Origin of the sequence: Mycolicibacterium litorale (genome assembly GCF_010731695.1) — a bacterium.
Classification (GTDB): domain Bacteria; phylum Actinomycetota; class Actinomycetes; order Mycobacteriales; family Mycobacteriaceae; genus Mycobacterium; species Mycobacterium litorale.
Genome location: NZ_AP022586.1, coordinates 2,233,254 through 2,286,812 on the forward strand (window position 1 = coordinate 2,233,254; position 53,559 = coordinate 2,286,812).

Below are 53,559 nucleotides of genomic sequence, written 5' to 3' on the forward strand. Positions count from 1 at the left end.
CACCACTAACGCTCGGCGAAAGGAAACCCCACCCATGCCGTCCTTCTCGATGCCGTCTCGTCGGCGCGTCGCGGCCGCCATCGCACTGGCCGTCGCCGTGCCCTTCGCCGCAACCGCATGCGGAGGCGGTGGCGGCGGTGACGAGAACAAGATCGTGATCGGCACGAAGTTCGACCAGCCGGGCCTCGGTCTGCGAAACCCCGACGGCACGATGAGCGGGTTCGACGTCGACGTCGCCACCTACGTGGCAGGCGAACTGGGCTACTCCCCCGAGCAGATCGAGTGGAAGGAGTCGCCGTCCGGCCAGCGCGAGACGCTGATCCAGAACGATCAGGTCGACTACATCGTGGCCACCTACTCGATCACCGACTCCCGCAAGGAGAAGGTCGATTTCGCCGGGCCGTACCTGGTCACCGGGCAGAGCCTGCTCGTGCGTGAGGACAACACCGACATCACCGGCGCCGCGTCGCTGCAGAACAACAAGCGGCTGTGTTCGGTGTCCGGGTCGACGCCCGCGCAGAAGATCAAGGACGAGTACCCGGGTGTGCAGCTGCAGCAGTACGACACCTATTCGGCGTGCATCGAGGCGCTGAAGAACGGCGCCATCGACGCGGTCACCACCGACGAGGTCATTCTGGCCGGTTACGCCGCGCAGACGCCCGGTGCGTTCAAGATCGTCGGCGACACGTTCTCCGAGGAGCGCTACGGTATCGGCCTGAAGAAGGACGACACCGAGATGCGCAACAAGATCAACGACGCGATCGAGAAGATGGAGTCCAGCGGCGCCTGGAAGGAAGCCTTCGACAAGAACCTCGGCCCGGCGGGCATCACGGCGCCCACCCCGCCGCAGGTCGATCGCTACTGATTCGGCAGGTCTGGCTCCGGCCGTGGAGATATTCACCGAGTACCGCGCACAGATCTTCGAGGCGTTCTGGACCACCATCCAGCTCACGATCTACTCCGCGGTCGGAGCGCTCGTCCTTGGCACCGTGCTGGCCGGGATGCGGTTATCGCCGGTGCCGATGCTGTCCTGGCTCGGCACCGCGTATGTCAACATCGTCCGCAACACCCCGCTGACGCTGATCATCCTGTTCTGCTCGTTCGGGGTGTCCCAGACGCTCGGCATCACCCTGGTCGACCCGCAGTCGAGCACGTCGATCGAGGACAGCAACTTCCGGTTGGCGGTGCTCGGGTTGACCGTGTACACCGCGTCTTTCGTCTGCGAGACGGTGCGGTCGGGGGTCAACACGGTGCCGCTGGGCCAGGCCGAGGCGGCACGCTCGCTGGGGCTGACGTTCGCGCAGAACCTGCGGATGATCCTGTTGCCGCAGGCTTTTCGTGCGGTGGTCATCCCGCTCGGCTCGGTGTTGATCGCGTTGACGAAGAACACGACGATCGCGTCGGCGATCGGGGTGGCCGAGGCGGCGCTGCTGATGAAGGAGATGATCGAGAACACTGCGGCGCTGCTCGTGGTCGGCTCGATCTTCGCCCTCGGGTTCGTCATCCTGACGCTGCCGCTGGGGCTGGTGTTCGGCTGGCTCGGCAAGCGGTTGGCGGTGGCTCGGTGATGAGCGCTTGCGCGAAGAACGGACGGACCCGATGAGCGCTTGCGCGAAGAACGGACGGACCCGATGAGCGCTTGCGCGAAGAACGGACGGACCCGATGAGCGCTTGCGCGAAGAACGGACGGACCCGATGAGCGGCACCGTCCTGTTCGACGCGCCGGGACCCCGCGCCCGCGTCCGCAACATGGTCGTCAGCGTGATCACCGTGGCGATCACCGTGCTGATCGCCTGGGTCGTGTACTCGCGACTCGAGGCGAAAGGCCAGCTGACCGCAGCGAAGTGGGAGCCGTTCCTGACGGCGAACCTGTGGACCACCTACGTGCTACCCGGTGTCCAGGGCACGCTGACGGCCGCCGCGGTCTCGATCGTGTTCGCGCTGGCCCTGGGCTTCCTGCTCGGAGTGGGCCGGATGTCCACCATCTCGCCGATCCGGTGGGCGTGCGCGGTCATCGTCGAGTTCTTCCGCGCGGTCCCCGTGCTGATCATGATGATCTTCGCGTACTTCCTGTACGCCTTCTACGACGTGTTCGCCTCCGAGCACCTGGCGCTGGCCGGTGTCATCACCGGGCTCACCCTCTACAACGGCGCGGTCATCGCCGAGATCGTGCGCGCCGGGGTGAACGCGCTGCCGCGCGGGCAGGCCGAAGCCGCATCGGCGCTGGGTCTGCGGTGGGGGCAGACCATGCGCTCGATCCTGCTGCCGCAGGCCATCACCTCGATGCTGCCGGTGCTGGTCTCCCAACTCGTGGTGGTGCTGAAGGACACCGCGATCGGCTACCAGATCACCTTCGTCGAGATGGTGCGTCAGGGCACCGTCGTCGGATCCTCCTACGGCAACTACATCCCCGCGCTCATCGTGATCGCCGCGCTGATGATCAGTGTGAACTTCGCGTTGTCGTCGTTGGCCACGCGGCTCGAACGCCGGATGCGGCGGTCGCGGCGCGGGCCGGCACCGCTGGAGGCTGAGGCTGTCGAGCAGGAAGGCGCACCGGGCGCGAAAGTCGTGTAGCGCCGTGCGCGTTGCGACGACCGGTCGTCACGGCGTCCACTCCGGTGAGCGGCCGAGGTGGCGCAGCACACGGTCCAGCAGGACGCCGTCGCCGGTGGGATCCACCGCCGGCGCGAACGGCGAACCCGGTGCGGTGCGGATGTCCCCGTCGGGCACCGCGAGGGCGATCGGCGCAACGCCGTCGACCACCTCGGCCGGGATGTCGAAGGGCAGGCCCATCGACCGGGCGACGTCCCAGCCGTGCACGACGTAGTCGACGAAGTGGAAGCCGATCGCCTGCGCGCCGAGCACCTCGACATCGGGTCCGAACTCAGGAAGGGCGAAAGCCCTGTCCATCACACCGTCGACGGCGAAGGCCTCCAGCACGTCGCCGGCGGCCGCGGCGTAGACACCAGCGGGATCGTGGCGAACGGCGTCCGCCACAGCGGCAGGGTCCCACACTGCGTGGTCAGCGCCGTGCCCGCGGGCGGCTGCGGCGAATCCCCTGTGCTGCGCTGTCATGTGCGCAAGCAGGTCGGCGAGGTTCCAGTCGGTGCACGGGGTAGGCCTGGTCAGGTCGTTGCGCGAGACCCGGGAGACCAAGTCGACCGACTTCTCGATGGCGATGCGGTGCAAGCGAGACACGTCATTTGTATGCATGCGCATATCATAGGCGACAGCGTATTAATCGTCCACGCTTAAGATCAGCCCATGACGTCGCCGCCCCAGCGTCCCGATCTGGCGGCGATGCTGGCGCCGCTGCTGAGGGAGACGGCCGCAGCCGAGCTGCCGGTGCTCGAAGAGCACGGTCTGACCATGTGGGGCTACAGCGTTCTCGTGGCGCTCGACCGCTCATCGATGCGCACCCAGGCCGCGCTGGCCGAGGCGATCCGCGCCGACAAGACCCGCATCATCCCCACGCTCGATGAATTGCAGGCCCAGGGTTACATCGAGCGCCGTCCCGACCCCGACGACCGCAGGGTGCGCCTGCTGGCGATCACCGAATCCGGTCGCGCGGTCAAAGACGCCGCCCAGACCGCCATCCAGCGCGGTGAGGACCGATGGCTGTCCAAGCTGTCTCCGACCGACCGCGACGCCTTCCTCCGTGCGCTGCAACAGCTCACGGACGCGCAGCCGTAGCGCTACACCCGCCTGCGCTCGCGTTCGTTGGCCAGTTCGACGGTGACGACGTCGAGCGCCATCGACTGGCTGTAGCCGCGGCGGGCCAGCATGCCGGCCAGCCGTCGCTTCACCTTGAGCTCCGAGGCCGGGTCGTCGTCGAGTCTCTCCCGGCGCAGCCGGTCGCGGACCAGCTGTTCGGCCCGGTCACGTTCGGCGCCGGCGTCGATGTCGGCGAGTGACGAGGTGATCACCTCAGCGTCGACACCCTTGCGGCGCAGCTCGGCGGCCAACGCGCGCTTGCCTTTTCCGGCGTAGAGGTGACGCGACCGCACCCACTGTTCGGCGAAGTCCTCGTCGTCGAGGAGCCCGACCTTCGTCAACCGGTCGAGCACCCGCTGCGCGACCGGTTCGGAATAGCCTCGCTGGGTCAGCTTGCCGGCCAGCTCCGCACGGGTGCGTGCCCGCGCGGTGAGCAGGCGCAGACAATACGAGTGCGCCTGCTCGTCGCGGTCGGGGTCGTCGCGGTCGCGATCCTCGTCGGAGTCGGACTCAGAAGTCGACGGGCGCGGGGAGGACGTCATCAGCGGTCACCACAGCACCGATGTTGAGCTTCTCTTTGATCTTCTTCTCGATCTCGTTGGCCACATCGCCGTTCTCCAGCAGGAATTTCCGGGCGTTCTCCTTGCCCTGGCCCAGCTGCTCACCCTCGTAGGTGAACCAGGAACCGGACTTGCGGATGAAGCCGTGCTCCACGCCCATGTCGATGAGCGAGCCTTCCTTGCTGATGCCCTTGCCGTAGAGGATGTCGAACTCGGCCTGCTTGAACGGCGGCGAGACCTTGTTCTTGACGATCTTGACGCGGGTGCGGTTACCGACCGCGTCGGTGCCGTCCTTGAGCGTCTCGATGCGGCGGACGTCCATGCGGACCGAGGCGTAGAACTTCAGCGCCTTACCGCCGGTGGTGGTCTCGGGTGAGCCGAACATCACGCCGATCTTCTCGCGCAGCTGGTTGATGAAGATCGCGGTGGTGCCCGAATTGCTCAGCGCGCCGGTGATCTTGCGCAGCGCCTGGCTCATCAACCGGGCCTGCAGGCCGACGTGGCTGTCACCCATCTCACCCTCGATCTCGGCGCGCGGCACCAGTGCCGCGACCGAGTCGATGACCAGGATGTCCAGCGCACCGGAGCGGATCAGCATGTCGGCGATCTCGAGGGCCTGCTCACCGGTGTCGGGCTGGGAGACCAGCAGTGAGTCGGTGTCCACCCCGAGCTTCTTGGCGTAGTCGGGATCCAGCGCGTGCTCGGCGTCGATGAACGCCGCGATACCGCCGGCGGCCTGGGCGTTGGCCACCGCGTGCAGCGCCACCGTGGTCTTACCCGAGGATTCCGGACCGTAGATCTCGATGACGCGGCCGCGGGGCAGACCGCCGATGCCCAGCGCGACGTCCAGGGCGATGGAGCCGGTCGGGATGACCGAGATCGGCGCGCGGACCTCGTCGCCGAGCCGCATCACCGAGCCTTTACCGTGACTCTTCTCGATCTGCGCGAGCGCCAGCTCGAGGGCCTTCTCGCGATCGGGTGCCTGCGGTGCCATGTCTGTCTCCATCCTCGTGATGTTCGGTTGACCGGTGTCGATCAGTTGGCCGTGACGCTAGAGGGACCCACCGACAAGTCGCCGAAACGCCGGTGTGGAGCAGCATCTAGCCGTCGAACATCACCCACCATAGACGAACACGTGTTCGACTCAAGTGGACACGCCGTACGGCCTCACCACAGATCGCGCGGGACGTCGAAGTCGGCGCACAGCGCCCGCCACACGTCGCGCGGTTCGACGCCGTCTTCGATGGCCTGCGCCGCGGTGCGCCCGCCGAGACCACTGAGCACATGGTCCACGAGCAGCGACCGGCCACGGATGGAGCCGAACTGGCCATCGACGAGTTCGCGGAATTCCGTCAGTCGCACGACACCAAATTACGCGAGCGCGCGGTGGCACACCCGTACCGGATCGGTGACCTGCCCCGCGGTGGCCGCCGCCCGGCGGGCCGCCTCCCGGTAACCCGGTGCGCCGAGCACCTCGCGGACCGCGGTGGCCAGCGCATCCGCGCTCAACGGCCGCACCAGCTGCGCACTTCCTTGCCGCACAACCCGATTGGCTATCTCCCACTGGTCTCCGCCACCGGGCACCACCACCATCGGCACCCCGGCCAGCAGCGTCTTGGCCACCATGCCGTGCCCGCCACCGCAGATCACCACGTCGGCGTGGGTGAGCAGTTCGTCCTGGCGGCCCAGCCCCACCACGGCCCACGGCGGCGCCGGCCCGTCGGCACCCGACAGCCGCGACACCACCACCCGCGCACCGGCGGGCAGCGCGTCGCCCGGCGTCAGCGCGTCGAGCGCCACCTCGGCGACCCCGCGCTCCCCCGTGCTGGCCGTGGACGGCGCAACCAGCACCACCGGCCCGTCACCGGGCGGCACCGCCAGCACCTGCGACGTGGGCTCGAAGTGCAGTGGGCCGACGAGAACGGCCTCGTCGGGCCAGTCCGGACGGGGCACCTCCAGCGCGGGCAGCGTGGCGATCAGCCGCCGCAGCGGACCGGGATCCGCGGCGGGCAGGCCGATCCCCACCCGGGCCTGCGCGCGCTGGCGCAGACCCTCACGCCAGGACCGGGCGGTGAGCGCCCGCATCACGGTGTCCCGCAGCCTGCCGCGCAGACCTACCCCCGGGGCGAGTCCGCTGCCCAGCGGCGGCAGGCCCTTCGACGGGCGGTACAGCGGGTGGGGGTTGAGCTCGACCCACGGCAGGCCGAGCAGTTCGGCGGCCAGACCACCGCAGGCGGTGATGACGTCGGACACCACGAGGTCGGGGGCGAGCGCGTCGATCACCGGGGCGTTGAGCACCGCCATCCGCGCGGCCCGCTGGTGGATCTTCGCGCCGGCGTCGGTGTCGTCGTCCACCTCGGTCGGGTCGAGGCCGAGCAGTTCCTGGGCAGCCACCCCGGCCGCCCGCGCGGTGTCGAGCCACTCGACGCCGGTCAGCAGCGTCGGTTCGTCCCCGGCGGCCGAGAACTTCTGACACAGCGCGATGGCGGGGAACGCGTGGCCGGGGTCCGGACCGGCGACGACGGCGACACGCACCCGCCCACCCTGCCACAGTCAGAAGCCCCCGGCGCCCTCGGGCGAGGACTACCCTGACCGGCATGACCGACTCGAGCAACGGCTCCACCTCAGCCCTGCAGAGCACGACCAACGCGCGCACGGTCGAGACGTTTCTGTTCGCCCTGCAGGACGAGGACTTCGACACCGCCGACTCCCTGATGGCCGACCACATCGCCTGGCAGAACGTGGGCTTCCCGACCATCCGCGGCCGTGAGCGCATCACCAAGCTGTTCCGCAGCGGTCAGGGACGAATGCGGTTCGAGGTCAAGGTCCACCGCGTCGCCGCCGAAGGCGACACGGTGCTCACCGAACGGACCGACGTGCTGGAGTTCGGTCCGGTGCGGATCCAGTTCTGGGTGTGCGGGGTGTTCGAGTTACACGCCGGCCGGATCACGCTGTGGCGGGACTACTTCGACACGCTCAACTTCCTGAAGGCGACGGTCCGCGGGCTGCTGGCCGTGCCGTTCCCGGCGCTGCGACCCACGCTGTAGTGGGTCAGGCTGACCTGAATTGATGCGGCGTGGCCGCTCCCAGCTCGTCGAACGCCTGCGCCCAGCCCTGCATCCGGTCGGTGGCGTTGACCAGTTCCTCGCGGTAGCGCCGGCCGTACATCGGGGAACTCGACATCGGGCCGCTGTTGGCCGCCGACACGAGTTGTGCGGCCGCGTCGACCATCTCGTGGTACTGGCGCACACCCTGATCCATCTGCGCGGTGAACGCCCGCACGGTCGGCGTGAGATGCGCGCGCGACGCGGGCGCCGAGGACATCGCGCGCTCCATCGAAACCACCTCGTTGGCGGTCGCGGCCATCGTGGCGGCACTCTGCCGCGCCGCCGCGCTGAGCTCACGCAGTTCGTCGGGTGGCAGCATCCGGCCGCGCTCCATGACCCCGAGCAGTGAGAACAGGCCCCGCTCGGCAGAGACCAGCGCCGCCATCGGCGCCCGAGCGGCGGAGTTCCACGGCGGCAGCCGGCGCGAGCCGCGGGTACGGGCCGGCGGCAGCGGTTCGGCGCGCAGCCACCGGTAGCGCAGCAGCAGCAGGGTGGCGGGGAACATCGCCCCAGCGGCGATCGCCCCGGTGATGATGAAAACCCAGAACGGCGTACTCCAGGCCGCCAGCACGGCGGTGACCAGGATCCAGAACACGCTGGTGACGGTGAAGAACAGCCCGAGCCGCAGTGCCCAGCGCCGCTTGCGCAGCAGCTTGGCCCTCGGATCGGCGGCGGCCTGCAACCGGTCGGCCACCATGTCGGAGAACTCGGCGGCGGTGTCCACCCCGCGCTGCAGCATCGAACGCCATGCCGCGGGAGCCGGTCTGCTCTGCGTCTTCACTGCGTCACCTCGCGAAAACTACTGGGACAAGGGATTTTCCGGCGTCGGCTGAGCCGGGTTGGCGGCCGGTGTGGCCGGGTTCGCCGCGGGGGTGGCGCCGCCGGAGGGCAGCGCGTCGCCCCGCATCGACGCGCGGATCTGTTCCAGGCGCGAATGGCCGGCCATCTGCACGCTGGCCTGCTGCACCTCGAGCATGCGGCCCTGGACGGAGTTCTGCGCGAGCTCGGCCTCGCCCATCGCGTTGGCGTAGCGTCGCTCGATCTTCTGGCGCACTTCGTCGAGGCTCGGCGTGGTACCGGGGGCGGCCAGCTCGCTCATCGAGCGCAGCGACGAGCTGACCTGTTCCTGCATCTTGGCCTGCTCGAGCTGGCTGAGCAGCTTGGTGCGCTCGGCGATCTTCTGCTGCAGCATCATCGCGTTCTGCTCGACGGCCTTCTTGGCCTGGCCGGCGGCCTGCAGCGCCTGGTCGTGCAGCGTTTTGAGGTCTTCGACGCTCTGCTCGGCGGTCACCAGCTGGGCGGCGAACGCCTCGGCGGCGTTGTTGTATTCGGTGGCCTTCGCGGTGTCACCGTTGGCCACGGCCTGGTCGGCCAGCGTCAGCGCCTGGCGAACGTTGACCTGCAGCTTCTCGATGTCGGCGAGTTGGCGGTTCAGCCTCATCTCCAGCTGGCGCTGGTTGCCGATGACCTGCGCGGCCTGCTGAGTCAGGGCCTGGTGCTGGCGCTGCGCCTCTTCGATCGCCTGCTGGATCTGCACCTTCGGATCGGCGTACTCGTCGACCTTGGAGCTGAACAGCGCCATCATGTACTTCCACGCCTTGACGAACGGGTTGGCCATCGGTTCACTCCGCCTTCGGGTCTTGTCGACTGGGTCCTGGTGCCAACTTATCGGTTCCGCGCACCTCGCCACACCCCGGATTTCCGACGCGTGATCGCGGCGGTGTTCAGGCCACGGCCATCGAGACGGCCTGCGGAATCACGACCTTCGTGCTGACGTCGATGTTCGTCACCGGGGCGGCGGCGAGCTCCTGGTGGGCCAGTTCCTCACCCGCATCGGAGAGCACCTGCGACAGCGGGACGTCGAGCGCACCGCAGATCGCGCTCAGCAGCTCGCTGGACGCCTCCTTACGGCCGCGTTCCACCTCGGAGAGATAACCCAGGCTCACCCGGGCGGTGTCGGAGACTTCGCGCAGGGTCCGGCCCTGCGAGGTGCGGGCACGGCGCAGCACGTCGCCGATCACCTCGCGCAGCAATGCCGCCATCGTGCCCCTCCTTCGTCGGCTGGTTTGCTACCTGCACAACGCGGCCGGCGCCGAGCCGGTTCCCGCAATCCGGAGAGTTTCAGATCACTGTTGGCCGACGAGCGCGCGCAGATGGGATATCGCCTGGTCGACCGCGGTCCGGCGGATGTCCCAGCGCGATCCGTCCAGGTGCAGTTCGACGACTTCGGTGTCGACCGGGCCGGCCAGGCCGAGGAACACCGTGCCCACCGCATGGCCGCCGTGCGGTTCCGGACCTGCCACCCCGGTCAGCCCCACACCCCAGGTGGCCGCGCAGCGCTGCCGCGCGCCGACCGCCAGTGCCCGCGCGGTGGGCGCGGCGACGGGCCCGACAGCGTCGAGCACCTGCGGCGCCACTCCGGCCAACGCGATCTTGGTGTCCTCGGTGTAGGTGACCAGGCCGCCGCGCAGCACCGCGCTGGCGCCGGGGACACCGGCCAGCGTCGCTGCCAGCAGCCCCGCGGTCAGCGATTCGGCGGTCGCCACGCTCTGGTGGCGCACGGTGAGGTCGGCGACCAGGGCGCGGGCGTCGTCAGTGACCAGCGGGTCGTTCACGCGAGTCCCGTATCGCCGACAGCACGTAGTCGAGGCCGGTCAGCAGGGTCAGCACCACCGCGGCCACCATGATCACCCAGGCCACCACCAGCCACGGGCCGGGCCAGGCCGACAGCGGCAGCACGAACAGCCCGATCGCGACGGCCTGGACCAGCGTCTTGAGCTTGCCGCCCCGGCTGGCCGGGATCACGCCGTGGCGCAGCACCGCGAACCGCAGCACCGTCACGCCGAGCTCGCGGGCGAGTATGACCCCGGTCACCCACCAGGGCAGGTCGCCGAGCACCGACAGGCCGATGAGCGCCGCACCGATGAGCGCCTTGTCGGCGATCGGGTCCGCGAGCGTGCCGAACTCGGTGACCATGCCGTAGCTGCGCGCGAGCGCACCGTCGAACCGATCGGTGATCACCGCCACCGCGAAGACCACGAAAGCGACCACACGCCAATAGGTTTCATGCCCGTCGCCGACGAACAGCGCGGCGAGGAACACCGGTACCAGTACGAAGCGCAGCCCGGTCAGCACATTGGCGATATTCGCCACTCGGGCGCGCGGCACCACCGGATCAGTAGGAGACGGGCCCGACACCGACACAGAATATCGGTTGGCTCAGCCGATACTCTCGCAGCTGTGAGCGCAGCGGATGAGAACCCGGTCGACGCGGTCGCCGAGGAGGTCACGGTGCGCCGTGCGCGCACCTCGGACGTACCCGCGATCAAGGGGCTCGTCGACATCTACGCGGGCAGGATCCTGCTCGAGAAGAACCTCGTCAACATCTACGAGGCCGTGCAGGAGTTCTGGGTCGCCGAAATCGACGACGAGCTGATCGGCTGCGGCGCGCTGCACGTGCTGTGGGCCGACCTCGGCGAGGTGCGCACGGTCGCGGTGCATCCGAAGGTCCGTGGCCGCGGCGTCGGGCACCGCATCGTGGCGCGGCTGCTCGACGTGGCCCGCGAGCTGCGCCTGCAGCGGATCTTCGTGCTCACCTTCGAGGTCGAGTTCTTCGCCCGCCACGGCTTCACCGAGATCGACGGCACCCCGGTCACCGCCGAGGTGTACGAGGAGATGTGCCGCTCGTACGACACCGGTGTCGCGGAGTTCCTCGACCTGTCCTACGTCAAGCCGAACATCCTGGGCAACACCCGGATGCTGCTCACCCTCTAGCGATTCGTCACTCGGCGTCTGCGCCGTTGGCGTCGCTGCCGCCGCGGATCAGGGCCAGCGTGCCGGCGAGCTCGTCGGGTTTGACCAGCACCTCGCGCGCCTTGGAACCCTCCGACGGCCCGACGATGCCGCGGGTCTCCATGAGGTCCATCAGCCGGCCCGCCTTGGCGAAGCCCACCCGCAGCTTGCGCTGCAGCATCGAGGTCGACCCGAACTGGCTGGACACCACGAGCTCGACGGCCTGCAGGAAGACGTCCATGTCGTCGCCGATGTCCGGGTCGACGTCCTTGCGCTCGCCGGCCTTGGCCGCGGTGACGCCCTCGACGAACTCCGGCTCGGCCTGGTCCTTGGTCGCGGTGACGACGGCCTGGATCTCCTCGTCGGTGATGAACGCACCCTGCAGCCGGATGGGTTTGCCCGCGCCCATCGGGAGGAACAGCCCGTCGCCCATACCGATCAGCTTCTCCGCGCCGGGCTGGTCGAGGATGACGCGGCTGTCCGTCAGCGACGAGGTGGCGAACGCCAGCCGCGACGGCACGTTGGTCTTGATCAGACCGGTGACGACGTCCACCGACGGCCGCTGCGTGGCCAGCACCAGGTGGATACCCGCGGCGCGGGCCTTCTGGGTGATGCGCACGATCGCATCCTCGACGTCGCGCGGGGCGGTCATCATCAGGTCGGCGAGCTCGTCGACGATCGCGAGGATGTAGGGGTAGGGCTTGTAGACCCGCTCACTGCCCAGCGGCGCGGTGATCTCGCCGGACCGCACCTTCTCGTTGAACACGTCGATGTGCCGCACCCGCGAGGCCTGCATGTCCTGGTAGCGCTGCTCCATCTCCTCGACCAGCCAGGCCAGCGCCGCGGCGGCCTTCTTCGGTTCGGTGATGATCGGCGTGATCAGGTGCGGGATGCCCTCGTACGGGGTGAGCTCGACCATCTTCGGGTCGATCAGGATCATCCTGACCTCGTCGGGGGTGGCGCGCGCGAGCAGCGACACCAGCATCGAGTTGACGAAGCTGGACTTACCCGAACCGGTCGACCCGGCGACCAGCAGGTGGGGCATCTTGGCGAGGTTGGCCGAGATGAAGTCGCCCTCGATGTCCTTGCCGAGCCCGATCACCAGCGGGTGGTGGTCGCGCCGGGTGGACGGTGCGGTGAGCACGTCGGCGAGGCGCACCATCTCGCGATCGGTGTTGGGCACCTCGATACCGACGGCCGACTTGCCCGGGATCGGCGCGAGCATCCGCACACTCTCGGTGGCCACGGCGTAGGCGATGTTGCGCTGCAGCGCGGTGATCTTCTCGACCTTCACGCCGGGGCCGAGTTCGACCTCGTAGCGGGTAACGGTCGGTCCGCGGGTGCAGCCGGTGACCGCGGCGTCGACCTTGAACTGCTGCAGCACCGAGGTGATGGCTTCTTCCATCTTCTCGTTGGCGGCGCTGCGCAGCTTCGGCGGATCGCCGGCGATCAGCAGGTCCAGCGACGGCAGGGCGTAGGGGCCTTCGACGACCCGGTCGAGCGACAGGGTGTCCTGGTCGTCGGCGGGCTTCTCCGGGGCCGGCTTCTTGCGCTTGGGTTTCGGCGCCGGTGCGGGCGGCAGCGCGGCGAGCTCGGGCAGTGTGGGCGGGTCGCTCTCGGGCGGATCGAGCGGATAGTTGTCCATCGGCGAACCGGACGGCCAGAGCTGCTCGTCGCGTGAGATCGCCGGGTCGTCGTAGTAGCCGTCCGAGAAGTCGTCGGCCGCACCGATTTCCGGTTCGTCGTCGTAGCCGCCGTCTTCGTCGCGGTAGTCGCCGTCTTCGTCGCGGTAGTCGTCGTACTCGTCGTAGTCGTCGTAGTCGTCGTCGTAGCCGCGGGTGGAGAACATCGCCCGCACGGTCTCGGGCACTTCGCGGATCGTCGTCCCGGTGACCAGCAGCAGGCCGAACAGGACCCCGATGAACAGCAGCGGTGCGGCGATCCATGCGGTGAGCCCGTCGGCGAGCGGACCGCCGATCGCGAAGCCGATGAATCCGGCGGCCTGCTGCCGCTCCCCCGGCACGTGCGGCGACCCCGACCACAGGTGCCACAGCCCGAGCGCCGGGAGCGTGATCATCGCCGAACCGAGGATCAGCCGCGGACGCGCCTCGGGGTCGGGTTCACTGCGCATGAGCACGACGGCCACGGCCGCGAGCACGAGCGGGACGAGCACCACCGCGTCGCCGACGAGCGAGCGCAGCACCATGTCGATCCACTCGCCCACCGGGCGGGCGGCGTCGAACCACGACCCGGCGGCCACGACGACGGCGACCCCCAGCAGTGCCAGGGCGATGCCGTCGCGACGGTGCCCGGGCTCGATCTCGCGGGCGCGGCCGACGGAGCGCGCCGTGGATCCGGCGCCCTTGGCCAGCATCAGCCACCCGGCGCGGGCTCCGCGCCCCACGGCGGCGCCGGCGGCCCCGACCGGTGACGGATGCCGGCGCGGCGCGGGCTTGCGCCGGGGCGCGGACGACTTCGCGGGCCGACTCGGCCGGGCCCCGCTCCGCGTTCCGCCCTTTGACCTGCTCGTACGGGCGCCGGAGCGGGTGACGGTCTTACCAGCCATGGGGTTCAGCCTAGTCGCTCAAGTCCCAGATGCACCACGAGCCACACTGGTCACAACTTGGTTTCGGCTGCATCTCAGCCGCGTCGCCATGAGTAGGCTGGACACCTGTCCGGTCTGGCCCGTTACTCATCGAGGAGTCCCCCGCCCATGCCCGTCGTCGTCGTCGCCACCATGACCGCCAAGCCCGAATCCGTCGACACCGTGCGGGAGGCCTGCAAGAAGGCCATCGAGACGGTGCACTCCGAGCCGGGCTGCGACCTCTACTCACTGCACGAAGCCAATGGCACGTTCGTGTTCGTCGAGCAGTGGGCCGACGAGGATGCGCTCAAGGCCCACGGCACCGCACCGGGCATCACCACGCTGTTCGCCGAGGTCGGCGAACACCTCGACGGCGCCCCCGACATCAAGATGCTCGCGCCGGTTCCCGCCGGCGATCCGGCCAAGGGTCAACTGCGGCCCTGACCAGGAGGACAGCCATGCGTCCACTCGAGGGCAAGGTCGCGTTCATCACCGGCGCGGCGCGCGGCCAGGGTCGCGCCCATGCCGTCCGGCTCGCCACCGACGGCGCCGACATCATCGTCGTCGACGTCTGCGACGACATCGCATCGGTGCCGTACCCGCTGGCCACTCCCGACGATCTGGCCGCGACGGTCAAGCTGGTCGAGGAGACCGGCGCGCGGATCGTGGCGTCGCAGGCCGACGTCCGTGACCGCGCCGCGTTGAAGTCCGCGCTGATCGACGGCGTGCAGCAGCTCGGCGGACGCCTCGACGTCGTCGTCGCCAACGCCGGCATCGCCCCGATGGCCGGTGCGGACGCGTGGCAGGACGTCATCGACGTCAACCTCACCGGCGTCTTCCACACCGTCGACGTCGCCATGCGGCCGATGATCAAAGCGGGCAATGGCGGATCGATCGTGCTGACCAGTTCGGTGGCCGGCCTCGTCGGCCTGGCCTCGCCGATGGCCGGTTCGATCGGCTACGCCGCCGCCAAGCACGGCATCGTCGGCATCATGCGGGTGTACGCCAATATCCTTGCAACACACAGCATCCGCGTGAACTCGGTGCATCCCGCCGGGGTGAACACCCCGATGATCGACAACGACTTCACCCGCAGCTGGCTCGAGGGGCTGGCCCAGGAGAACGAGGGCGGACCCGATATGAGCAACGCGCTACCGGTCCAGGCGCTGGAACCCGAGGACATCGCCGCCGCGGTCGCCTTCCTGGCATCCGACGAGGCGCGCTACATCACCGGCATCACGCTGCCGGTGGACGCCGGATACGTCAACAAGCGCTGACCGCCTCAGAGGTGATCCATCAGTCGTGACATCGAGGAGCTCTCGAGGTACACGCACCGCGACGGGTAGAAGTGCGACCGGTCGTCGGGCAGGGTGCGCGAACGTCGACGGGCGACCGTCCAGGTCGTCGCCAGCTGCCAGGGATGGGTGAGTGGATGGATGTGCATGATGGTCCTCCTCGCTCAGCGCCGCCACCACGAGCGGGTTGTCGACGCTGTCGTCTCACCCAAGCACCGCACAGGCGGCCGCACCTCGTCCGAACGGGTGAAATCCGCTCGGCGGACGTCGGTCTCAGAGGTCAGATCCCGAGGGTCAGATCTCGATGACGGTCGGGACGATCATCGGCTGGCGCCGGTAGGTCTCCCCGACCCATTTGCCGACGGTCCGCCGGACCGCCTGGGCGATGCGGGCGGGGTCGGTGACCGAGTCGGTGGTGAGCCGCTCGAGCTCCTCCTCGACCTTGCGCGCGGCCGGTTCGAGCGCTTTGGGGTCCTCGGAGAACCCGCGCGACATCAGGTGCGCCGGACCGGCCGGCCGGCCGGTCCCCCGGCGCACGACGACGGTGACCGCGACGAAACCCGATGAGAGAACGAGACGCTCACCCAGCGTGGTCTCCCCGACGTCGCCGGTGATGAGCCCGTCGACGAACATCTTGCCGACCCCGACGGCACCGGCGATGCTCGCCTTCCCGGCCACCAGGTCGACGCTGACACCGTTCTCCGCCAGCATGATCGACTCCGGCGGAACCCCGGTGCGGGCCGCGAGCGCGGCGTTGGCGCGCAGGTGGCGCCACGTGCCGTGCACCGGCATCACGTTGCGCGGTTTGACGCCGTTGTAGAGGAACAGCAGCTCACCGGCGTAGGCGTGTCCCGAAACGTGAACGCGGGCATGGGCATTGGTCACCACGCGGGCGCCGATCTTGGACAGCGAGTCGATGACGCCGTAGACGGCCTCCTCGTTGCCGGGGATCAGCGACGACGACAGGATGATCAGGTCACCGGCGGTCAGCGTGATGCTGCGGTGCTCGCCGCGCGACATCCGCGACAGTGCCGACATCGGTTCGCCCTGCGTCCCGGTCGTGATCAGCACGACCTTCTCGGCCGGCATCATCTCGGCGGCCCCGATGTCGAGCAGATCGCTGTCGGCGACGTTGAGATAGCCCAGTTCGCGGGCGATTCCCATGTTGCGCACCATCGACCGGCCCACGAAGGACACCCGCCGGCCCAGCGCCACGGCGGCGTCGATGATCTGCTGGACGCGGTCGACGTTGGAGGCGAAACACGCGACGATCACCCGGCCGTCGGCGCCGCGGATCAACCGATGCAGCGTCGGGCCGATCTCGCTTTCGGACGGTCCGACGCCGGGGCGGTCGGCGTTGGTGGAATCGCACAGGAACAGGTCGACCCCCGCGTCGCCGAGGCGCGACATCCCCGGCAGGTCGGTGGGCCGCCCATCGAGCGGCAGCTGGTCGAGTTTGATGTCGCCGGTGTGCAGGACGGTGCCCGCGCCGGTGTGCAAGGCCACCGCCAGACAGCCGGGCACCGAGTGGTTGACCGCGAAGTACTGGCATTCGAAGACGCCGTGTGTGCTGCGCTGCCCCTCGGCGACCTCGACGAAGCGTGGTTTGAGGCGGTGTTCGCGGCATTTCTCGCGCACCAGCGCGAGGGTGAACTGCGATCCGACGACGGGAATGTCGGGCCGCAGTTTGAGCAGGAACGGCACCGCCCCGATGTGGTCCTCGTGGGCGTGGGTGAGCACCAGCGCCTCGACGTCGTCGAGACGGTCCTCGACGTGGCGCAGGTCGGGCAGGATCAGGTCGACACCCGGCTCGTCGTGGCCGGGGAACAACACCCCGCAGTCGATGATGAGCAGCCGGCCGAGGTGTTCGAAGACGGTCATGTTGCGACCGATCTCGCTGATGCCGCCCAGCGCGGTCACGCGGAGTCCGCCGACCGCGAGCGGGCCGGGCGGGACGAGGCCGTTCGTCACGGCCTCACCGCAAGACCGCCGCGGCGCGCATGTCCTCGGCCAGTGCGGCCAGTTCGTCGACAGTGGGCGGGATCTGCGGCAGCCGGGGCTGGCCGACGTCGATGCCCTGCAGGCCCAGCCCCGCCTTCGACATGGTGACGCCGCCGAGGCGGGCCTGGGCGGCGCTGAGCCGGCCGAGTGTCACGCAGATCTTGCGGGCGGTCGCGACGTCACCGGAGGTGAACGCGGAGAGCATCTCCCGCAGCTGGCTGGCCGCGAGGTGACCCCACACGCTGATGAAGCCGACCGCACCCATCGCCAGCCACGGCAGATTCAAGGCATCGTCGCCGGAGTAGTACGCCAGCCCGGTGTCGGCGATGATCTGGCCGCCGCCGTGCAGATCGCCCTTGGCGTCCTTGATCGCGACGATGTTCGGATGCTCGGCGAGCGTCCGGATGGTGTCCCACTCGATCGGCACGACCGACCGCGGCGGGATGTCGTAGAGCACGACGGGCAGGTCGGTGGCGTCGGCGACGGCGGTGAAGTGGGCGAGCAGCCCGGCCTGCGGCGGGCGCGAGTAGTACGGCGTGACGACGAGCAGTCCGTGCGCACCCTCGGCGGCGCACGCCTTCGCCAGGTGGATGCTGTGCGCGGTGTCGTAGGTGCCCGCTCCGGCGATGATGCGGGCGCGGTCGCCGACGGCCTCGAGCACGGCGCGCAGCAGGGTCAGCTTCTCGGCGTCGGTGGTCGTGGGCGACTCGCCGGTGGTGCCGGACAGCACGAGGCCGTCGCAGCCGGAGTCGATGAGGTGGTTCGCCAGCCGCGCGGCGGTGTCCGTGTCGACGGTGCCGTCGGGCTTGAACGGGGTGACCATCGCGGTAAGCACGGTGCCCAACCCGGCCGTCACGTCGAATCCGCTGATGCTCACGGGCACCAAGATTACCCGCTGGCCCTCACGCTTCGGTGACGAGCGGGGTGCTCGCGACTTCCGTGCCGTCCGACAGCGAGTAGATCTCGAAGTCAGCGAACACTGCGGGGGCGACGGCGACGAGTTCGCGCAGGCAGGCGATCGCGAGCCGGCGGATCTCGACGTCGGCGTGCTCGCTGGCCCGCATCGCGATGAAATGCCGCCAGGCGCGGTAGTTGCCGGTGACGACGATGCGGGTCTCGGTGGCGTTGGGCAGGACCGCGCGCGCCGCCTGCCTTGCCTGCTTGCGGCGCAGCGTGGCCCGTCTTTCTCCGGGCTCATCGCCCATGAGCTTGGCCTCCAGCCGCGCCAGCAACTCGCTGTACACGGCGCGGCCCGCGTCGGCGGCCGCGGTGAAGATCTCCTCGAGCTCGGCGTCGCCCTCGATGCCCGGCGGGACGACGACCTGCGCATCGTGCTCGGGCACGTACCGCTGGGACAGCTGCGAGTAGGAGAAGTGCCGGTGCCGGATGAGCTCGTGGGTGCACGACCGCGAGATCCCGGTGATGTAGAACGACACCGAGGCGTGTTCGAGCACCGACAGGTGGCCCACGTCGATGATGTGGCGCAGGTACGAGGCGTTGGTGGCCGTGCGCGGGTTGGGTTTGGACCAGCTCTGGTAGCAGGCCCGGCCGGCGAACTCGACGAGCGCGGAGCCCCCGTCGGCGTCGGTGTCCCACGGCACGTCGGGTGGCGCCATGAACTCGGTCTTGGCGATCAGTTGCACGCGCAGCGGCGCGGTCTCGGCCACGGCGTCACCTTAGTCAGTGGCCACGCCCGCGCGCCGCATGGCCGTGGCGATCAGCTCGAAGTCGATCGCCACATGCGCGCGGGCGATCGCGTCGGCCTCATCGGGGCGGCCCGCGACGATGGCGTCGATGAGGCGTTCGTGGTCGTGCAGAGCCCTGCGCTCCATCGCGGCCATCGTGTCGTGCTCACCCCACGGATGCGCCGGCGCGGCGATGCTGACCGACGCCTCCAGGTCGAGCAGCAGCTTCTTGAGCACCGGATTGTGGGCGGCGTCCATGATCGTCAGGTGCAGCCGGCTGTCGGCCTGCTGGGCCTCGACGCCGCTGCCCGCGGCCCGGAAGGCCGCCAGCGCCGCGTGCAACGCCGCCATGTCGGCGTCGGTGCGCGACTCCGCCGCCGCGCGACAGATGGCGCCGTGCAGCCGGCACACCGCGTCACAGCGGTCGCGAAGTTCGTCCAGCCGCATGGCCAGGGTCCGGCCCACCGCCTCGACAGACGAGTCACGCCACTGCTCGAGGACGTAGGAACCGCCGCCGCGACCCCGCCGGGTCTCGAGCAGGCCGCGCTCGACCAGCCGGGCGAGAGCGGCGCGGACGGTCATCCGGCCCACCCCGAGGGATGCGGCCAGCTCACGCTCGACGGGCAGACGCGTCCCCGGCAGATACTCGCCGAGCGCGATCGCGGTGACCAGCCGGTCGGTGATCTCGTCGACGCGCGACGGCATGTCGAGCTGCTGTTGCAGCAGACCCGGCGTCGCCGCGGCGCCGTTCTCAGCCATCTCCCAGCCCTTTCCATGGATACGGGCATGTTAATGATCAAAATTGGTCTTGCAACGAGACCATTATGGGTTCATTCTGATCGCCATGTCTGTCGAGACCCGCACCGTGCCGTTCCGCGAACACGAGACCTGGGTGCGGATCGCCGACCCGGACGAGCCACGTGGCGGGCTGTTGCCGCTGATCGTGCTGCACGGCGGACCGGGGATGGCGCACAACTACGTGCGCAATATCGCGGAGTTGGCGGACGAGACCGGGCGGCGGGTCGTCCACTACGACCAGATCGGTTGCGGCAACAGCACGCATCTTCCCGACGCCCCGGCGGACTTCTGGACTCCGGAGCTGTTCGTCGAGGAGTTCCACGCGGTGCGCTCGGCGCTGGGCATCGAGCACTACCACCTGCTCGGTCAGTCGTGGGGCGGCATGCTCGGCGCCGAGATCGCGGTCCTGCGGCCGCCGGGACTGGCGTCGCTGTCGATCTGCAATTCGCCGGCGTCGATGGAGCTGTGGATGGCGGCGGCCGCCGAACTGCGGGCCCAGCTCCCGCCCGAGACCCAGGCGGCGCTCGACCGGCACGAGGAGGCCGGAACCGTCACCGACCCCGAGTACCTCGCGGCCACCGAGGAGTTCTATGTGCGCCACGTGTGCCGGGTGGTGCCCACGCCGAAGGACTTCGTCGAGACCGTCGAGCAGATGGAGGCCGAGCCGACCGTCTATCACACGATGAACGGCCCCAACGAGTTTTACGTGCTGGGCACGCTGCGCGAGTGGAGCATCATCGACCGCCTCGGTGCCATCGCGGTGCCGACGCTGGTGGTCGCCGGGGAGTTCGACGAGGCGACACCGGCGACGTGGGCGCCTTTCGTGGAGAACATCCCCGGCGCGCGCAGCCATGTCTTCCCCGACGCCAGCCACTGCAGCCACCTCGAGAAGCCCGAGGAGTTCCGGGCCGTCATCGCCGACTTCCTCGCCGCCAACGACCCCACCGCCTGACAAGGACCGACCATGGCCACCTCTGACACCAACGCCTCGGCAGGCGCCGGCCTCGACGGCCAGCGCAGCCTCGAATCGTTCGGGTACAAACAGGAACTCAACCGTTCGGTGGCCACCGTCGACCTGGTGGTCTACGGGCTGGTGTTCATGGTGCCGATCGCGCCGTGGGCGATCTTCGGGACCGTCTACAACAGTGCCTCGGGCATGGTGCCGCTGGTCTATCTGGTGGGCCTGGTCGCGATGATCTTCACCGCGCTCGCCTATTCGCAGATGGCCAAGTCGTTCCCCCTGGCCGGATCGGTCTTCTCCTATGTGGGCCGCGGAATCCACCCCGCCGCAGGGTTCTTCGCGGGCTGGGCGATCCTGCTGGACTACCTTCTGGTGCCCACGCTGCTGTACGTGTTCGCGGCCGAGTCGATGATCGGCCTGTTCCCCGGCACGCCCCGCTGGTTGTGGGCGGTGATCTTCGTGCTGGTCAACACCGTCATCAACCTCGCCGGAGTCGGCTCGTTGAAGTTGGCGAACCGCGTCTTCCTGGTCATCGAGTTGGTGTTCGTGGCGATCTTCGTCGTGATCGCGGTGCGCGCGATCAACGGCCAGTCCCTGCCCGACGTCGGCTGGAGCATCTCCCCCGTCTGGGATCCCAGCGTGGTCAGCGCACCGCTGCTGGCGACCGCGTTGTCCATCGCGGTGTTGAGTTTCCTTGGTTTCGACGGCATTTCGACGCTGGCCGAGGAGTCGACGGGCAAACGCAACCCCGCCGGTCGCGCCATGCTGATCGCGCTGTTCGTGGTGGCGACGCTGTTCGTGGTGCAGACGTGGCTGGCCAGCCTGCTCGCCGGTGGGCGGGAGTCGTTCAGCGACGACGAGACGGGCAACGCGTTCTTCACCCTGGTGCAGGCGGCGGCCAACACCGGCTGGATGAACGCGTTCTTCGTGGTCAACGTGCTGGCCGTGGGGTTCGCCAACGCCATGGCGGCCCAGGCCGCCACCAGCCGGCTGCTGTTCTCGATGAGCCGCGACCGCCAGCTGCCCGGGTTCCTGTCGCGCATCAGCAGCCGTCAGGTGCCGATGGCGGCGCTGCTGACGGTGAGCGCGCTCAGCCTGGTGCTGGTGCTGTTCTTCGTCGGGCAGATCGGGCTGATCTCGTCCCTGGTGAACTTCGGTGCCCTGTTCGGGTTCTGCCTGCTGCACCTCTCGGTGCTCTGGTACTACCTGGTGCGCCAGAAGTCGAAGAACTACCTACTGCACCTCGTCGTGCCCACCCTCGGATTCCTGATCATCGCCTATGTGCTGATCAACGCCGACGCGCTGGCGAAGATCGGCGGTGCGGTGTGGCTGGCCATCGGTGCGGTCATCTTCGGGATCAACGTCTTCCGCGGACGCGGGGTCCCCGAACTGGCCACGGAGCAGGAGATCGACACCATCGGCGAGGGTTCGGTCGGGGGCGTCACCGAGCCGCGGTGACGACTGCGCGCTCGAGCGCCCCGACCAGATCGCCGCGCTCGCCGACCGTCACGTCGGCCAGCCCGAGCCACTGCGCCATCGTCGTGAGTTCCACTGCCAGCGCGGCGGCGACCCGCGACCGATCCTCCCCCGGCTCGGCGAACGCACCGACCACGTGCAGGGCGTCGCGGGTCCGCTCCGCCTTGAGGTCGACCCGGCCCACCAGCCGGCCGTCGAGCAGGAACGGCCACACGTAGTAGCCGTACTGCCGCTTGGCCGCCGGGGTGTAGATCTCGATGCGGTAGTGGAACCCGAAGAGACGTTCGACGCGCGGGCGGAAGAAGATCAGCGGGTCGAACGGGCACAGCAGCGCGGTTCCCCGGTCGACGCGGGCCACGGTCTGCCCGGCCCGCAGGTAGGCCGGTGCGGCCCACCCGTCGACCACCACCGGTTCCAGCTCGCCCTTCGCGACCAGATCGGCGATCGCCGGCTTCGCCTGCTTGGCCGACAGTCGGAAGTAGTCGCGCAGGTCGGCTTCGGTGGCGACGCCCAGCGCCCCGGCCGCGCGCAGGCACAGCTCACGCACCGCCTCGTCGTCGTCGACCACCCGGGCCACGACCTCCGGGGGCAGCACCCGTTCGGTGAGGTCGTAGTGGCGGGCGAAGCCGACGCGCGTCGCGGTGGTGAGCACACCGGAGGCGAACAGCGCCTCGGTCACCCACTTGGTGTCGCTGCGGTCCCACCACGGGCCCTTTCGCCCGCGTTGTTCGGCGCCCAGGTACTCCTCGATCTGCCCCGCGGTGGCGGGTCCGAGGTCGGTCACCGCGGCGACCACGTCGTCGACGAGCTGCGGATTGGCCTTGACGATGTGGGTGCCCCACCGGCCGTGGGTGTACTCGCGCATGCGCCAGCGCAGCAGCGGCCAGTCGTCGACGGCCATCAGCGCCGCCTCGTGCGCCCAGTACTCGACCAGCAGCCGAGGGGCCCGCGCCGAGTGCGACCAGGCGGCACCGTCGAGCACACCGCGGTCGTAGGGCCCGAGCCGGCTGAACACCGGGGCGTAGTGGGCCCGCACCGCCACCGACACGGAATCCAGCTGCAGCACCTGGATGCGGTTGACGAGCCTGCGCAGGTGTGCGCGGGTGACGGCGCCCCGCGGTTTCGGTTCGGTGAATCCCTGTGCGGCGACGGCGATGCGGCGGGCCTGCGCGCCGGTGAGGGAAGCAGCCATCAGGCCATCATCGCCTACGGCACCGACAGGATGCGGTCGAAGACGAACGCGATGACGTTGTCGACCGGTCCGCCGTCCCCGTCGGCCTTGGCGCGCAGGGCCGCACCTTCCCAGGCGTCGACGATCATCTGCGCCGCCGCATCGGCATCCACCTCGCCGGTGATGTCGCCGGCCTGCTGACCCTCGCGGATGGTCGCGGCGAGCAGAGTGCGCCACCGCCCCAGGGCCGCCGTGACCGCGGCGGTGACCCCGGGCGCCCCGGCGGGCGCCTCCGCGGCGAAGTTGCCGTACATACATCCGCGCTGGTATCCATACGCGGCCAGATCGGCGCGCAGGTGGTCGAGGTGGTTGCGGATCCGTTGCAGCGCAGGCACCGAGGGTTCGGTGAGCAGGTCGAGCCGGCGGCCCCGGCCGTAGCGGGCCAGCACCTCGACGGCAAGCGCCTCCTTGCTGTCGAAGTGGTTGTAGAACGAACCCTTGGGCGCTCGGGCGGCGGCCGCGATGGCCGCCACGCCGGTGGCCGAGTAACCGCCGGCGTGCAGTGTCTCGAATCCGGCGTCCAGCAGCGCATCTCGGAGACTGGGTTTGGGCATCGGTTTCCTCAGCTGATCCGGACGTCGTCGATGTCGACGGACACCGTGACGACCTCGCGAATCGGGGTGCCGTCGTCGTTGCGGGGATGGACGATGCGCGTGACCGGCAGCACGATGCCGTCGAATTCGCGGTGGTCGTCCATGTAGTGTGCTGCCGGCGAACCGCCGGCGATGTCGACCTGGTAGTCGCGCCGCCGCAGGAGCCCGTCGTGGTCGACGTAGAGCACCTGATCGGCGCTGTGTGTGGCGATGTCGTCGGGATAGCGCACGGCAAGGCGCCGCCACGTCTGCCCGTTCTCGTGCCACTCGCCGATCTCCTCGGTCTGCACGCCCGGGAAGGTCAGGTGGTACGGCTCGGAGAGATACGTCCACATCGCGTATCCGGAGAAGTATGCGAGTTGGGTTGTGCTCCAGGGAGTCTCAAGCGTATGCCCGATGAACGAGGCGCGCGGGTCGGTCAGCGTCTCGACGGGTTCGTGGCTGTCGTCGTCGTGCTCGATCACCACGGTTGCCGGTGTGTAGTGCGAGCGCAGCCCCGCGGTGGGCAGCGGCCGGTGCCAGGTGTGCTGGTTCTGGACCCGGATCTGCACGGTCGAGTCGTCGAGGATGCCGCCGGCGTTCTTGAGTGGCCACAGCACGCCGCCGACGGTCTGGTGGATCGCGATGGTGTCGATCTGCCGCCACCGGTCTGCTCCGCCGTGTGCGGCGAGCACTTCGTCGAGAAGTCTCATGTCGGTCTCCTGGTCGGGTCGACCGCTCTATATGACCGGTCGTCTTATCCACGAACACATGGATCCCGCGCGGCATTCCACTCGGGTGTCAGCGGGTGCGTCGCCGGTAGCTGTGGAACCGGTATCGCAGCCCCGAGGCGCTGGTGAGCCAGTCCCCCGTGGTCCCGGCCCAGGCCTCACCGAGCACCGGGGCGATGGCGTCGGCATCCTGGCGGTGGAGTTCGATCTCGACCTCGGTGACCTCGCACCGAGTCGCACGGGGAAGCGCCTGTGTGTACACCCGTTCACCTCCGATCACCCAGGTGTCGTCGTCGCTCAGCGCGTCGTCGAGGGTGGTGACGACCTCTGCTCCGTCGGCCAGGTAGTCGGCGTTGCGGGTCAGGACGATGTTCTTTCGTCCCGGCAGCGGCCGCACCTTGGCCGGCAGCGACTCCCAGGTCAGCCGGCCCATCACCACCGGATGGCCGAGAGTGAGCTCCTTGAACCGGGCCAGGTCCTCGGGGAGGTGCCACGGGATGCCACCGTCGCGTCCGATCACCCCGGAGGTCGACTGCGCCCAGATGAGTCCGACGCTCATACCGCCACCGGCGCTTTGATGGCCGGATGCGGGTCATAGTTCTTGACGACGATGTCCTCGTAGGTGTAGTCGAAGATCGAATCCCGCGGCGCGAGAACGAGTTCCGGATAGGGCCGCGGGTCGCGGCGGAGCTGTTCGGTGACCTGCTCGACGTGGTTGTCGTAGATGTGGCAGTCGCCGCCGGTCCACACGAACTCGCCGACGCCGAGACCGGCCTGCGCGGCCATCATGTGTGTCAGCAGTGCATAGCTCGCGATGTTGAACGGCACGCCGAGGAACAGGTCCGCACTGCGCTGGTAGAGCTGGCACGACAACCGGCCCTCGGCGACGTAGAACTGGAAGAACGCGTGGCAGGGCGGCAGCGCCATCTGCGGGATCTCCCCCACGTTCCAGGCCGAGACGATGTTGCGCCGCGAATCCGGATCGCGCTTGAGCAGGTCCAGGGCGGCGCTGATCTGGTCGACGTGCCCGCCGGACGGGGTCGGCCAGGACCGCCACTGCACGCCGTAGACGGGGCCGAGGTCACCGGTGTCGTCGGCCCATTCATCCCAGATGCTGACGCCGTGCTCCCGGAGCCAGCGCACGTTGGAGTCTCCGCGCAGGAACCACAGGAGCTCGTAGACCACCGACTTCAGATGGACCTTCTTGGTGGTGATCAGAGGGAAACCGGCGCTCAGGTCGTAGCGCATCTGGTGGCCGAACAGACTGCGGGTGCCGGTCCCGGTGCGGTCCGCCTTGGGAGTGCCGCTCTCGAGCACCAGACGCAACAGGTCTTCGTACGGCGTGGGGATCGGCCCGGAGATCGGCACGTCGGCCAGCTTACTTCCAGATGCCCGAGTACAACGGATGGCATGCCGAGTATCACCGCGACCGTCACCACGCCGGACGGCGAGTGCCCCGTCACCCTTCACACGCCCAACGGGCCGGGTCCGTGGTCCGGTGTGGTGATGTACCCCGACGCCGGCGGCGTGCGTCCCACCTTTCACGAGATGGCCGATCGGTTGGCCGCATTCGGCCACGCCGTGCTGCTGCCCGATGTGTACTACCGCAGCGGCGACTGGCAGCCGTTCGACATGGGCACCGTGTTCAGCGACCCGTCCGAACGGCAACGCCTCTACGGGATGATCGGTTCGGTGACCCCGGAGGCGATGGCCACCGATGCCGCGGCGTTCTTCGACTTCCTCGCGGGGCGGCCGGAGGTCCGCGGCGACCGCTTCGGCGTGTGCGGTTACTGCATGGGCGGGCGTACGTCGGTGATCGTGGCCGGCCTGCTGCCCGACCGCGTCGCCGCGGCCGGCTCGATCCACGGCGGCGGCCTGGTCACCGATGATCCGTCGAGCCCGCACCTGTTGGCCCACAGGATGACCGCGACGGTGTACGTGGCGGGCGCGAAGAACGACCGGTCGTTCACCACCGATCAGGCCGAGACGCTGGACAAGGCGCTCACCGCCGCGGGCGTGCAGCACACCATCGAGAGCTACCCCGCCGAACACGGTTTCGCGGTTCCGGACAACGCTCCCTATGACGAGGAGGCCGCGCAGCGGCACTGGATCGCGCTGCAGGAGTTGTTCGCGAGCACGCTACCCAGCTAGGCATCGCGGGGGCGGCGCGCCCGGCCCAGCGCCCGCAGCACACCCCGCGCCGCGTAGATGCCGGCGACGACGGTCACCAGGATCAGCACGATGAACATCACCAGCCAGTTGGTGCGGCTGTGGCTGACGTTCCACCACACGATCGTGAAGAGCACGGCGCAGACGAACACCACGATGTCGCGCCAGTTGCCCTCGTAGGACGTGGCGGCCATTCGCAGTTCACGACTGCGTTCGGTGGTCGTGATCAGGTCGGCGATGCGCTGGTCGATGCTGCGCTTGAGCCGCTCACGCAGTTCGGTCTGGTCGGCCGGAATTCGCTCGAGCAGATCCATGTCCTTGGCGATCAGGCCGCGGAAGTCGGGACCCCGCAGGTTCCCCGCGGCGATGCCGAGTAGCGCGCCACCGGCGATGGGAGCAGCTCCCAGGGCGATCTCGGCGAAACCCGGCATGTGTTCATCCCTTCAGTCCGTCAACGTTCAGTTCATCAGCGTGGCCGCCAGCGTGCCGCCCAGTTCGTAGGCGCGCTCGCGGACTGCGGCACTCATTGTGCCGGTGACCTCGAGCACGTCGGCCGCCTTCTCCAGGCCCAAACCCGTCGCGAGCTTTTCTACCGCGTTCACCGCGCCCACGGTGTCGTTGTTGCCGTGCACCCACAGCCCGTAGGGGCGGCCGGCGACGTGATCGAGGCTCGGGTAGTAGACGGTGTCGAAGAAGTGCTTGAGCGCACCGGACATGTATCCGAAGTTGGCGGTGGTGCCGAACAGGTAGCCGTCCGCGGCGAGCATGTCCGGCAGGGTGGCCGCCAGCGCCGGCTTGGCGACGACGTCCACGCCTTCGATGTCCGGATCGCGGGCGCCAGACAGCACCGCCTCCAGCAGTTCCCGGGTGGCGGGCGACGGCGTGTGGTGAACGATCAGCAGGGTGGCGCTCACGCCGACTCTTCGAGCTCGACGGCCTTGCGCGTCGCGGCGCGGGCGCGGCTGCGGTCACCGGCGTAGTCGCTCGTCCCCGGCCGATTCGTCACGGAGTCAATTGTGGCCTACGCCCACACCGTCCCCACCACCGTGCGCATTGTCATTGGTACGCGACCGAGACTCCATACGCGGCTTGACTCGCCGTGAACCCCTCGTACTCGAGTTGTTCGACGAGCCCCTGGGGTGAGAAGGCCGAAATGCTGAGGTACTCCTGCGCCTTCTTCACCGCCTGTTCGTTCCAATCGACGGTGATGCTGTCGACCGCGAATGTCGCGTCCGCCGTTGAGAAACCTTCGTACTCCAGTTGGCTGATCAGACCCTCGCGCGAGAAGGCGGAAATGCTGAGGTACTCCTCCGCCTTGCGGACTGCATTCTGTTGGCTCGCCGGCGACATGGGCATGTGCATATCGACGCTGTGTTGCGGTCCGCTCATGGTGGGGCTGAACGCCCGAGGCGCAGCAGACGCGGTCGGAGCCACCCCGATGACAATTGCGCCGAGGGTGGCTGCGACGACGAGTGAACGAGGCATGAGACCTCCTGTGGTTTAGCTGCCTAGTTAATGTCTATCGCTGGGAGATCCGCCATCGTTACGTGCGTAAGGGGCCTTACGGACAGTGAGGCCACCTATGAATTCTGGTTTGCTGTCAGCGGCCTTGCCCGGAGGGTTCGGAAGCCTGCGGCATGCCGGAGGAGTTTGCGGCGGTGAGAGCAGCTAGCCGTTCGCCTAGCCGGCCAGCAGGGATCACGCCGACTCTTCCAGCTCCACGGCCCTGCGCATGGCGGCGCGGGCCCGGCCCCGGTCCCCGGCGTAGTCGTAGGCCCTGGCAAGGCGGTACCAGCGAAGCCAGTTGTCCGGTTCCTCGTTGAGCTCGTCGCGCACGACGTCGAACAGCGCGTCGGCGGCGTCGCGTTCGATGCGGCCGGACGGACGGCGCGGCAGATCGCTCACGTCGAGGTCCATGTTCTGTTCACGCGCCAGCCGCGCCAGCCGCTGATGCGCCAGGCCGGCCTGCACGGTGCTGACCATGACCCACACCCCGATCAACGGCAGCGCGAGGAGAGCGACGCCCAGACCGATGGCGGCCGGCTCGCCGGTTCTGATGAACGCGACTGCAATCCGGCCGAGCAGGAAGAAGTACACGACGAGCGCCACGCACATGAAGGCGATGAGCGCCTGGGTGCGCAGGGCGCGCCGGTCGTCGGTCATGTCAGGTCGAGCAGCGGTTCGATGCCGACGGTCAGGCCGGGCCGCTCGGCGATCTTGCGCACCGCCAGCAGCACGCCGGGGACGAAGGAGGTGCGGTCGATGCTGTCGTGCCGGATGGTCAGCGTCTCGCCCTGGGTGCCGAAGAGCACTTCCTGGTGCGCGACGAGGCCGGCCAATCGCACCGAGTGCACGGGGACGCCGTCGACGTCCGCGCCGCGCGCCCCCTCCAGCCCGGTGCTGGTGGCATCGGGATTGGGCGGCAACTCCTTTCGCGCCTCAGCAATGAGTTTGGCGGTGCGGGCCGCCGTTCCCGACGGCGCATCCGCCTTATGGGGATGATGCAGTTCGATCACTTCGACGGATTCGAAGAACCGCGCCGCCTGCTGGGCGAAGTGCATGGACAGGACGGCGCCGATCGCGAAGTTCGGGGCGATGAGCACGGCCGACTGCGGTTTGTCCGCCAACCACTGCCGCACCTGCGCGATGCGCTCGTCGGTGAAGCCGGTGGTGCCGACGACCGCGTGAATGCCGTTGTCGATCACGAACTTCAGGTTGTCCATCACCACACTGGGGTGGGTGAAGTCGATGACGACCTCGGTACCGGTGTCGACGAGGGTGCTCAACGAGTCGCCGACGTCGACTCCGGTCGTGAACGTGAGATCGTCGGCGGCCTCGACCGCCTGCACCATCGTCGCCCCGACCTTGCCTTTCGCACCCAGCACGCCTACTCGCATGGGCTCACCCTAGTAGCCCCGGCATGTTGCCCCTCCCCTCGCACCGCGAAGCGGCGACTTGTCGGCGGGTCGAACTATCGTTCGAGTCATGGGGCCTGAGGGTGGTGGTCGCCGAGCTGCAGACCGCCGCCATCGACGACCTGACCCATCCGGAGATGGTGGAAGAGCTCCACCGGATCAAGCGGGCGGTGTGGGCGCTGCCCAGTGTGGAACACCGGCTCACCGCGCGGCTGATGGACACCTCACCGCATGAGCTGGGGGCCACCTCACCCACGCCTCACCGACGCCCTCAAAGACACCGTCGAATCCGGCGGGCTCGGGCAGGTCGCCGGCGTGCCCGCCACCATCGTCGCCACCACCACCGTCGACGAACCCGAATAGCTTTGGGCGGCGATCACAGCGGTGACGCGCCTCGCAGATGTTCGAAGATCAGCGATGTCTGCGTCCCCGCCACGTCCGCGTCGGCGTTGAGGTTCTCGACGACGAAGGCGCGGAGATCCTCGGTGTCGCGGGCCGCCACGTGGAGGATGAAATCGTCGGCGCCGGCGAGAAAGTACACGTCCATCACCTGCGGCTTGCTGCGGATGTGCTGGATGAAGCTGCGGATCTTCCCGCGCGCATTGGACTGCAGCGTCACCGAGATCATGGCCTGAAGGGAGAGGCCGATCGCCGCCGGATCGATGTCGGTGTAGAAGCCGCGGATGACACCCAGCTCCTGCAGACGCCGGACCCGCCCGTGACAGGTGGACGGTGCGATGCCGATCGACTCCGCGAGCGCGCTGTTGGAGATGCGGGCGTCGGCGTGCAGGGCCGTCAGGATGCGACGGTCGACGTCGTCGATCTCCGTGAGCCGAACATCCTTCGATGTGCGCGCCGGCTTGAGCGTGCGATTCGCTGATTCTTCACCCATACCAGCACCGTAGCGAATTTCAGCCAAACATATTGTGCTGAACTTGAACTTTCTTCACAATTTTTACAGACAACACTACTCGAGGAGCATCATGCGCGTCGGAATCCCGACCGAGATCAAGAACAACGAATACCGTGTCGCGATCACCCCCGCGGGCGTGGCGGAACTGGCCAACCGCGGCCACGACGTGCTGATCCAGTCCGGCGCCGGCGAAGGGTCGGCCATCTCCGATGCGGACTTCAAGGCGGCGGGTGCTCAGCTGATCACCGGCGCCGACGAGGTGTGGGCGGAGGCCGACCTGCTGCTCAAGGTCAAAGAACCGATCGAAGCCGAGTACTCCCGCATGCGGGAGGGCCAGACGCTGTTCACCTACCTCCACCTGGCGGCGTCGAAGCCGTGCACCGACGCGCTGCTCGCCTCGCGCACCACCTCGATCGCCTACGAGACCGTGCAGACCGCCGGCCCGGACGGATCAGTCGCGCTTCCTCTCTTGGCCCCGATGAGCGAGGTCGCCGGACGGCTCTCCGCCCAGGTCGGCGCCTACCACCTGATGCGCACCCAGGGCGGTCGCGGCGCCCTGATGGGCGGCGTGCCCGGTGTCGCCCCGGCCGAGGTGGTCGTCATCGGCGGCGGGGTGGCCGGATACAACGCCGCCCGCATCGCCAAGGGCATGGGCGCGCACGTCACCGTCTTCGACCTCAACGTCAACACGTTGCGCAAGATCGACAACGAGAACAGCGGCGCGATCGAGACTCGCTACTCCACGACGCTCGAACTCGACGAGGCCGTCAAGAAGGCCGACCTGGTGATCGGCGCGGTGCTGATCCCCGGCGCGAAGGCACCGAAGCTGGTGACCAATTCGACTGTTGCGCATATGAAATCAGGTGCCGTGCTCGTCGACATCGCGATCGACCAGGGCGGCTGCTTCGAGGATTCGCGGCCCACAACGCACGACGACCCGACGTTCACGGTGCACGACACCGTGTTCTACTGCGTGGCCAACATGCCCGGCGCCGTGCCGCGCACGTCCACGTTCGCGCTGACCAACGCCACCATGCCCTACGTGCTCAAGCTGGCCGACAAGGGCTGGCAGGCCGCATGCCAGGCCGACCCGGCACTGGCCAAGGGTCTGTCCACCCACGCCGGCGCACTGCTCAACGAGCAGGTGGCCGCCGACCTCGAGTTGCCCTTCACCGATCCGGCGTCCGTCCTCGCCTGATCAGTCGGCGTCTCCGTCGACATCCCTGTCGACATCCCCGTCGATGTAGAACCAGCGCCGGGCTCGAACGGCGAACCGGGACCGCTCGTGCAGCGTCCCGGTCCGCCGGCCCACGCGATAGGCGGCACGGAACTCCACCTCACCGGCGTCGTCGCCACGCCCACCCGCCACCACGTCGACGATCTCGAGCCCGACCCACTCCATCTCGGTGTCCGGCCTCAGCACCGACGGCCGGGTGCGGGGATGCCATGTGCGCCAGGCGTAGTCCAGATCGCCGACCGCATAGGCGCTGTACCGCGACCGCATCAGCTCCTCGGCCGTCTCGGCCTGCCGATCACCCAGGTGCAGCGGCAGGCAGCACCGCGCGAACGGTTCGCCGGTGCCGCACGGGCACGGATCGGTGGGACGCACGTTTTCGAAGGCCTACGCGCGCAACAGTTCCGGGAACACCGTCGCGGTCACCTCACCGACCAGCGGCCGGTTGTTCTCGGCGTCCGGATCGTCAGCGGCCGACCGCGTCATCACCGCCAGGAGCACCCGCTGCCCCTTCGGTCCGTAGGCGATGCCGACGTCGTTGGTGGTGCCGTAGTCACCACTGCCGGTCTTGTCCGCGGTGGTCCAGCCGACCGGCAGGCCCGCCCGCATGCTCGACGTCTCGTTGGCCCGCATCCAGTCCCCCAGGAGTTGACGCTGCGGCGGTGCGAGCACGTCACCGGCGAGAAAGGCCCGGAACCCGCCGGCGAGCGCCTCGGGAGTGCTGGTGTCCCGCGGATCCCCCGGCACGGCGGAGTTCAACTCGATCTCGAACCGGTCCAGCCGCGAACGCGGATCCCCGATGCTGCGGGCGAACGCGGTGACCGCGGGTGGGCCGCCGATGTTGCCCAGCAGGATGTTTGCCGCGGCGTTGTCGCTGACCTGCAGGATCGCCTGACACAGTTCGGCGATCGTCATGTCACCGCCGACCCGGGGCTCGGTGCGCGGCGAGTTCGGCTTGATGTCGGCCGCGGTGACCGGCAACCGCTGTTCGAGCGACCGCTCGCCCCTGCCGACGAGCTGCAGAACGTGCGCGGCCAGGTACGCCTTGAACGTCGAGCACATGGCGAACGTGTCCTGCGCCCGGTGCGCCACCGTGCGTCCGGTCTCCAGGTTGACCCCGAAGACGCCGATCACGGTGCCGTTGGCCCGTTCCAGCGCCTCGAGGCCGCCCGCGGCGGGTTCCGCCAACGCGGGCCGGCCGGCGTAGGTCGCGAACGCCGCCGCACCGCCCAGCACGGCGGTGGCCGACAACAGTCTTCTGCGGTTCAGGGAATGGGTCATGCCCCGATGTCACCACGGCCGCCGCCTCCGGCGCAACGCCGTTACCGGCCGACGCGCTGTAGCGATTTCGGCAGCGACGATCTCGACCGGTGCGGACCGAGCACCGCCGCCCCGTACGGACGCCTGAGCAACTGGCGCGCAACGGCATTGACCTCGTCGAGGGTGACCGCGCCGATCTGCTCCAGTGTGTGGTCGATACTGCGGTGCTTGCCGTAGTTCAGTTCGCTGCGGCCGATGCGGTGCATCCGGGAACCGGAATCCTCCAGCCCCAGCACCAGACCACCGCGTAACGAGCCCTTGGCGATCCGGCATTCCGACTCGGTGATGCCGTCACGGGCGACGTCCTCCAGCACGGCCGTCGTCACCCGGGCCACCTCGTCGAACCGATCCGGTTGGCATGCCGCGTAGATCGACAGCGCGCCGCTGTCAGAGAACGTGTCGACCGTCGAGTACACCGAGTACGCCAGGCCCCGCGTCTCCCGGATCTCTTGGAAAAGGCGGGAACTCAGCCCACCGCCCAGCGCGGTGTTCAGAACCGCCAACGCCCACCGGTGATCCCAGTGCCGGCCGGGGGTGCGCACACCCATCGACAGATGCGTCTGCTCGGCGTCCCGGTTGATGAGTTGTAGCGTCGGGTTCCCCGGCACGCGACCGGTGCCCTTGCGGGGCGCGACGGCCTCGTGGCCGCGAATCAGCTTCGGGCCGAAGTACTCCCGGGCCAACGCCACGACGTCGTCGTGTTCGACGTTGCCGGCGACCGCCAGCACCATGCGTTCGGGTACGTAGCGCCGGACGTGGAACGAGTGCAGTTGGTTGCGCGTCATCGCCTCGATGGACTCGACGCTGCCGATGACCGGGCGACCGACCGGGTGTGAGCCGAACATCGCGCTCAGGAAGACGTCCCCGAGGGTGTCTTCGGGGTCGTCGTCGCGCATCGCGATCTCTTCGAGCACCACGTCACGTTCGATTTCGACGTCCTCGCCCGCGCACCGCCCGCGCAGCACCACGTCGGCGACGAGGTCGACCGCCAATTCGAGGTCGGTGTCGAGCACGTGTGCGTAGTAGCAGGTGTGCTCTCGGGCGGTGAACGCGTTCAGTTCGCCACCGACGGCGTCCACCGCCTGGGCGATGTCGACAGCGGTGCGGGTGGGCGTCGACTTGAACAGCAGGTGTTCGAGGAAGTGCGCGGCGCCGGCCACGGTGGGGCCCTCGTCACGGGAACCGACGTTGACCCACACCCCGACCGAGGCGGAGCGCACCGAAGGGATCCGTTCGGTGACGACTCGCAGACCTCCCGGCAGCGTGGTGCGGCGCACCATGGACGTCGAAGTGTCGTCCACGGTGGCCGCGTCCGCGCTTGCCGTGCTGCGCCGCAGCGACTGCCGACTAATTGCCGGCCGTGGTCGCATCAGCGGTCGCGGGCGCCTCACCCTTGTCCGAGGACGTGTCCGAGTCGCCTGAACCGTTGGCGGCGGCCTCCTCCTCGGCCACCAGGACCAGCGAGATCTTGCCGCGGTTGTCGATGTCGGCGATCTCGACGCGCAGCTTGTCGCCCACCTTGGCCACGTCCTCGACCTTGGCGATCCGCTTGCCGCGACCCAGCTTCGAGATGTGCACCAGACCGTCACGGCCCGGCAGCAGCGAGACGAAGGCGCCGAAGTCGGTCGTCTTCACCACGGTGCCGAGGAACCGCTCGCCGATCTTGGGCAGCTGCGGGTTCGCGATCGCGTTGATCTTGTCGATCGCGGCCTGCGCCGCCTCGCCGTTGCTGGCGCCGACGAACACGGTGCCGTCGTCCTCGATGGAGATCGACGCGCCGGTCTCCTCGGTGATCGAGTTGATCATCTTGCCCTTGGGTCCGATGACCTCGCCGATCTTGTCGACGGGCACCTTGATCGTGGTGATCCGCGGTGCGTACGGGCTCATCTCGTCCGGCGAGTCGATGGCCTCGGCCATCACCTCGAGGATCGTCAGACGGGCGTCCTTGGCCTGCGACAGCGCGCCGGCCAGCACCTGCGACGGGATGCCGTCGAGCTTGGTGTCGAGCTGCAGGGCGGTGACGAAGTCCTTGGTGCCTGCGCACTTGAAGTCCATGTCGCCGAAGGCATCTTCTGCGCCGAGGATGTCGGTCAGCGTCACGAACCGGCGCTCGGTCTTGCCGTCCACCTCGACGTCGTCGGACACCAGACCCATCGCGATACCGGCGACCGGGGCCTTGAGCGGCACACCGGCGTTCAGCAGCGACAGCGTCGAGGCACACACCGAACCCATCGACGTGGAACCGTTGGAGCTCAACGCCTCCGACACCTGACGGATCGCGTACGGGAACTCCTCGACGCTCGGCAGCACCGGCATCAGGGCCCGCTCGGCCAGTGCGCCGTGGCCGATCTCGCGGCGCTTGGGCGAACCGACGCGGCCGGTCTCACCGGTCGAATACGGCGGGAAGTTGTAGTGGTGCATGTAGCGCTTGCTGGTCTCGGGCCCCAGCGAGTCGATCTGCTGGGCCATCTTCACCATGTCGAGCGTCGTGACACCGAGGATCTGGGTCTCGCCGCGCTCGAACAGCGCGCTGCCGTGTGCCCGCGGCACGATCGCGACCTCGGCCGACAACGCGCGGATGTCGGTGACGCCGCGGCCGTCGATGCGGAAGTGGTCGGTCAGGATGCGTTGGCGCACCAGCTTCTTGGTCAGCGAGCGGAACGCCGCGCCGATCTCCTTCTCGCGGCCGGCGTACTGGTCGGCGAGCCGCTCGAGCACCTCGACCTTGATCTCGTCGGTGCGGTTGTTGCGCTCTTCCTTGCCGGCGATGGTCAGCGCCTCCGACAGCGCCTCGGTGGCCACCGAGGCGACGGCGTAGTAGACGTCCTCGCCGTATTCGGGGAACAGCGGGTAGTCGGCGGTCGGCTTCGCGGCACGCTGCGCCAGCTCCTGCTGGGCGGCGCACAGCGCGGCGATGAACGGCTTGGCGGCCTCCAGGCCCTCGGCGACCACGCTCTCGGTCGGCGCCTGCGCGCCACCGGCGACCAGGTCGACCACATTGTCGGTGGCCTCGGCCTCGACCATCATGATCGCGACGTCACCGTCCTCGAGCGCACGACCGGCGACGACCATGTCGAACACCGCCCGCTCGAGCTGCTCGACGGTCGGGAACGCGACCCAGGTGCCGTCGATCAGCGCGACGCGCACGCCGCCGACCGGACCCGAGAACGGCAGCCCGGCGATCTGGGTGGACGCCGAGGCGGCGTTGATGGCCACCACGTCGTAGAGGTCCTTGGGATCGAGGCTCATCACCGTGACGACGACCTGGATCTCATTACGCAGCCCGGATACGAACGTCGGGCGCAGCGGCCGGTCGATCAGCCGGCAGGTGAGGATCGCGTCGGTGGAGGGACGGCCCTCGCGACGGAAGAACGAGCCGGGGATACGGCCCGCGGCGTACATGCGCTCTTCGACGTCGATCGTCAGCGGGAAGAAGTCGAAGTGGTCCTTGGGGCTCTTGCTGGCCGACGTGGCCGACAGGAGCATGGTCTCGTCGTCGAGGTAGGCGACGACGGCGCCGGCGGCCTGCTGGGCCAGCCGGCCGGTCTCGAAACGGATGGTGCGGGTGCCGAAGCTCCCGTTGTCGATGACGGCAGTCGATTCGTACACACCGTCTTCAATTTCAACTACAGACATTGACGTCCGTACAGCCTCTCTGAATTCATGCAGCTGTTTCGTCGTCACGCCGGAACACTCACAGCGGATGAACCACCGGCCTTGATGCGGCTACGGCCGTCGATCGAAGCGGCCGGGGACCTCGCAGGTCACCGGCAGCCACTACCGAAGACCGCCCGATCAAGCGGGTCCTGGCATGACACACGGGAACGAGACTCGCGGTTGTGCGCGTTTCGCACCCATATTGCGTTCGAGCCGATCGTCGAACACATCCATATTACATGGCGGGGTTCTCCAGCCCGAGCCTCGGACGGCCGTGCCGGCGTCGTGCGTGCCGGCCGCTCGGTTGCGGCCCGTTCCGAAAAGCCGCGGCCGGACCCGCCAACCTGGACGGGCCCGGCCGCGGCCGAGTCGAGCGGATCTGCCTCAGCGGCGCAGACCCAGCCGGTCGATCAGCGAGCGGTAGCGCTCGACGTCGACCTGGGCGATGTACTTCAGCAGCCGGCGGCGACGGCCGACCAGCAGCAGCAGTCCGCGCCGCGAGTGGTGATCGTGCTTGTGCTGCTTGAGGTGCTCGGTGAGGTCCGAGATGCGTTTGGTCAGCATGGCGACCTGCGCCTCGGGAGAGCCGGTGTCGCTCTCATGCAGGCCGTACTGGCCCAGGATTTCTTTTTTCTGCTCGGCGGTAAGCGCCACGAAACTACTCCATTCATCGGTCCGCGGGATATCAAGGATGCCCTTCCGAGAAGGGCGAGTGGCCGCCGCGAACTGCAGCACACGTCGTTGACGCCGAGGAGTCTACCGCGAGTGGGCGCTCAGACAGAATCGCGCAGGATCGCGCGGGCGCGGTCGGTGTCGGCGTTCATCGCGGTGACCAGGTCGTCGATCGAGCCGAACTTCTCCTGCCCCCGGATGCGGCCCACGAAGTCCACGGCGACGTGCTGTCCGTAGAGGTCGGCGGAGGTGTCGAGGACGAACGCCTCGACGGTGCGGGTGCGGCCGGAGAACGTCGGGTTGGTGCCGACCGACACGGCCGCCTGATAGCGCTCGCCGGGCACGACGGTGCCCATCACCGGCCCGTGGCCGAGAACGGTGAACCACGCCGCGTAGACCCCGTCGGCGGGGATCGCCGAGTACATCGGCGGCGCGACGTTGGCCGTCGGGAAGCCGAGGCCCCGGCCCCGCCCGTCGCCGCGGACCACGACGCCCTCCACCCGGTGCGGGCGGCCGAGCGCCTCCGCGGCCGCGACGACGTCACCGGCGTCGACACACGACCTGATGTAGGTCGAGGAGAACGTGACGGTCTCGTCGCGGCCGGGGTCCGCCGCCTCGGAGACCAAAGACAGGCTGTCGACGGCGAATCCGAACCGCTCCCCCGCCTTGCGCAGCAGGTCGACGTTGCCCGCCGCCTTCTTGCCGAACGTGAAGTTCTCGCCCACCACGACATCGACGACGTGCAACCGCTCGACGAGCAGTTCGTGGACGTAGCGCTCGGGAGTCAGCTTCATGAAGTCCGCGGTGAACGGCATCACCAGGAAGACGTCGATGCCCATCTCCTCGACGAGCTCGGCCCGGCGGGTCAGCGTGGTCAGCTGCGCCGGGTGGCTGCCCGGGAACACGACCTCCATGGGGTGCGGGTCGAACGTCATCAGCACCGTCGGCACACCGCGCGAGCGCCCGGCCTTGACGGCGTTGTTGATCAACTCCGCATGTCCACGGTGAACACCGTCGAACACCCCGATGGTGACGACGCATCTTCCCCAGTCCGTGGGGATGTCGTCCTGACCCCGCCAGCGCTGCACGACCGCAAGCCTACGGCGCGCCACGCTCGGTGGCTCCGCTAGATCACCGGATCAGACGTCGATTGCCTAAACTTTGTCACTGTGAGTCCTGACAGCAACTCCCGCGACCTGACGACGGTTGCTCAGGACTACCTCAAGACGATCTGGACCGCGCAGGAGTGGTCGCACGAGAAGGTCAGCACGAAACTGCTGGCCGAGCGGATCGGGGTCTCCGCTTCGACCGCCTCCGAGTCCATCCGCAAGCTCGCCGACCAGGGGCTGGTCAACCACGAGAAGTACGGTGCGGTGACGCTGACCGAGGCCGGGCGCAACGCCGCCCTGCAGATGGTGCGCAGGCACCGGCTGATGGAGACGTTCCTCGTCAACGAGTTGGGCTACAGCTGGGACGAGGTGCACGACGAGGCCGAGGTGCTCGAACACGCGGTGTCGGATCTGATGGTCGACCGCATCGACGCCAAGCTCGGCCACCCCACCCGCGATCCGCACGGCGATCCGATCCCGGCCGCCGACGGCCGGGTGCCGACCCCACCGGCCCGTCAGCTCTCGGAGTGCGAGAACGGCGACGCCGGCACGGTGGCGCGGATCTCCGACGCCGACCCGGAGATGCTCCGCTACTTCGACAGCGTGGGCATCAGCCTCGACTCACGCCTGCGGGTGGTGGCGCGTCGCGATTTCGCGGGCCTGATCTCGGTGGCCATCGAGGGTCCCGAGGGCGCCGAGGGGGCCGCCACGGTGGACCTGGGCAGCCCTGCCGCCGAGGCGATCTGGGTGGTGGCCGGCTAGTTCACAACGTGGCGGGGCGCAGCACCACCACGGATTTCGTGCGCTGCCGTCCGTCTTCGAGCAGTGCGAGCACCGTTCCGTCCGGGGCGGTGGCCGCGTACACGCCGTCGATGCCCGCAGGCTCCAGTGGTCGTCCGTGCCGGGTCGACTCCGCCTCGGGCGCGCTCAGGTCACGACGCGGGAACACCAGCAGACACGCCTCGTCCAGCGAATGACTCAGGCGCGGTTGCTCGGCCAGCGCGTCGAGCGAGTACGCCTCCGCCAGCCCGAACCGCCCGACCCGCGTACGCCGCAGTGCGGTCAGGTGCCCGCCGACGCCGAGTGTCGCGCCGACGTCGCGCGCCAGGGCGCGAATGTAGGTGCCACTGGAGCAGTCCACCGCGACGTCGACGTCGACATAGGCCCCGGCCCGCCGGATCTCGAGCACGTCGAAGCGGTCGATGCGCACGCGGCGAGCGGCCAGTTCGACGGTCTGCCCTTCGCGCGCGAGCTTGTAGGCGCGCTGCCCGCCCACCTTGATGGCGCTCACCGCGGACGGGATCTGGTCGATCTCCCCGCGCAGCGCCGCGACCGCCCGGCCGATCTGTTCGTCGGTGATGCCGTCGGTCGGCGCGGTCTCGACGGTCTCGCCTTCGGCGTCCTCGGTGGTGGTGGTCTGCCCGAGCCGGATCGTCGCGGCGTACGACTTGTCCGTGGCGGTGATCAGTCCGAGCAGTTTGGTGGCACGGTCGATCCCCACGACCAGCACTCCGGTGGCCATCGGGTCCAGGGTGCCCGCGTGCCCGACCTTGCGGGTACCGAAGATGCGCCGGCACCGCCCGACCACGTCATGGCTGGTCATGCCTGCGGGCTTGTCGACGACGACGATCCCCGCGCCGAGTCCGCTCACAGCACGATGGCCGTCAGCGCCAGGCCGTCACGCACCGACCACCGGCCCTCCAGCGTGCTCAGCGGCGGCCCGGATTCGGCGGTCGGATCGATCAGCACCTTCGACACGAACCGCCCGGCCTGCCCCGTGGAGTCGACCTCGAAGCTGATGTGGGCGTCCTCGAACCCCAGCCACCGGTGGGTCAGCGGGAACCACGCCTTGTAGGTGGCCTCCTTGGCGCAGAACAGGATTCGGTCCCAGTGCAGCCCCGCAGGCAATGCCGCGATGGCCGTGCGCTCGGCGGGCAGGCTGATGGCGTCCAGCACACCCTTGGGCAGGACGTCGTGCGGTTCGGCGTCGATCCCGATGGAGCGGGCCTCGCCCCGGCGGGCGACGGCGGCGCCGCGGAAGCCCTCGCAGTGGGTGAGGCTGCCCACCACGCCGTCGGGCCAGCACGGTTCGCCCTTGTCTCCCTTGAGTATCGGCACCGGCGGCAGGCCGAGCTCGCCGAGCGCTTCGCGGGCGCAGTAGCGGACGGTGACGAACTCGTTGCGCCGCTTGGCGACCGAGCGCGCGACCAGAGGTTCCTCCTCGGGCAGCGGTGCGATGCCAGGCGGGTCGTCGTAGCGTTCGGCGGACACGACGCCCTCGCGCAACACCCCGGGCAGCAGTGTCGTGCGCGGGGTCATGCGCGCCTCGCCCTGATCCGCTCCTGCATCTTCTCCGCGTTCTCCCGCATCTCCTGGGTGATCTGGAAGTGGCCGCCGAACTCGTTGAGGTAGCCGGGCGCGTACTGCGGTTCGGGCAGGATCTGTCGCAGCCACCGGTAGGGCTTGCGGCGCCGCCACTCTCGCGGGTAACCCACCGACACCTCTTCGAAGCGCACGTCGTCATACCAGGTGGTGCGCGGGATGTGCAGGTGGCCGTACACCGAGCACACCGCGTTGTAGCGGGTGTGCCAGTCCGCGGTGGCCGTGGTGCCGCACCACAGTGAGAACTCTGGGTAGAACATCGCGTCGCAGGGTTCGCGCACCATCGGGAAGTGGTTCACCTGGATCGTCGGCGTCATCCAGTCGAGGTCTTCGAGGCGTTTGCGGGTGAAGTCCACCCGGTCGCGGCACCACGCGTCGCGCGTGGCGTAGGGCTCGGCGGACAACAGGAATTCGTCGGTGCCGACGACATTGCGCTCACGGGCGATGGCCAGTCCCTCGGCCTTGGACGCCGCGCCCTTGGGCAGGAAGCTGTAGTCGTACAGCAGGAACATCGGCACGATCGTCGCCGGGCCGCCCTCCTCGGTCCACACCGGGAACGGGTGTTCCGGGGTGACGATGCCCATCTCGTCGCACATGGTGACCAGGTAGTCGTAGCGCGACCTGCCGAAGATCTGCATCGGATCCTTGGTGGTGGTCCACAGTTCGTGGTTCCCCGGCACCCAGATGACCTTGGCGAAGCGCTTGCGCAGCAGGTCCAGCGCCCAGCGGATCTCGTCGGTGCGCTCCCCCACGTCCCCGGCCACGATCAGCCAGTCGTCCGGTGTGGACGGGTAGAGCGACTCGGTGACCGGCTTGTTGCCGGTATGACCCGTGTGCAGGTCGCTGATCGCCCACAGCACGGGTCGCCGGTCGCGGGAAGTCTGGGGTGTCACGACCCATCAGCCTACTGATCCGCCGCCGCTCGGCCGTCCGAGCAACTAGAACGTGTTCTCATTTCGGGTTCAACCAGCCCGCGGCGACGGCTACACTCCCCGGAGGGTCGGGCACGACACGCGGCGGCGGGCCGCCGATGATCGACGGCCGCGCCGTCCGGACAACAGGGGGTGACATGGCCGCCAAGCTGAGAGTGTTCTCGGCGTTGTGTGCGCTGTTCGCGGCAGTCATGGTGGTCTTCGCCACCAACCCGATGGGCGGTTCGGCCACCGGCCGGGTCGACCTGCGCTCGACGTTCCTGCCGCTGACCGGATCCTCCACGATCAAGTACCCGGTGATCGACACCGTCGACCCCTCCCCGTTCGATCCGTGCCGCGACATCCCGCTCGACGTCGTGCAGCGCGCCGGCCTCGCCTACACCCCGCCGGCTCCCGAGGACGCGCTGCGATGCAAGTACGACGCCGGGAACTATCAGATGTCGGTCGAGGCGTTCGTGTGGCGGACCTACGAGGAGACGCTGCCGCCGGACGCGGTCCAACTCGACATCGCCGGGCACCGCGCCGCGCAGTACTGGATCATGAAGCCGACCGACTGGAACAACCGGTGGTGGATCACGTGCGCGATCGCGTTTGACACCGACTACGGCGTGATCCAGCAGGTGCTGTTCTATTCGCCGATCTACTCGCAACCCGACGTCGACTGCATGCAGACCAATCTGCAGAAGGCGCAGGAACTGGCGCCGCACTACATCTACTAGACGTCCACCAAGGCTCGACGCATCGCTGGCTACCCTTGGCCGGATGACGTCCACCGCTCCCGCGACCCTGCGCCGCACCGTCGGCAACGTGGTCAGCCGCGCCCTCGACCTGCCACCCCACACCAGCGGATTCACGGTGGACCGCGGGGTGCGGGTGCCGATGCGCGACGGCGTCGAGCTGATCGCCGACCACTACGTCCCCGACACCGCGACGCCCGCCGGGACCCTGCTCGTACGCGGCCCGTACGGCCGCGGCTGGCCGTTCTCGTCGCTGTTCGCGGCGGTGTACGCGTCGCGCGGATACCACGTGGTGGTGCAGAGCGTCCGCGGCACGTTCGGCTCGGGCGGTGACTTCACGCCGATGGTGCACGAGAAGGACGACGGCGCCGACACGGTCGCGTGGCTGCGCGAACAGCCGTGGTTCACCGGCTCGTTCGCGACCGTCGGGCTGTCCTACCTCGGCTTCACCCAGTGGGCGCTGCTCACCGATCCGCCGCCCGAGCTCAAGGCCGCCGTGATCGCGGTCGGGCCGCACGACTTCCGCGCGTCGTCGTGGGGCACCGGGTCGTTCTCGCTCAACGACTTCCTCGGCTGGAGCGACATGGTCGCCCATCAGGAGGACACGCGCGGTGTCGCGGCGCTCATCCGGCAGGTCCGCGCCCGGCGCGCACTGGCACGGGCCACCGCCGACCTCCCGCTCGGCGAGGCCGGACGGCGGCTCCTGGGCTCCGGTGCGGACTGGTACGAATCGTGGATCGAGCGCGCCGACGACGCCGCGTTCTGGGACGCGATGCGCGCCAACGAGGCGCTCGACCGTGTGAACGTTCCCATCCTGCTGTTCGGCGGCTGGCAGGACCTGTTCCTCGAACAGACCCTGGCCCAGTACACCCATCTACGCGACCGGGGGGTGCCCGCGGCGCTGACGGTCGGGGCGTGGACGCACTCGCAGCTGATGACGAGGGCCGCGCCCACCGTCGTGCGCGAGACGCTGGACTGGCTGGGCACCCACCTCGGCGGCCACCCGGATCCGGGGCGCTCCCCGGTGCGCATCGAGATCAGGAACGACGGGTGGCACGATCTGCCGGACTGGCCGCCGGCGATGCCCGAACAAGAGCTGTTCCTGCATGCCACCGGCACGTTGTCACCGAGCCCACCGGATCCGACGGCACCCCCGTCGACGTTCACGTTCGACCCGACCGACCCCACCCCGACCATTGGCGGACGGCTGTTGTCGCCGCAGGGCGGGTACCGCGCCGACGGCCGGCTGGCCGACCGCGACGACGTGCTCGCGTTCACCGGCGAGCCGCTGCCCGCGGACCTGTACGTGGTCGGCACACCGGTCGCCGAGCTCGCGCACTCGTCCGACAACCCCCACCGCGACCTGTTCGTGCGGCTGTCCGAAGTGGATCCGAAAGGCCGCTCGCGCAACGTGACCGACGGGTTCCGCAGGCTCACCGGGGAGGACGGCACCGTCCGGCTCGAACTCGACGCGGTCGCCCATCGCTTCCGGGCGGGTTCGCGGTTGCGCCTGCTGGTGGCCGGCGGTTCGCATCCGCGCTTCGCCCGCAACCTGGGAACCGGCGAACCCCCGATCAGCGGCCGCGCGACGGCGCCCGCCACGCACACGGTGCATCACGGCGTCGGCGGGGTGTCGCGCCTGGTGCTGCCCGCGGGCGGACGTCCCCCGTCAGCCCACTGACCGGCGCACCGATTCGGCGACCGCGGCGAGTGCGGCGTCGTCGTGCACGGGTGGCGCCCACACCGGGTCGACGGGCAGATCGACCCAGCTGGTGCAGCCCCGGTACTGCGGGGTGCGCTCGATGCGCACCGGTTGCTCCAGCGCGCTGACCTGGACGACCAGCACGGTCAGGCGGTGTTTGGGGCGGAAGTCCAGCCGGTCGGCCTGTACCGAGTCGGCGGTCCAGATGTGCATCGGCTCGAGTTCGGCGATCGCCTCGGGACGGTTCACCTCAACGGCGGCAACCACTTTCGCTCCGGCGCGGAGCGTGAGCGCGTCATCGGTGCTGTCGGCGGCCGCCGGCTCGAGCAGGTCACGATGCTCGGGGCGCACCCGTTCGGCGTGGCTGTGGGCGACCGTCGGGAACAGGACGAACCTGTCGGCCTGAGCGTCTACGGGCACCCGGAACCGCTTCTCGCCGATACCGCCTTTGCGCAGCAGCACCGTCTGTCTGCCGTCGAGCATCGCGTGCACGGCGGCACTCCACTCCTTGAGCGCCGGAGTGCTCACGCGAGGTTGAGCCGCGCCCGGACCTCGGGCCGGCGCAGCGGCGGCACGCTCTTGGGCGGTTGGCGGCGCGGTGGCAGCTGGGACAGCAGCCGGGCGGTGGTCGCGGTGACCTCGGCGACGGCCGCCTCGAACGCTTCGGCGTTGGCCGCGGTGGGACGGGTGACGCCGCTGACCTTGCGGACGTACTGCCGGGCCGCGGCCTCGATCTCCTCGGCCGTCGCCGCCGGCTCGAGGCCCCGCAGCTCGGTGATGTTTCGGCACATGCCAGCCACGATAGGCGCGAACGCTAGCGTCTGACAGCATGAGCAACGCTGACACCGCCGACGTCCTCGCGATCGACACCACCGACCGGGTCCGCACGCTGACCTTGAATCGCCCGCAGGCCCGCAACGCGCTGTCCGCGGCGCTGCGTGCGGCGTTCTTCCGTGCGTTGCGCGACGCGGAGGCCGACGACGGAGTCGACGTGGTGATCGTGACCGGCGCCGACCCGGTGTTCTGCGCCGGGCTGGATCTCAAGGAGCTCGGTGACACCACCGAACTGCCGGACATCTCGCCGAAGTGGCCGTCGATGAGTAAACCGGTGATCGGCGCGATCAACGGCGCCGCGGTGACCGGTGGCCTGGAGATCGCGCTGTACTGCGACATCCTGATCGCCTCCGAGCGGGCCCGGTTCGCCGACACCCACGCCAGGGTGGGGCTGCTGCCGACCTGGGGATTGTCGGTGCGGCTGCCGCAGAAGGTCGGCGTCGGCATGGCCCGGCGGATGAGCCTGACCGGCGACTACCTGTCGGCGGCCGACGCGCTGAGGGCCGGCCTGGTCACCGAGGTCGTCCCGCATGCCGAGCTGATGCCGACGGCCCGGGCGGTCGCGGCGTCGATCGTCGGCAACAACCAGCGGGCGGTGCGCGCACTGCTGGAGTCCTACCACCGCATCGACGAATCCCAGACCGGCGGTGCGCTGTGGCTGGAGGCCGATGCGGCGCGGCGCTGGATGGCCTCGGCCACCGGTGACGACATCGCCGCGAGCCGCGCCTCGGTGTTCGAGCGGGGCCGCGAACAGGTGCGCTAGCCGGTCAGCGCCGGCGCCACGAGGTCGCGGTAGCGCTGCTTCATCACCTCGAGCACGGTGGAACCCTCTGTGGCCCAGACGGTTTCGTTGAAGATCTCAACCTCCACGTCGCCCGTGTAGCCGGCGTCGCGCACCAGCGCCGCGATCGCGCCGAAGTCGATGACGCCGTCGCCCATCATGCCGCGCGACACCAGCGGGTCCGGCGTCATCGGCACCAGCCAGTCGCAGATCTGGAACGCGCTGATGCGCCCCGCGGCGCCCGCGGCGGCAACGCTCTCCGCGAGGTTCGGGTCCCACCAGATGTGGAAGGTGTCCACGACGACGCCGACGCTCCGGGCGGGGTGCGGTGCGGCCAGGTCGAGGGCCTGGGCCAGGGTGGAGATGACCGCGCGGTCCGCGCAGAACATCGGGTGCAGCGGTTCCAGCGCCAGGCGGACGTCGCGTTCGGCCGCATACGGCACCAGGCGGGCGAGACGATCGGCCAGCCGGGCGCGCGCGCCCGGCAGGTCGCGGTCGGGGATGCCACCGGCGACGATCACCAGTTCCGGCGTACCCAGGGTGGCCGCCTCGTCGATGGCGCGACGGTTGTCGTCGAGCGCCGCCCCCTCGTCGTCGACGCCGGTGAGAAAACCACCGCGACACAGGCTGGACACCCGTAACCCGTTGTCGCGCACCATCTTCGCCGCCGCGTCGACGCCGGCCTCGGCGACCCGGTCCCGCCACAGCCCGATGGCGGGCAGTCCGGCCGCGGCGGTGGCCTCGACGGCCTCACGCAGCGTCCAGCCCTTGGTGGTCATCGTGTTCAGCGACAGCCGGGCGAACTGGCCGCTCATCACCCGACCCCGTTCACCGCGAGGAAGGTGCGCATCCGGTGGGCGGCCAGGTGCGGGTCGGTGAGCAGTCCCGCCCGGTCGGCCAGCGCGAACACCTCACACAGGTGAGCGACCGACCGCCCGGCCGCGAGACCGCCGACCATCGTGAACCCCGCCTGGTGGCCGTTGAGCCACGACAGGAACGCGATGCCGGTCTTGTAGTAGTACGTCGGCGCCGCGAAGATGTGCCTGCCCAGCGCCCGCGTGGATTCCAGAATCTCGCTGGCGCGGTCGGTCTCACCGAGGTCGAGGTGCTGCAGCGCGGTCGACGCGGCCGGGTAGATCGCCGCGAAGATGCCGAGCAGGGCGTCGGAGTGGTCCCTGCCCGGGAAGCCGTCGCCGACGATCAGCTCGGGATAGTTGAAGTCGTCGCCGGTGTAGAGACGCACTCCGGTCGGCAGCGCGCGACGCAGCGCCACCTCGTGGTCGGCGTCCAGCAGCGACACCTTGACCCCGTCGATCTTGTCGGCGTGGGTCGCGATCAGCTCCTGGAATGTGGCGGTGGCGCGGGCGATGTCGCGATCACCCCAGTAACCGCGCAGCGCGGGGTCGAACATCTCCCCCAGCCAGTGCAGGATCACCGGGCGGTCGGCCTCGGCGAGCAGCGTGCCGTACACCGACAGATAGTCCGCCGGCGTCGTGGCGGCGTTCGCCAGCGCCCGCGACGCCATCAGGATGACGTTGGCGCCGGCCTCGCGTACCACCTCGATCTGTTCGCGATAGGCGTCGGCGATGACGGCCAGCCCGCGCGCACCCGCGGGGACATCCGCCGGATCCAGCTGATCGGTGCCCGCGCCGCACGCCAGCAGACCGCCGACGGTGGCGGCCTCGCGGCCGCTGCGGCAGATCAGTTCGCGGGTCGCGGGCCAGTCCAGACCCATCCCCCGCTGCGCGGTGTCCATGGCGTCGGCCACTCCCAGACCGTACGACCACAGTTCATGGCGGTAGGCCAGGGTGGTGTCCCAGTCGAGGTCCGCGGGGGCGCCGGGGCTGGTGTCACCGAGCGGGCGGGGCACCACATGTGCTGCGGCGTAGGCGATTCGGGACTCGATCGGCCGCTGCGGCTTTCGCCATGGGCCCGGTTCACCCACCCGGTGAGTGCGCAGGTCACCGTCGACGGGCAGCAGCACGGTGGCGTCGGTCAAGGACCGGGAGGTGGTCACAGCGCGATCTCCGGCACCTCGAGGCGGCGGCCCTCGGCGGAGCTGCGCAGGCCGAGTTCGGCCAGCTGCACACCGCGCGCGGCCGACAGCAGGCCGAACCGGTGCGGCCGGCCGGCCACGACGTCGCGCAGATACTCCTCCCACTGCAGCTTGAACCCGTTGTCGAGGTCGGCGTTGGCCGGCACCTCCAGCCACTGGTCGCGGAACTTCTCGGTGACCGGAAGATCCGGGTTCCACACCGGCTTCGGCGTGTGCGCCCGCTGCTGGGCCACGCAGCGCCGAAGACCCGCGACCGCCGAGCCGTGCGTCCCGTCGATCTGGAATTCGACCAGTTCGTCGCGGTAGACCCGCACCGCCCACGACGAGTTGATCTGCGCGATGATGCCGCCTTCGATCTCGAAGATGCCGTAGGCCGCGTCATCGGCGGTCGCGTCATAAGGTCGGTGGGCTTCGTCCCACCGCGTCGGGATGTGGGTGACGGACCGCGCAGTGACCGCCTGCACGGGACCGAGCAGCGCCTCCATCACGTAGTTCCAGTGGCAGAACATGTCGACGGTGATCCCGCCGCCGTCCTCGGCGCGGTAGTTCCAGCTCGGCCGCTGCGCGGGCTGCGAGTCACCCTCGAACACCCAGTAGCCGAACTCCCCGCGCATCGACAGGATCCGGCCGAAGAAGCCCTCGTCGACCAGGCGCCGCAGCTTCACCAGCCCCGGCAGGTACAGCTTGTCGTGCACCACGCCCGCCACGATCCCGGCGTTGTCCGCCATGCGCGCCAACTCGACCGCCTCGCCGAGGGTTTCGGCGGTGGGCTTCTCGGTGTAGACGTGCTTGCCCGCCTTGATCGCCGAGGAGAGGGCCTCGACGCGGCGCGATGTCACCTGGGCATCGAAGTACACGTCGACGGTGGGGTCCGCGATCACCGAGGCGGTGTCGGTCGTCCAGTGCTCGACGCCGTGCTCGGCGGCGAGGTCGGCCAGCTTGTCCGCGTTGCGGCCGACCAGGATCGGTTCGACGGCCACGCGGGTGCCGTCCTCGAGCACCAGGCCGGTGTCGCGCAGCGGCAGGATCGACCGGACCAGGTGCTGGCGGTAGCCCATCCGCCCGGTCACGCCGTTCATGGCGATGCGCAGGATACGGCGGCCGGAGGGACCTGAAGAAGCCATCGGGATTCCTTGTCTGTGGGCCGGCTGCCGTGGCGCCGGCGCGTGCTGTCGAGGATCGGCACCGTTCGGAAGGCGCTCGGGGCCTCACGCGGTGTCAGCACTTCGGAATGCGCTTTCCACGGTAAGCTGGGACACACCGTCCGGTCAACACCGGCCAACCGGGGCCGTCGGCGCGGACAGAGAAGAGAGACGGCGATGGTTGCGGTGAGACTGCAGGACGTGGCCGCCCGGGCAGGCGTGTCCCAGGCGACGGCCTCGCGTGTGCTCAACGGATCGGCCCGGGTCCCCGGCGAGGGTGTCGCCGACCGGGTCCGCGCCGCCGCACGCGAACTCGGTTACGTCCCGAACGCGCAGGCACAGGCGCTGGCGCGGGCGTCGACCGGCTTGCTGGGCCTGGTCGTCCACGACATCGCCGACCCCTACTTCTCCTCGATCGCCCGCGGTGTGCAGGCCGCGGCGCGCACCGCGCGCAAACACATGCTGTTGGCCAGCACCGACCGGGACTTCGACATCGAACGGGAAGCGGTCAGCACGTTCATCGCCCACCGGGCGGACGCGATCGTGCTGGCCGGTTCTCGGCAGAGCGGCGACCTGGACCTCGACCTGGAGGCGGAGTTCGCCCGCTACCGAGACAACGGCGGCCGCGTCGTCGTGATCGGACAGCCCCTGGCCTGCGGCGGCGCGGTGGAGCCCGAGAACCATTCGGGCGCAGCGAATCTCGCCGATGCGCTGGTGGCGGCGGGCCATACCCAGTTCGCGGTGGTCGGTGGCCCCGGCAGCATTCGCACCGCGGTCGACCGGCGCAACGGGTTCGTCGAAGCGCTCGGCAGACGGGGGCTGACCCCGCTGGTCGAGGTGTCAGGGGACTTCACCCGGGACGGCGGGTATTCCGCCGCCCGCCGCCTCGCCGGCGCCCTCGAACTGCGTGCGGACACCGGTACGACACCGGTGTGCGTCTTCGCGGTCACCGACGTCATGGCCATCGGCGCCATCGCGGCATGGCGAGAACTGGGTCTGTCGGTGCCCCGCGACGTCTGCGTCGCCGGATTCGACGACATCCCGACCCTGCGCGATCACACACCGAGCCTGTCCACGGTGGCGCTGCCGCTCGAGCACATCGGCGCGCGGGCGGTCGAGCTGGCGCTCTGCCGCGACTTCGGGCCCGATGACCTGCGGGAATCCGTTCCAGGCAGCGTCGTGCTCCGCGACAGCACCCGCCTGCCCTGACTGCGTCGACGCCGGGCAGGATGCGACAGGCGGCACCCGTACGTTGACAGTGTGCGCTGGGTCACTTACAGTCGGAACCGCTTCGGAAAGCGCATTCCCAGTCGGGACACTCGAACCCGAGCCACTGCGAACTTAGGACACTCCATGGCGGTAACGGCATCAGCCGGCGTGCGCCCCACCGGGGACAACGATTCACCACCGGGCTCCCCACGGCGACCGGCGCTGCGGCGCCCGAGCTTCAACCTCCGCCGTACGGCCGCGAGCCTGTGGCGCCCGGTGGCGCTCGTCCTCGCGCTGTTGGCCGGCTGGTATGCCGTCACCGCGGCCGAGCTGGTCGCGCCCTACATCCTGCCGTCACCGGGCGACACGTGGCGCACGGCGCAGGAGAATGCCGCCTACCTCGCACAGAACACGTGGGTGACCACCTGGGAGACGGTCATCGGTTTCGTGATCGCCGCGGTGGTGGGCGAGTTCGTCGCGGTGATGATGATCTACTCGGCGAGCCTGGAGAAGACGGTGTACCCGCTGATCCTCTTCGCCCAGGTGGTGCCGAAGATCGCGATCGCCCCGCTGTTCGTGGTGTGGCTCGGCTTCGGCCCGTCCCCCAAGATCCTGGTGGCGGTGCTGATGGCGTTCTTCCCGATCGTCATCTCCGGCCTCGCCGGGCTGCGCTCGGTGGACCCCGAGATCCTCGAACTCACCTCCACCATGGGCGCGAGCCGGTTCAAGACCTTCATGAAGATCCGGTTCCCCGCGTCGTTGCCCCAGCTGATGTCGGGCCTGAAGGTGGCGGCCACGCTCGCGGTCACCGGTGCGGTGGTCGGCGAATTCGTCGGCGCCAACGAGGGTCTGGGCTACGTCATCCTGCAGGCAAACGGAAACGTCGACACCGCAATGCTTTTCGCTGCCCTGATCATCATGTCGGCGCTGGGCATCGTGTTGTTCGCAATCATCGAGATCGCCGAGAAGCTGCTCATCCCGTGGCATTCGTCGCGCCGCGTCGTCAACTCCGCCAGCACCGCCGTCTGACCGTCACTCAACCCGCGAATTTTCGATGAGGAGATAGACCATGACATCTTTCCGCCGCCGCGCCACCGTCGCGGCCGCCGCCACCACCGCCGCCCTGACCCTCGCCGCCTGCGGCGGTGGCGGGGGCAGCGAGAACACGCCCGCCGCGGACGGTGCGGCCGACTCCGCCACCCTGATGCTCAACTGGTATCCGTACGGCGAGCACGCACCGTTCTACTACGGCGTGCAGGAGGGGATCTTCGACAAGCACGGCATCGACCTGCAGATCGACGCCGGCCAGGGCTCCACCAAGACCGTGCAGGCCGTCGGATCGAAGCAGGTCGACTTCGGCTGGGCGGACACCCCGGCGGTACTGAGCAACATCGACAAGGGCGTGGAGGTCCGCAGCACCGGCGTGTTCCTGCAGACCACCCCGTCGGCCGTGCAGGTGTTCGCCGACTCCGGGATCAACACTCCCCAGGATCTCGCCGGCCGCACCATCGCCGTGTCCGCCGGTGACGCACCCACCACCACCTTCCCGATCTACCTCGACAAGGTCGGCGTCGCACAGGATCAGGTGACCCAGCAGAGCCTCGACGCAGCGGGCAAGATGGCCGCGATGATGTCGGGCCGCGTCGACGGGCTGATCGGCTTCGCCCACGACCAGGGGCCCACGATCGCCAACAAGAGCGGCCGAGAGGTGCGCTACCTCAAGTACTCCGATGCCGGGCTGAACTTCTACAGCAACGGGCTGATCGCCAACGAGTCGACGATCTCCGACAATCCCGAGCTGGTGCAGAACATGGTCGACGCCACCAGTGAGGCGTTCGCCGCCGCCACCGAGAACCCGGAGGCCGCGGTCGACGCGATGGCGGGCAAGGATCCGCAGATGCCGCCGCGCGAGGTGCTGCTGCAGCAGTGGCAGCAGACCATCCCGCTGCTGAGCACCGCGGCCACCGCCGGTCAGGCGCCGGGCAGCAACGCGAAGGAAGACTGGACCACCACCATCGCGACCCTCACCGATGCCGGATTGCTCGAGACCGCGAAAGACCCGGCGGAATACTGGGATTCGTCATTCGCGCCCCAGGCCGGGCAGTAGGAGATGCCGACGATGTCGACCGCGACGATGACCGCACCCAGGACCACCGTGACCGAAGACGCCATCACGATCGAGAACCTCACCGTGACGTTCTCGTCCAAACGCGGGACCGTGACCGCACTCGACGACATCCACCTGCGCGTGGCCGACGGCGAGTTCGTCTCGATCGCAGGCCCGTCGGGTTGCGGCAAGTCCACGCTGCTGAAGGTGGTCGCCGGACTGACCGACTCGACTTCGGGCGAGGTGCGGCTGCGCGGCAAGTCCGTCCGCGGACCGCAGCGCGAGATCGGCTACGTGTTCCAGCGTGCCGCGTTGCTCGAGTGGCGTTCGGTGCGCCGCAACATCCTGCTGCAGGCCGAGATGCGTGGCATGTCCCGCCAGGCCGCCGCACGGCGCTGCGACCACCTCATCGAGATGACCGGACTCACCGGGTTCGAGAACGCGCTGCCGCACGAGCTGTCCGGCGGTATGCAGCAACGTGTTTCGCTGTGCCGGGCGCTGCTGCACGAACCGGGCGTGCTGCTCATGGACGAACCGTTCGGCGCGCTGGACGCGTTGACCCGCGAGAAGATGAACGTCGAACTGCACCGCATCTGGCGCGAGACCGGCACGACGGTGGTGCTGGTGACGCACTCCGTCGCCGAGGCCGTGTACCTCGCCAACCGGGTGGTGGTGATGAGCCCGCGCCCCGGCCGCATCGTCGAGACGCTCGACGTCGACCTGCCCGCCGAGCGGAACTACGCCGAGACCATGGAGCGCCCGGAGTTCATCCGCGTCGCCAATCGGGTGCGCGACCTGCTGGGCAGTTCCACCGCAGCCGACTGATCCCCGCGAGCGTGCGCGGCGGTCAGGGGCCGTGTTCGGCGGCGAGCTCCTCGACGCTCATGCCGTCGACGAGACGGTCCAGCGCGCCGGTCATCGTCGGGCACTCTCGGGCGGGGTGGTCGGTCGGACACTCCAGCGCAGTGGTGAGGAACCGCTGGGCACCCCGGGCCCTGGCGATCACCCGGTCCAGCTCGGCGATCTGCTCGCGGACCGTCTGCCGCCACTGTTCACTCGGCGCGTCGAGCACCGCCACGGCGGTGTCGAGCGGCAGATCCAGCCCGTGCACGATCTTGAGCAACGCCAGCCTGCGCAGCTCGTCGGGCCCGTACATCCGCCGCCCCGACCGCCGGCCCTGG

Annotated in this window: 64 protein-coding genes (2 of these 64 running past the window's edge); 22 read left to right on the forward strand and 42 right to left on the reverse strand. The window is 69.1% G+C overall.

Translation table 11 applies throughout. The features are described 5' to 3' along the window. From G6N30_RS10460 to G6N30_RS10475, 4 genes are all read left to right on the forward strand, one after another. Positions 1-9: the final stretch of an amino acid ABC transporter ATP-binding protein gene (locus G6N30_RS10460; RefSeq protein WP_134055135.1), read on the forward strand. 720 nt of this gene lie to the left of the window's left edge; only the last 9 of its 729 coding nucleotides appear in the window; its start codon lies beyond the left edge, outside the window; it ends in the stop codon at positions 7-9. Between the two features lie 25 nt (positions 10-34). Next, the gene (locus G6N30_RS10465) at positions 35-865 is read left to right on the forward strand and encodes a glutamate ABC transporter substrate-binding protein (protein ID WP_134052514.1); all 831 of its coding nucleotides are present in this window, start codon (positions 35-37) and stop codon (positions 863-865) included. A 22-nt stretch (positions 866-887) separates the two neighbouring features. Next, positions 888-1,568 carry an amino acid ABC transporter permease gene (locus tag G6N30_RS10470; protein ID WP_134052516.1) on the forward strand — a complete coding sequence of 227 codons (681 nt, stop codon included), beginning with the start codon at positions 888-890 and terminating at the stop codon, positions 1,566-1,568. A gap of 127 nt (positions 1,569-1,695) precedes the next feature. After that, positions 1,696-2,574: an amino acid ABC transporter permease gene (locus G6N30_RS10475; protein WP_134052518.1), complete on the forward strand. Its 879-nt coding sequence runs from the start codon at positions 1,696-1,698 to the stop codon at positions 2,572-2,574. A gap of 27 nt (positions 2,575-2,601) precedes the next feature. Here the strand turns inward: G6N30_RS10475 and G6N30_RS10480 are convergent, their stop codons facing one another. Further along, positions 2,602-3,219 carry a TIGR03086 family metal-binding protein gene (locus tag G6N30_RS10480; protein WP_134052520.1) on the reverse strand — a complete coding sequence of 206 codons (618 nt, stop codon included), beginning with the start codon at positions 3,217-3,219 and terminating at the stop codon, positions 2,602-2,604. Between the two features lie 45 nt (positions 3,220-3,264). Here G6N30_RS10480 and G6N30_RS10485 point away from each other — a divergent pair, with 45 nt between their 5' ends. Continuing rightward, positions 3,265-3,693 (forward strand): MarR family winged helix-turn-helix transcriptional regulator, encoded by a 429-nt coding sequence (locus G6N30_RS10485; RefSeq protein ID WP_134052522.1) that lies wholly within the window; start codon positions 3,265-3,267, stop codon positions 3,691-3,693. 2 nt (positions 3,694-3,695) lie between these two features. On the opposite strand, the gene recX is transcribed toward G6N30_RS10485, so the two are convergent. The 4 genes from recX to G6N30_RS10505 form a co-directional block, all read right to left on the reverse strand. After that, positions 3,696-4,256: a recombination regulator RecX gene (gene recX, locus G6N30_RS10490; protein WP_134052524.1), complete on the reverse strand. Its 561-nt coding sequence runs from the start codon at positions 4,254-4,256 to the stop codon at positions 3,696-3,698. Beyond that, positions 4,225-5,268 carry a recombinase RecA gene (gene recA, locus G6N30_RS10495; protein WP_011559545.1) on the reverse strand — a complete coding sequence of 348 codons (1,044 nt, stop codon included), beginning with the start codon at positions 5,266-5,268 and terminating at the stop codon, positions 4,225-4,227. The genes recX and recA overlap by 32 nt, the downstream gene beginning before the upstream one ends. Before the next feature lie 173 nt (positions 5,269-5,441). Beyond that, positions 5,442-5,636, reverse strand: coding sequence for a DUF3046 domain-containing protein (locus G6N30_RS10500; protein ID WP_134052526.1), 195 nt, complete (start codon positions 5,634-5,636; stop codon positions 5,442-5,444). A 9-nt stretch (positions 5,637-5,645) separates the two neighbouring features. Further along, entirely contained in the window at positions 5,646-6,809 is a 1,164-nt protein-coding gene (locus tag G6N30_RS10505) for a glycosyltransferase (protein WP_134052529.1), read from the reverse strand. 62 nt (positions 6,810-6,871) lie between these two features. Between G6N30_RS10505 and G6N30_RS10510 the strand changes: the two genes are divergently transcribed. Further along, complete coding sequence (locus G6N30_RS10510; RefSeq protein ID WP_134052531.1) at positions 6,872-7,321, forward strand: limonene-1,2-epoxide hydrolase family protein; 450 nt, start codon at positions 6,872-6,874, stop codon at positions 7,319-7,321. Positions 7,322-7,325: 4 nt separating this feature from the next. On the opposite strand, the gene pspM is transcribed toward G6N30_RS10510, so the two are convergent. The 5 genes from pspM to pgsA form a co-directional block, all read right to left on the reverse strand. Next, complete coding sequence (gene pspM / locus G6N30_RS10515; RefSeq protein WP_134052533.1) at positions 7,326-8,162, reverse strand: phage shock envelope stress response protein PspM; 837 nt, start codon at positions 8,160-8,162, stop codon at positions 7,326-7,328. An 18-nt stretch (positions 8,163-8,180) separates the two neighbouring features. Next, complete coding sequence (gene pspA / locus G6N30_RS10520; protein WP_134052535.1) at positions 8,181-8,999, reverse strand: phage shock protein PspA; 819 nt, start codon at positions 8,997-8,999, stop codon at positions 8,181-8,183. A 106-nt stretch (positions 9,000-9,105) separates the two neighbouring features. Then, the gene (clgR, locus tag G6N30_RS10525; protein WP_134052537.1) at positions 9,106-9,423 is read right to left on the reverse strand and encodes a transcriptional regulator ClgR; all 318 of its coding nucleotides are present in this window, start codon (positions 9,421-9,423) and stop codon (positions 9,106-9,108) included. 84 nt (positions 9,424-9,507) lie between these two features. Further along, on the reverse strand, positions 9,508-9,996 hold the full coding sequence (locus G6N30_RS10530) for a CinA family protein (RefSeq protein WP_134052539.1): 489 nt from the start codon (positions 9,994-9,996) through the stop codon (positions 9,508-9,510). Further along, on the reverse strand, positions 9,974-10,579 hold the full coding sequence (gene pgsA, locus G6N30_RS10535; protein ID WP_134052541.1) for a CDP-diacylglycerol--glycerol-3-phosphate 3-phosphatidyltransferase: 606 nt from the start codon (positions 10,577-10,579) through the stop codon (positions 9,974-9,976). Before pgsA ends, G6N30_RS10530 begins: the two co-directional genes overlap by 23 nt. Before the next feature lie 93 nt (positions 10,580-10,672). Here pgsA and G6N30_RS10540 point away from each other — a divergent pair, with 93 nt between their 5' ends. Beyond that, positions 10,673-11,155 (forward strand): amino-acid N-acetyltransferase, encoded by a 483-nt coding sequence (locus tag G6N30_RS10540; protein WP_134055137.1) that lies wholly within the window; start codon positions 10,673-10,675, stop codon positions 11,153-11,155. A gap of 7 nt (positions 11,156-11,162) precedes the next feature. Here the strand turns inward: G6N30_RS10540 and G6N30_RS10545 are convergent, their stop codons facing one another. Further along, positions 11,163-13,739: a DNA translocase FtsK gene (locus G6N30_RS10545; protein WP_134052543.1), complete on the reverse strand. Its 2,577-nt coding sequence runs from the start codon at positions 13,737-13,739 to the stop codon at positions 11,163-11,165. A 147-nt stretch (positions 13,740-13,886) separates the two neighbouring features. Between G6N30_RS10545 and G6N30_RS10550 the strand changes: the two genes are divergently transcribed. Then, positions 13,887-14,201, forward strand: coding sequence for a putative quinol monooxygenase (locus tag G6N30_RS10550; protein ID WP_134052545.1), 315 nt, complete (start codon positions 13,887-13,889; stop codon positions 14,199-14,201). Between the two features lie 14 nt (positions 14,202-14,215). Continuing rightward, the gene (locus G6N30_RS10555) at positions 14,216-15,034 is read left to right on the forward strand and encodes a mycofactocin-coupled SDR family oxidoreductase (RefSeq protein ID WP_134052546.1); all 819 of its coding nucleotides are present in this window, start codon (positions 14,216-14,218) and stop codon (positions 15,032-15,034) included. Between the two features lie 5 nt (positions 15,035-15,039). Here G6N30_RS10555 and G6N30_RS10560 read toward each other — a convergent pair whose 3' ends face one another. The 5 genes from G6N30_RS10560 to G6N30_RS10580 form a co-directional block, all read right to left on the reverse strand. After that, the gene (locus tag G6N30_RS10560) at positions 15,040-15,201 is read right to left on the reverse strand and encodes a hypothetical protein (RefSeq protein ID WP_163687511.1); all 162 of its coding nucleotides are present in this window, start codon (positions 15,199-15,201) and stop codon (positions 15,040-15,042) included. A gap of 145 nt (positions 15,202-15,346) precedes the next feature. Continuing rightward, entirely contained in the window at positions 15,347-17,023 is a 1,677-nt protein-coding gene (locus G6N30_RS10565; RefSeq protein ID WP_134052548.1) for a ribonuclease J, read from the reverse strand. 4 nt (positions 17,024-17,027) lie between these two features. After that, positions 17,028-17,936 (reverse strand): 4-hydroxy-tetrahydrodipicolinate synthase, encoded by a 909-nt coding sequence (gene dapA, locus G6N30_RS10570; RefSeq protein ID WP_179965575.1) that lies wholly within the window; start codon positions 17,934-17,936, stop codon positions 17,028-17,030. Positions 17,937-17,955: 19 nt separating this feature from the next. Beyond that, positions 17,956-18,720: an FAD-dependent thymidylate synthase gene (gene thyX, locus G6N30_RS10575; RefSeq protein WP_134052552.1), complete on the reverse strand. Its 765-nt coding sequence runs from the start codon at positions 18,718-18,720 to the stop codon at positions 17,956-17,958. 9 nt (positions 18,721-18,729) lie between these two features. Next, complete coding sequence (locus tag G6N30_RS10580) at positions 18,730-19,497, reverse strand: FadR/GntR family transcriptional regulator (RefSeq protein ID WP_134052554.1); 768 nt, start codon at positions 19,495-19,497, stop codon at positions 18,730-18,732. An 85-nt stretch (positions 19,498-19,582) separates the two neighbouring features. Here G6N30_RS10580 and G6N30_RS10585 point away from each other — a divergent pair, with 85 nt between their 5' ends. Both G6N30_RS10585 and G6N30_RS10590 read left to right on the forward strand, forming a co-directional pair. Then, complete coding sequence (locus tag G6N30_RS10585; protein WP_134052556.1) at positions 19,583-20,488, forward strand: proline iminopeptidase-family hydrolase; 906 nt, start codon at positions 19,583-19,585, stop codon at positions 20,486-20,488. A gap of 12 nt (positions 20,489-20,500) precedes the next feature. Beyond that, positions 20,501-21,955, forward strand: coding sequence for an APC family permease (locus G6N30_RS10590; protein WP_134052558.1), 1,455 nt, complete (start codon positions 20,501-20,503; stop codon positions 21,953-21,955). Here the strand turns inward: G6N30_RS10590 and G6N30_RS10595 are convergent. The 5 genes from G6N30_RS10595 to G6N30_RS10615 all read right to left on the reverse strand — a co-directional run bounded on the left by G6N30_RS10595 (position 21,939) and on the right by G6N30_RS10615 (position 25,869). Next, a complete protein-coding gene (locus tag G6N30_RS10595; RefSeq protein ID WP_134052560.1) occupies positions 21,939-23,165 on the reverse strand; it encodes a winged helix-turn-helix domain-containing protein in 1,227 nt (408 codons plus the stop codon). The two genes, G6N30_RS10590 and G6N30_RS10595, sit on opposite strands and share 17 nt — an antisense overlap. Before the next feature lie 14 nt (positions 23,166-23,179). Then, complete coding sequence (locus G6N30_RS10600; RefSeq protein ID WP_134052562.1) at positions 23,180-23,758, reverse strand: TetR family transcriptional regulator C-terminal domain-containing protein; 579 nt, start codon at positions 23,756-23,758, stop codon at positions 23,180-23,182. Between the two features lie 8 nt (positions 23,759-23,766). Then, entirely contained in the window at positions 23,767-24,489 is a 723-nt protein-coding gene (locus tag G6N30_RS10605) for a hypothetical protein (protein WP_134052564.1), read from the reverse strand. An 88-nt stretch (positions 24,490-24,577) separates the two neighbouring features. Beyond that, positions 24,578-25,066 (reverse strand): dihydrofolate reductase, encoded by a 489-nt coding sequence (locus G6N30_RS10610; protein WP_134052567.1) that lies wholly within the window; start codon positions 25,064-25,066, stop codon positions 24,578-24,580. Next, positions 25,063-25,869 carry a thymidylate synthase gene (locus tag G6N30_RS10615; RefSeq protein ID WP_179965620.1) on the reverse strand — a complete coding sequence of 269 codons (807 nt, stop codon included), beginning with the start codon at positions 25,867-25,869 and terminating at the stop codon, positions 25,063-25,065. Before G6N30_RS10615 ends, G6N30_RS10610 begins: the two co-directional genes overlap by 4 nt. A gap of 48 nt (positions 25,870-25,917) precedes the next feature. Here G6N30_RS10615 and G6N30_RS10620 point away from each other — a divergent pair, with 48 nt between their 5' ends. Next, positions 25,918-26,658, forward strand: a complete 741-nt coding sequence (locus tag G6N30_RS10620; RefSeq protein ID WP_134052572.1) for a dienelactone hydrolase family protein — start codon at positions 25,918-25,920, stop codon at positions 26,656-26,658. Here G6N30_RS10620 and G6N30_RS10625 read toward each other — a convergent pair. From G6N30_RS10625 to dapB, 5 genes are all read right to left on the reverse strand, one after another. After that, entirely contained in the window at positions 26,655-27,107 is a 453-nt protein-coding gene (locus G6N30_RS10625) for a hypothetical protein (RefSeq protein WP_134052574.1), read from the reverse strand. The two genes, G6N30_RS10620 and G6N30_RS10625, sit on opposite strands and share 4 nt — an antisense overlap. A 27-nt stretch (positions 27,108-27,134) precedes the next feature. After that, positions 27,135-27,590 carry a flavodoxin family protein gene (locus tag G6N30_RS10630; protein ID WP_134052576.1) on the reverse strand — a complete coding sequence of 152 codons (456 nt, stop codon included), beginning with the start codon at positions 27,588-27,590 and terminating at the stop codon, positions 27,135-27,137. Between the two features lie 142 nt (positions 27,591-27,732). Next, a complete protein-coding gene (locus tag G6N30_RS10635; RefSeq protein ID WP_234880096.1) occupies positions 27,733-28,161 on the reverse strand; it encodes an Ltp family lipoprotein in 429 nt (142 codons plus the stop codon). 213 nt (positions 28,162-28,374) lie between these two features. Then, positions 28,375-28,839, reverse strand: a complete 465-nt coding sequence (locus tag G6N30_RS10640; protein WP_134052578.1) for a hypothetical protein — start codon at positions 28,837-28,839, stop codon at positions 28,375-28,377. Then, complete coding sequence (gene dapB / locus G6N30_RS10645; protein WP_134052579.1) at positions 28,836-29,573, reverse strand: 4-hydroxy-tetrahydrodipicolinate reductase; 738 nt, start codon at positions 29,571-29,573, stop codon at positions 28,836-28,838. The genes G6N30_RS10640 and dapB overlap by 4 nt, the downstream gene beginning before the upstream one ends. Before the next feature lie 249 nt (positions 29,574-29,822). On the opposite strand from dapB, the gene G6N30_RS27045 reads away from it, so the two are divergent. Next, positions 29,823-29,954 carry a 13E12 repeat family protein gene (locus tag G6N30_RS27045; RefSeq protein WP_220097769.1) on the forward strand — a complete coding sequence of 44 codons (132 nt, stop codon included), beginning with the start codon at positions 29,823-29,825 and terminating at the stop codon, positions 29,952-29,954. Between the two features lie 13 nt (positions 29,955-29,967). Here G6N30_RS27045 and G6N30_RS10650 read toward each other — a convergent pair whose 3' ends face one another. Then, entirely contained in the window at positions 29,968-30,483 is a 516-nt protein-coding gene (locus G6N30_RS10650; RefSeq protein ID WP_134052581.1) for an HTH-type transcriptional regulator AldR, read from the reverse strand. A 91-nt stretch (positions 30,484-30,574) separates the two neighbouring features. Between G6N30_RS10650 and ald the strand changes: the two genes are divergently transcribed. After that, entirely contained in the window at positions 30,575-31,702 is a 1,128-nt protein-coding gene (gene ald, locus G6N30_RS10655; protein WP_134052583.1) for an alanine dehydrogenase, read from the forward strand. Here ald and G6N30_RS10660 read toward each other — a convergent pair whose 3' ends face one another. The 6 genes from G6N30_RS10660 to G6N30_RS10685 all read right to left on the reverse strand — a co-directional run bounded on the left by G6N30_RS10660 (position 31,703) and on the right by G6N30_RS10685 (position 38,475). Next, a complete protein-coding gene (locus tag G6N30_RS10660) occupies positions 31,703-32,113 on the reverse strand; it encodes a YchJ family protein (RefSeq protein WP_134052585.1) in 411 nt (136 codons plus the stop codon). Between the two features lie 12 nt (positions 32,114-32,125). After that, positions 32,126-33,019 carry a class A beta-lactamase gene (bla, locus tag G6N30_RS10665; RefSeq protein ID WP_134052587.1) on the reverse strand — a complete coding sequence of 298 codons (894 nt, stop codon included), beginning with the start codon at positions 33,017-33,019 and terminating at the stop codon, positions 32,126-32,128. A gap of 41 nt (positions 33,020-33,060) precedes the next feature. Further along, entirely contained in the window at positions 33,061-34,338 is a 1,278-nt protein-coding gene (locus tag G6N30_RS10670) for a M16 family metallopeptidase (RefSeq protein ID WP_134055141.1), read from the reverse strand. A gap of 67 nt (positions 34,339-34,405) precedes the next feature. Continuing rightward, on the reverse strand, positions 34,406-36,694 hold the full coding sequence (locus tag G6N30_RS10675; protein WP_134052589.1) for a polyribonucleotide nucleotidyltransferase: 2,289 nt from the start codon (positions 36,692-36,694) through the stop codon (positions 34,406-34,408). Between the two features lie 405 nt (positions 36,695-37,099). Then, positions 37,100-37,369, reverse strand: coding sequence for a 30S ribosomal protein S15 (rpsO, locus tag G6N30_RS10680; RefSeq protein ID WP_134055143.1), 270 nt, complete (start codon positions 37,367-37,369; stop codon positions 37,100-37,102). A gap of 119 nt (positions 37,370-37,488) precedes the next feature. Next, a complete protein-coding gene (locus G6N30_RS10685; protein WP_134052591.1) occupies positions 37,489-38,475 on the reverse strand; it encodes a bifunctional riboflavin kinase/FAD synthetase in 987 nt (328 codons plus the stop codon). A gap of 81 nt (positions 38,476-38,556) precedes the next feature. Between G6N30_RS10685 and mntR the strand changes: the two genes are divergently transcribed. Beyond that, positions 38,557-39,258 carry a manganese-binding transcriptional regulator MntR gene (mntR, locus tag G6N30_RS10690; protein WP_134052593.1) on the forward strand — a complete coding sequence of 234 codons (702 nt, stop codon included), beginning with the start codon at positions 38,557-38,559 and terminating at the stop codon, positions 39,256-39,258. Between the two features lies 1 nt (position 39,259). Here the strand turns inward: mntR and truB are convergent, their stop codons facing one another. The 3 genes from truB to G6N30_RS10705 are packed head-to-tail and all read right to left on the reverse strand — an operon-like array spanning position 39,260 to position 41,771. Beyond that, positions 39,260-40,099, reverse strand: coding sequence for a tRNA pseudouridine(55) synthase TruB (gene truB, locus G6N30_RS10695; protein ID WP_134055145.1), 840 nt, complete (start codon positions 40,097-40,099; stop codon positions 39,260-39,262). 44 nt (positions 40,100-40,143) lie between these two features. Further along, on the reverse strand, positions 40,144-40,815 hold the full coding sequence (pptT, locus tag G6N30_RS10700; protein ID WP_134052596.1) for a 4'-phosphopantetheinyl transferase PptT: 672 nt from the start codon (positions 40,813-40,815) through the stop codon (positions 40,144-40,146). Continuing rightward, positions 40,812-41,771, reverse strand: coding sequence for an ACP phosphodiesterase PptH (locus G6N30_RS10705; RefSeq protein ID WP_134052597.1), 960 nt, complete (start codon positions 41,769-41,771; stop codon positions 40,812-40,814). The genes pptT and G6N30_RS10705 overlap by 4 nt, the downstream gene beginning before the upstream one ends. 176 nt (positions 41,772-41,947) lie before the next feature. On the opposite strand from G6N30_RS10705, the gene G6N30_RS10710 reads away from it, so the two are divergent. Next, a complete protein-coding gene (locus G6N30_RS10710; RefSeq protein WP_134052599.1) occupies positions 41,948-42,529 on the forward strand; it encodes a DUF3558 domain-containing protein in 582 nt (193 codons plus the stop codon). A gap of 43 nt (positions 42,530-42,572) precedes the next feature. Further along, positions 42,573-44,228 (forward strand): CocE/NonD family hydrolase, encoded by a 1,656-nt coding sequence (locus tag G6N30_RS10715; protein WP_134052601.1) that lies wholly within the window; start codon positions 42,573-42,575, stop codon positions 44,226-44,228. Here the strand turns inward: G6N30_RS10715 and G6N30_RS10720 are convergent. Together G6N30_RS10720 and G6N30_RS10725 are read right to left on the reverse strand one after the other, a co-directional pair. Beyond that, positions 44,217-44,732: a DUF1802 family protein gene (locus G6N30_RS10720; protein ID WP_234880173.1), complete on the reverse strand. Its 516-nt coding sequence runs from the start codon at positions 44,730-44,732 to the stop codon at positions 44,217-44,219. The genes G6N30_RS10715 and G6N30_RS10720 overlap by 12 nt on opposite strands. Positions 44,733-44,773: 41 nt before the next feature. Beyond that, positions 44,774-45,040, reverse strand: coding sequence for a DUF2277 family protein (locus tag G6N30_RS10725; protein ID WP_134052605.1), 267 nt, complete (start codon positions 45,038-45,040; stop codon positions 44,774-44,776). 38 nt (positions 45,041-45,078) lie between these two features. On the opposite strand from G6N30_RS10725, the gene G6N30_RS10730 reads away from it, so the two are divergent. Further along, a complete protein-coding gene (locus G6N30_RS10730; protein WP_134052607.1) occupies positions 45,079-45,846 on the forward strand; it encodes an enoyl-CoA hydratase in 768 nt (255 codons plus the stop codon). On the opposite strand, the gene G6N30_RS10735 is transcribed toward G6N30_RS10730, so the two are convergent. From G6N30_RS10735 to G6N30_RS10745, 3 genes are read right to left on the reverse strand one after another with little or no spacing between them, the layout of a single operon-like run. Then, positions 45,843-46,679: a sugar phosphate isomerase/epimerase family protein gene (locus tag G6N30_RS10735; RefSeq protein WP_134052609.1), complete on the reverse strand. Its 837-nt coding sequence runs from the start codon at positions 46,677-46,679 to the stop codon at positions 45,843-45,845. The two genes, G6N30_RS10730 and G6N30_RS10735, sit on opposite strands and share 4 nt — an antisense overlap. Continuing rightward, the gene (locus G6N30_RS10740) at positions 46,679-47,848 is read right to left on the reverse strand and encodes a dihydrodipicolinate synthase family protein (RefSeq protein WP_407664746.1); all 1,170 of its coding nucleotides are present in this window, start codon (positions 47,846-47,848) and stop codon (positions 46,679-46,681) included. The genes G6N30_RS10735 and G6N30_RS10740 overlap by 1 nt, the downstream gene beginning before the upstream one ends. Before the next feature lie 29 nt (positions 47,849-47,877). Next, positions 47,878-49,044: a Gfo/Idh/MocA family protein gene (locus G6N30_RS10745; RefSeq protein WP_134052611.1), complete on the reverse strand. Its 1,167-nt coding sequence runs from the start codon at positions 49,042-49,044 to the stop codon at positions 47,878-47,880. Between the two features lie 195 nt (positions 49,045-49,239). Here G6N30_RS10745 and G6N30_RS10750 point away from each other — a divergent pair, with 195 nt between their 5' ends. The 4 genes from G6N30_RS10750 to G6N30_RS10765 all read left to right on the forward strand — a co-directional run bounded on the left by G6N30_RS10750 (position 49,240) and on the right by G6N30_RS10765 (position 53,203). Continuing rightward, the gene (locus G6N30_RS10750; protein WP_134052613.1) at positions 49,240-50,271 is read left to right on the forward strand and encodes a LacI family DNA-binding transcriptional regulator; all 1,032 of its coding nucleotides are present in this window, start codon (positions 49,240-49,242) and stop codon (positions 50,269-50,271) included. 144 nt (positions 50,272-50,415) lie between these two features. Beyond that, a complete protein-coding gene (locus tag G6N30_RS10755; protein WP_134052615.1) occupies positions 50,416-51,300 on the forward strand; it encodes an ABC transporter permease in 885 nt (294 codons plus the stop codon). Positions 51,301-51,340: 40 nt separating this feature from the next. Next, positions 51,341-52,378: an ABC transporter substrate-binding protein gene (locus G6N30_RS10760; RefSeq protein ID WP_134052617.1), complete on the forward strand. Its 1,038-nt coding sequence runs from the start codon at positions 51,341-51,343 to the stop codon at positions 52,376-52,378. A gap of 12 nt (positions 52,379-52,390) precedes the next feature. Then, positions 52,391-53,203, forward strand: coding sequence for an ABC transporter ATP-binding protein (locus tag G6N30_RS10765; RefSeq protein WP_134052619.1), 813 nt, complete (start codon positions 52,391-52,393; stop codon positions 53,201-53,203). 22 nt (positions 53,204-53,225) lie between these two features. Here the strand turns inward: G6N30_RS10765 and G6N30_RS10770 are convergent, their stop codons facing one another. Then, a protein-coding gene (locus G6N30_RS10770; protein ID WP_134052621.1) for a MerR family transcriptional regulator crosses the window boundary here: on the reverse strand, positions 53,226-53,559 show its 3' portion. The gene runs 92 nt beyond the window's last position; only the last 334 of its 426 coding nucleotides appear in the window; its start codon lies beyond the right edge, outside the window; its stop codon occupies positions 53,226-53,228.

Excerpts from the sequence above, each read along its gene's own strand:
- G6N30_RS10465 (WP_134052514.1), top strand. The coding sequence starts at position 35 with ATGCCGTCCTTCTCGATGCCGTCTCGTCGGCGCGTCGCGGCCGCCATC.
- G6N30_RS10475 (WP_134052518.1), top strand. The coding sequence starts at position 1,696 with ATGAGCGGCACCGTCCTGTTCGACGCGCCGGGACCCCGCGCCCGCGTC.
- G6N30_RS10480 (WP_134052520.1), bottom strand. The coding sequence starts at position 3,219 with ATGCGCATGCATACAAATGACGTGTCTCGCTTGCACCGCATCGCCATC.
- G6N30_RS10485 (WP_134052522.1), top strand. The coding sequence starts at position 3,265 with ATGACGTCGCCGCCCCAGCGTCCCGATCTGGCGGCGATGCTGGCGCCG.
- recX (WP_134052524.1), bottom strand. The coding sequence starts at position 4,256 with ATGACGTCCTCCCCGCGCCCGTCGACTTCTGAGTCCGACTCCGACGAG.
- recA (WP_011559545.1), bottom strand. The coding sequence starts at position 5,268 with ATGGCACCGCAGGCACCCGATCGCGAGAAGGCCCTCGAGCTGGCGCTC.
- G6N30_RS10510 (WP_134052531.1), top strand. The coding sequence starts at position 6,872 with ATGACCGACTCGAGCAACGGCTCCACCTCAGCCCTGCAGAGCACGACC.
- pspA (WP_134052535.1), bottom strand. The coding sequence starts at position 8,999 with ATGGCCAACCCGTTCGTCAAGGCGTGGAAGTACATGATGGCGCTGTTC.
- clgR (WP_134052537.1), bottom strand. The coding sequence starts at position 9,423 with ATGGCGGCATTGCTGCGCGAGGTGATCGGCGACGTGCTGCGCCGTGCC.
- G6N30_RS10545 (WP_134052543.1), bottom strand. The coding sequence starts at position 13,739 with ATGGCTGGTAAGACCGTCACCCGCTCCGGCGCCCGTACGAGCAGGTCA.
- G6N30_RS10550 (WP_134052545.1), top strand. The coding sequence starts at position 13,887 with ATGCCCGTCGTCGTCGTCGCCACCATGACCGCCAAGCCCGAATCCGTC.
- G6N30_RS10555 (WP_134052546.1), top strand. The coding sequence starts at position 14,216 with ATGCGTCCACTCGAGGGCAAGGTCGCGTTCATCACCGGCGCGGCGCGC.
- G6N30_RS10560 (WP_163687511.1), bottom strand. The coding sequence starts at position 15,201 with ATGCACATCCATCCACTCACCCATCCCTGGCAGCTGGCGACGACCTGG.
- G6N30_RS10580 (WP_134052554.1), bottom strand. The coding sequence starts at position 19,497 with ATGGCTGAGAACGGCGCCGCGGCGACGCCGGGTCTGCTGCAACAGCAG.
- G6N30_RS10585 (WP_134052556.1), top strand. The coding sequence starts at position 19,583 with ATGTCTGTCGAGACCCGCACCGTGCCGTTCCGCGAACACGAGACCTGG.
- G6N30_RS10590 (WP_134052558.1), top strand. The coding sequence starts at position 20,501 with ATGGCCACCTCTGACACCAACGCCTCGGCAGGCGCCGGCCTCGACGGC.
- G6N30_RS10595 (WP_134052560.1), bottom strand. The coding sequence starts at position 23,165 with ATGGCTGCTTCCCTCACCGGCGCGCAGGCCCGCCGCATCGCCGTCGCC.
- G6N30_RS10600 (WP_134052562.1), bottom strand. The coding sequence starts at position 23,758 with ATGCCCAAACCCAGTCTCCGAGATGCGCTGCTGGACGCCGGATTCGAG.
- G6N30_RS10605 (WP_134052564.1), bottom strand. The coding sequence starts at position 24,489 with ATGAGACTTCTCGACGAAGTGCTCGCCGCACACGGCGGAGCAGACCGG.
- G6N30_RS10610 (WP_134052567.1), bottom strand. The coding sequence starts at position 25,066 with ATGAGCGTCGGACTCATCTGGGCGCAGTCGACCTCCGGGGTGATCGGA.
- G6N30_RS10620 (WP_134052572.1), top strand. The coding sequence starts at position 25,918 with ATGCCGAGTATCACCGCGACCGTCACCACGCCGGACGGCGAGTGCCCC.
- G6N30_RS10625 (WP_134052574.1), bottom strand. The coding sequence starts at position 27,107 with ATGCCGGGTTTCGCCGAGATCGCCCTGGGAGCTGCTCCCATCGCCGGT.
- G6N30_RS10635 (WP_234880096.1), bottom strand. The coding sequence starts at position 28,161 with ATGCCTCGTTCACTCGTCGTCGCAGCCACCCTCGGCGCAATTGTCATC.
- G6N30_RS10640 (WP_134052578.1), bottom strand. The coding sequence starts at position 28,839 with ATGACCGACGACCGGCGCGCCCTGCGCACCCAGGCGCTCATCGCCTTC.
- dapB (WP_134052579.1), bottom strand. The coding sequence starts at position 29,573 with ATGCGAGTAGGCGTGCTGGGTGCGAAAGGCAAGGTCGGGGCGACGATG.
- G6N30_RS27045 (WP_220097769.1), top strand. The coding sequence starts at position 29,823 with ATGAGCTGGGGGCCACCTCACCCACGCCTCACCGACGCCCTCAAAGAC.
- G6N30_RS10650 (WP_134052581.1), bottom strand. The coding sequence starts at position 30,483 with ATGGGTGAAGAATCAGCGAATCGCACGCTCAAGCCGGCGCGCACATCG.
- ald (WP_134052583.1), top strand. The coding sequence starts at position 30,575 with ATGCGCGTCGGAATCCCGACCGAGATCAAGAACAACGAATACCGTGTC.
- bla (WP_134052587.1), bottom strand. The coding sequence starts at position 33,019 with ATGACCCATTCCCTGAACCGCAGAAGACTGTTGTCGGCCACCGCCGTG.
- G6N30_RS10670 (WP_134055141.1), bottom strand. The coding sequence starts at position 34,338 with ATGGTGCGCCGCACCACGCTGCCGGGAGGTCTGCGAGTCGTCACCGAA.
- G6N30_RS10675 (WP_134052589.1), bottom strand. The coding sequence starts at position 36,694 with ATGTCTGTAGTTGAAATTGAAGACGGTGTGTACGAATCGACTGCCGTC.
- truB (WP_134055145.1), bottom strand. The coding sequence starts at position 40,099 with ATGACCAGCCATGACGTGGTCGGGCGGTGCCGGCGCATCTTCGGTACC.
- pptT (WP_134052596.1), bottom strand. The coding sequence starts at position 40,815 with ATGACCCCGCGCACGACACTGCTGCCCGGGGTGTTGCGCGAGGGCGTC.
- G6N30_RS10710 (WP_134052599.1), top strand. The coding sequence starts at position 41,948 with ATGGCCGCCAAGCTGAGAGTGTTCTCGGCGTTGTGTGCGCTGTTCGCG.
- G6N30_RS10715 (WP_134052601.1), top strand. The coding sequence starts at position 42,573 with ATGACGTCCACCGCTCCCGCGACCCTGCGCCGCACCGTCGGCAACGTG.
- G6N30_RS10720 (WP_234880173.1), bottom strand. The coding sequence starts at position 44,732 with ATGCTCGACGGCAGACAGACGGTGCTGCTGCGCAAAGGCGGTATCGGC.
- G6N30_RS10725 (WP_134052605.1), bottom strand. The coding sequence starts at position 45,040 with ATGTGCCGAAACATCACCGAGCTGCGGGGCCTCGAGCCGGCGGCGACG.
- G6N30_RS10730 (WP_134052607.1), top strand. The coding sequence starts at position 45,079 with ATGAGCAACGCTGACACCGCCGACGTCCTCGCGATCGACACCACCGAC.
- G6N30_RS10735 (WP_134052609.1), bottom strand. The coding sequence starts at position 46,679 with ATGAGCGGCCAGTTCGCCCGGCTGTCGCTGAACACGATGACCACCAAG.
- G6N30_RS10745 (WP_134052611.1), bottom strand. The coding sequence starts at position 49,044 with ATGGCTTCTTCAGGTCCCTCCGGCCGCCGTATCCTGCGCATCGCCATG.
- G6N30_RS10750 (WP_134052613.1), top strand. The coding sequence starts at position 49,240 with ATGGTTGCGGTGAGACTGCAGGACGTGGCCGCCCGGGCAGGCGTGTCC.
- G6N30_RS10755 (WP_134052615.1), top strand. The coding sequence starts at position 50,416 with ATGGCGGTAACGGCATCAGCCGGCGTGCGCCCCACCGGGGACAACGAT.
- G6N30_RS10760 (WP_134052617.1), top strand. The coding sequence starts at position 51,341 with ATGACATCTTTCCGCCGCCGCGCCACCGTCGCGGCCGCCGCCACCACC.
- G6N30_RS10765 (WP_134052619.1), top strand. The coding sequence starts at position 52,391 with ATGTCGACCGCGACGATGACCGCACCCAGGACCACCGTGACCGAAGAC.